At 59.2% G+C, this 55,768-nt stretch carries 37 protein-coding genes; 22 read left to right on the forward strand and 15 right to left on the reverse strand.

Going from position 1 to position 55,768, the window contains the following annotated elements:
• Window positions 1–159: 159 nt before the first annotated feature.
• Window positions 160–2,379 (reverse strand): primosomal protein N', encoded by a 2,220-nt coding sequence (locus tag B3I26_RS10005; RefSeq protein ID WP_296257522.1) that lies wholly within the window; start codon window positions 2,377–2,379, stop codon window positions 160–162.
• 168 nt (window positions 2,380–2,547) lie between these two features.
• Here B3I26_RS10005 and rpmE point away from each other — a divergent pair, with 168 nt between their 5' ends.
• The 3 genes from rpmE (at window position 2,548) to B3I26_RS10020 (ending at window position 5,059) form a co-directional block, all read left to right on the forward strand.
• Window positions 2,548–2,784 carry a 50S ribosomal protein L31 gene (rpmE, locus tag B3I26_RS10010; RefSeq protein WP_110950924.1) on the forward strand — a complete coding sequence of 79 codons (237 nt, stop codon included), beginning with the start codon at window positions 2,548–2,550 and terminating at the stop codon, window positions 2,782–2,784.
• A gap of 23 nt (window positions 2,785–2,807) precedes the next feature.
• Window positions 2,808–3,611 carry a thermonuclease family protein gene (locus B3I26_RS10015; protein WP_296257523.1) on the forward strand — a complete coding sequence of 268 codons (804 nt, stop codon included), beginning with the start codon at window positions 2,808–2,810 and terminating at the stop codon, window positions 3,609–3,611.
• Window positions 3,612–3,790: 179 nt separating this feature from the next.
• Window positions 3,791–5,059 carry a malic enzyme-like NAD(P)-binding protein gene (locus B3I26_RS10020; RefSeq protein WP_296257524.1) on the forward strand — a complete coding sequence of 423 codons (1,269 nt, stop codon included), beginning with the start codon at window positions 3,791–3,793 and terminating at the stop codon, window positions 5,057–5,059.
• Window positions 5,060–5,178: 119 nt separating this feature from the next.
• Here the strand turns inward: B3I26_RS10020 and B3I26_RS10025 are convergent, their stop codons facing one another.
• Window positions 5,179–7,653, reverse strand: coding sequence for a penicillin-binding protein 1A (locus B3I26_RS10025; RefSeq protein WP_409522085.1), 2,475 nt, complete (start codon window positions 7,651–7,653; stop codon window positions 5,179–5,181).
• A gap of 209 nt (window positions 7,654–7,862) precedes the next feature.
• Between B3I26_RS10025 and B3I26_RS10030 the strand changes: the two genes are divergently transcribed.
• The 11 genes from B3I26_RS10030 to hemE all read left to right on the forward strand — a co-directional run bounded on the left by B3I26_RS10030 (window position 7,863) and on the right by hemE (window position 23,875).
• The gene (locus B3I26_RS10030) at window positions 7,863–8,927 is read left to right on the forward strand and encodes a pilus assembly protein PilM (RefSeq protein ID WP_296257526.1); all 1,065 of its coding nucleotides are present in this window, start codon (window positions 7,863–7,865) and stop codon (window positions 8,925–8,927) included.
• Entirely contained in the window at window positions 8,927–9,508 is a 582-nt protein-coding gene (locus B3I26_RS10035) for a PilN domain-containing protein (RefSeq protein WP_296257527.1), read from the forward strand. The genes B3I26_RS10030 and B3I26_RS10035 overlap by 1 nt, the downstream gene beginning before the upstream one ends.
• Entirely contained in the window at window positions 9,505–10,152 is a 648-nt protein-coding gene (gene pilO, locus B3I26_RS10040) for a type 4a pilus biogenesis protein PilO (RefSeq protein ID WP_296257528.1), read from the forward strand. Before B3I26_RS10035 ends, pilO begins: the two co-directional genes overlap by 4 nt.
• Window positions 10,149–10,676, forward strand: coding sequence for a type 4a pilus biogenesis lipoprotein PilP (gene pilP, locus B3I26_RS10045; RefSeq protein WP_296257529.1), 528 nt, complete (start codon window positions 10,149–10,151; stop codon window positions 10,674–10,676). Before pilO ends, pilP begins: the two co-directional genes overlap by 4 nt.
• 53 nt (window positions 10,677–10,729) lie before the next feature.
• Window positions 10,730–12,820, forward strand: a complete 2,091-nt coding sequence (gene pilQ / locus B3I26_RS10050) for a type IV pilus secretin PilQ (protein WP_296257530.1) — start codon at window positions 10,730–10,732, stop codon at window positions 12,818–12,820.
• Between the two features lie 4 nt (window positions 12,821–12,824).
• The gene (aroK, locus tag B3I26_RS10055; protein WP_296257531.1) at window positions 12,825–13,343 is read left to right on the forward strand and encodes a shikimate kinase AroK; all 519 of its coding nucleotides are present in this window, start codon (window positions 12,825–12,827) and stop codon (window positions 13,341–13,343) included.
• Window positions 13,344–13,471: 128 nt separating this feature from the next.
• Complete coding sequence (aroB, locus tag B3I26_RS10060; RefSeq protein ID WP_296257532.1) at window positions 13,472–14,575, forward strand: 3-dehydroquinate synthase; 1,104 nt, start codon at window positions 13,472–13,474, stop codon at window positions 14,573–14,575.
• Between the two features lie 10 nt (window positions 14,576–14,585).
• Window positions 14,586–16,211, forward strand: coding sequence for an SPOR domain-containing protein (locus tag B3I26_RS10065; protein WP_296257533.1), 1,626 nt, complete (start codon window positions 14,586–14,588; stop codon window positions 16,209–16,211).
• Between the two features lie 358 nt (window positions 16,212–16,569).
• The gene (gene gltB / locus B3I26_RS10070) at window positions 16,570–21,015 is read left to right on the forward strand and encodes a glutamate synthase large subunit (protein ID WP_296257534.1); all 4,446 of its coding nucleotides are present in this window, start codon (window positions 16,570–16,572) and stop codon (window positions 21,013–21,015) included.
• A 119-nt stretch (window positions 21,016–21,134) separates the two neighbouring features.
• Complete coding sequence (locus B3I26_RS10075; RefSeq protein ID WP_296257535.1) at window positions 21,135–22,553, forward strand: FAD-dependent oxidoreductase; 1,419 nt, start codon at window positions 21,135–21,137, stop codon at window positions 22,551–22,553.
• Window positions 22,554–22,810: 257 nt separating this feature from the next.
• The gene (gene hemE, locus B3I26_RS10080; RefSeq protein ID WP_296257536.1) at window positions 22,811–23,875 is read left to right on the forward strand and encodes a uroporphyrinogen decarboxylase; all 1,065 of its coding nucleotides are present in this window, start codon (window positions 22,811–22,813) and stop codon (window positions 23,873–23,875) included.
• Between the two features lie 200 nt (window positions 23,876–24,075).
• On the opposite strand, the gene B3I26_RS10085 is transcribed toward hemE, so the two are convergent.
• The gene (locus B3I26_RS10085; RefSeq protein ID WP_296257537.1) at window positions 24,076–25,341 is read right to left on the reverse strand and encodes an MFS transporter; all 1,266 of its coding nucleotides are present in this window, start codon (window positions 25,339–25,341) and stop codon (window positions 24,076–24,078) included.
• 114 nt (window positions 25,342–25,455) lie between these two features.
• Here B3I26_RS10085 and B3I26_RS10090 point away from each other — a divergent pair, with 114 nt between their 5' ends.
• Window positions 25,456–26,346 carry a LysR family transcriptional regulator gene (locus B3I26_RS10090; RefSeq protein WP_296257538.1) on the forward strand — a complete coding sequence of 297 codons (891 nt, stop codon included), beginning with the start codon at window positions 25,456–25,458 and terminating at the stop codon, window positions 26,344–26,346.
• Window positions 26,347–26,379: 33 nt separating this feature from the next.
• Here B3I26_RS10090 and B3I26_RS10095 read toward each other — a convergent pair whose 3' ends face one another.
• Window positions 26,380–26,865 carry a hypothetical protein gene (locus B3I26_RS10095; protein WP_296257539.1) on the reverse strand — a complete coding sequence of 162 codons (486 nt, stop codon included), beginning with the start codon at window positions 26,863–26,865 and terminating at the stop codon, window positions 26,380–26,382.
• Window positions 26,866–27,124: 259 nt separating this feature from the next.
• Here B3I26_RS10095 and B3I26_RS10100 point away from each other — a divergent pair, with 259 nt between their 5' ends.
• Window positions 27,125–27,901: a ParA family protein gene (locus tag B3I26_RS10100; RefSeq protein WP_296257540.1), complete on the forward strand. Its 777-nt coding sequence runs from the start codon at window positions 27,125–27,127 to the stop codon at window positions 27,899–27,901.
• Window positions 27,902–27,974: 73 nt separating this feature from the next.
• Here the strand turns inward: B3I26_RS10100 and B3I26_RS10105 are convergent, their stop codons facing one another.
• The 5 genes from B3I26_RS10105 to B3I26_RS10125 form a co-directional block, all read right to left on the reverse strand.
• A complete protein-coding gene (locus tag B3I26_RS10105) occupies window positions 27,975–28,346 on the reverse strand; it encodes a PAAR domain-containing protein (protein WP_296257541.1) in 372 nt (123 codons plus the stop codon).
• A 137-nt stretch (window positions 28,347–28,483) separates the two neighbouring features.
• Window positions 28,484–28,918, reverse strand: a complete 435-nt coding sequence (gene trxC / locus B3I26_RS10110) for a thioredoxin TrxC (protein WP_296257542.1) — start codon at window positions 28,916–28,918, stop codon at window positions 28,484–28,486.
• An 820-nt stretch (window positions 28,919–29,738) separates the two neighbouring features.
• A complete protein-coding gene (gene selO / locus B3I26_RS10115) occupies window positions 29,739–31,202 on the reverse strand; it encodes a protein adenylyltransferase SelO (protein WP_296257543.1) in 1,464 nt (487 codons plus the stop codon).
• Between the two features lie 48 nt (window positions 31,203–31,250).
• Window positions 31,251–34,619 carry a mechanosensitive channel MscK gene (gene mscK / locus B3I26_RS10120; RefSeq protein ID WP_296257554.1) on the reverse strand — a complete coding sequence of 1,123 codons (3,369 nt, stop codon included), beginning with the start codon at window positions 34,617–34,619 and terminating at the stop codon, window positions 31,251–31,253.
• A 36-nt stretch (window positions 34,620–34,655) separates the two neighbouring features.
• A complete protein-coding gene (locus tag B3I26_RS10125; protein WP_296257544.1) occupies window positions 34,656–36,398 on the reverse strand; it encodes a potassium/proton antiporter in 1,743 nt (580 codons plus the stop codon).
• 241 nt (window positions 36,399–36,639) lie between these two features.
• Here B3I26_RS10125 and B3I26_RS10130 point away from each other — a divergent pair, with 241 nt between their 5' ends.
• Window positions 36,640–40,005, forward strand: coding sequence for a dermonecrotic toxin domain-containing protein (locus B3I26_RS10130; RefSeq protein ID WP_296257545.1), 3,366 nt, complete (start codon window positions 36,640–36,642; stop codon window positions 40,003–40,005).
• Between the two features lie 106 nt (window positions 40,006–40,111).
• On the opposite strand, the gene B3I26_RS10135 is transcribed toward B3I26_RS10130, so the two are convergent.
• The 3 genes from B3I26_RS10135 to putA all read right to left on the reverse strand — a co-directional run bounded on the left by B3I26_RS10135 (window position 40,112) and on the right by putA (window position 46,808).
• Complete coding sequence (locus B3I26_RS10135; RefSeq protein WP_296257546.1) at window positions 40,112–41,914, reverse strand: acyl-CoA dehydrogenase; 1,803 nt, start codon at window positions 41,912–41,914, stop codon at window positions 40,112–40,114.
• 222 nt (window positions 41,915–42,136) lie between these two features.
• A complete protein-coding gene (locus tag B3I26_RS10140; protein WP_296257547.1) occupies window positions 42,137–42,349 on the reverse strand; it encodes a DUF6124 family protein in 213 nt (70 codons plus the stop codon).
• Between the two features lie 505 nt (window positions 42,350–42,854).
• The gene (putA, locus tag B3I26_RS10145) at window positions 42,855–46,808 is read right to left on the reverse strand and encodes a trifunctional transcriptional regulator/proline dehydrogenase/L-glutamate gamma-semialdehyde dehydrogenase (protein ID WP_296257548.1); all 3,954 of its coding nucleotides are present in this window, start codon (window positions 46,806–46,808) and stop codon (window positions 42,855–42,857) included.
• Window positions 46,809–47,145: 337 nt separating this feature from the next.
• Here putA and putP point away from each other — a divergent pair, with 337 nt between their 5' ends.
• A complete protein-coding gene (gene putP, locus B3I26_RS10150; RefSeq protein WP_296257549.1) occupies window positions 47,146–48,630 on the forward strand; it encodes a sodium/proline symporter PutP in 1,485 nt (494 codons plus the stop codon).
• A gap of 105 nt (window positions 48,631–48,735) precedes the next feature.
• Here putP and B3I26_RS10155 read toward each other — a convergent pair whose 3' ends face one another.
• Window positions 48,736–49,407 (reverse strand): polysaccharide lyase family 7 protein, encoded by a 672-nt coding sequence (locus tag B3I26_RS10155; RefSeq protein WP_296257550.1) that lies wholly within the window; start codon window positions 49,405–49,407, stop codon window positions 48,736–48,738.
• Window positions 49,408–49,724: 317 nt separating this feature from the next.
• Here B3I26_RS10155 and B3I26_RS10160 point away from each other — a divergent pair, with 317 nt between their 5' ends.
• Window positions 49,725–51,866 carry a putative bifunctional diguanylate cyclase/phosphodiesterase gene (locus tag B3I26_RS10160; RefSeq protein WP_296257555.1) on the forward strand — a complete coding sequence of 714 codons (2,142 nt, stop codon included), beginning with the start codon at window positions 49,725–49,727 and terminating at the stop codon, window positions 51,864–51,866.
• A 54-nt stretch (window positions 51,867–51,920) separates the two neighbouring features.
• Window positions 51,921–52,424 (forward strand): YgjP-like metallopeptidase domain-containing protein, encoded by a 504-nt coding sequence (locus tag B3I26_RS10165; protein ID WP_296257556.1) that lies wholly within the window; start codon window positions 51,921–51,923, stop codon window positions 52,422–52,424.
• A 20-nt stretch (window positions 52,425–52,444) separates the two neighbouring features.
• Here the strand turns inward: B3I26_RS10165 and B3I26_RS10170 are convergent, their stop codons facing one another.
• On the reverse strand, window positions 52,445–53,341 hold the full coding sequence (locus B3I26_RS10170; protein ID WP_296257551.1) for an EamA family transporter: 897 nt from the start codon (window positions 53,339–53,341) through the stop codon (window positions 52,445–52,447).
• Window positions 53,342–53,435: 94 nt separating this feature from the next.
• Window positions 53,436–54,689, reverse strand: a complete 1,254-nt coding sequence (locus tag B3I26_RS10175; protein ID WP_296257552.1) for an MFS transporter — start codon at window positions 54,687–54,689, stop codon at window positions 53,436–53,438.
• A gap of 136 nt (window positions 54,690–54,825) precedes the next feature.
• Between B3I26_RS10175 and B3I26_RS10180 the strand changes: the two genes are divergently transcribed.
• Window positions 54,826–55,281 carry a winged helix-turn-helix transcriptional regulator gene (locus B3I26_RS10180; RefSeq protein WP_296257557.1) on the forward strand — a complete coding sequence of 152 codons (456 nt, stop codon included), beginning with the start codon at window positions 54,826–54,828 and terminating at the stop codon, window positions 55,279–55,281.
• A 49-nt stretch (window positions 55,282–55,330) separates the two neighbouring features.
• On the forward strand, window positions 55,331–55,627 hold the full coding sequence (locus tag B3I26_RS10185) for a winged helix-turn-helix domain-containing protein (RefSeq protein ID WP_296257553.1): 297 nt from the start codon (window positions 55,331–55,333) through the stop codon (window positions 55,625–55,627).
• The last annotated feature ends 141 nt before the right edge of the window (window positions 55,628–55,768 follow it).

Consider the following 55,768-nt stretch of genomic DNA (forward strand, 5'->3'; position numbering starts at 1 on the left):
CTTGCATGAACGGCCTGCTACTCAGGAATTCAAGGACCGACGACGGCAAGAACAGCAAGAGCTGAAGGTTGCCCAAGGCAGCCTTCAGCTATGACAAATTTTTCCCGGACACTAGTGACGCTGAGCGTGGGAACGATCAATAGCGTGATGATATTTGCGCTAGTACAAGTCCACCGGATCCACGTCCAGCGACCACCTCACCTGCCGGCCGCTTGGCATATTCTCAAGGGCCAGCATCCAGGTTGCCAGCAGCTTGTGCAGGGGCGCGCGCGCATTGGCCTGAACCAATAGCTGAGCGCGATATCGGCCTGCCCGGCGTTCCATTGGGGCTGGCACAGGGCCCAGCAGCTCTATTCCACCTAGCGTCATTTCCTTCAGCAGATGTTCTGCTTCCCTACAGGCCTCGTCGAGAAACCCCTCGGCTTGTCCAGGCTTGTGGGCCTCGGCACGCAATAACGCCAGATGCGAAAAAGGTGGCAGCCCCGCAGCGCGGCGCTCGCTCAGGGCCTGTTCAGCAAAGGCAAAGTAACCCTGTTCGGTGAGCTGAATCAGCAACGGATGATCGGCCAGGTGCGTCTGGATGATCACCTTGCCCGGTTCCTCTGCGCGCCCGGCCCGGCCAGCGACCTGCACGATCAGCTGCGCCATGCGTTCGCTGGCGCGAAAGTCCCCGGAAAACAAACCGCCGTCGGCATCCAGAATCGACACCAGCGTCACCCTTGGGAAGTGATGCCCTTTGGCAAGCATTTGGGTGCCGACCAGAATGCACGGATGGCCCTTCTGAATGGTGGCAAACAGCTGGTTCATCGCGTCCTTGCGCGAAGTGCTGTCCCGGTCTACCCGCAGCACGGGGTAATCGGGGAACAGAATCGCCAGGCGTTCTTCGGCTCGCTCGGTTCCCGCACCGACAGGACGCAGGTCAACCTTGCCACAGGCCGGGCAGTGGCGCGGTACGCGCTCGACATGCCCGCAATGATGACAGCGCAGCTCGCCAGAGCGTTGATGAACCGTCATGCGTGCATCGCAGCGATTGCATTCCGAGAGCCAGCCGCAGTCGTGGCAAAGCAGGGTCGGCGCGAATCCGCGGCGGTTGAGGAACACCAGCACTTGCTGCCCGGCGGCCAGGGTCTGTCCGATGGCCTGCTGCATTGGCCCGGAAATGCCGCTGTCCAGCGGACGGCTTTTTACATCCAGGCGCAGGAATCGGGGCTGGTGGGCGCCACCGGCTCGCTGATTTAGACGCAGTAGGGCATACCGCCCTGTGTAGGCATTGTGCAAACTCTCCAGCGAGGGCGTGGCTGAGCCCAGCACGATCGGGATGTCTTCCTGCCGAGCGCGGACCACTGCCAGATCCCGCGCGTGATAGCGCAGGCCTTCCTGCTGTTTATAAGAACCGTCGTGCTCTTCGTCGATGATGATCAGGCCAGGGTTCTTCATTGGGGTGAACAGCGCCGAACGTGTACCAATGATGATGTCCGCTTCACCATCGCGTGCTGCCAGCCAGGCATCCAGGCGGTCCCGATCGTTGACCGCCGAGTGCAACAATGCGATGCGCGCATTGAAGCGTTGTTCGAACCTGGCCAGTGTCTGCGGGCCGAGATTGATTTCCGGGATCAGTACCAGTGCCTGTTTGCCAGCTTCCAGGGTCTCGCGGATCAACTGCAGGTAGACCTCTGTCTTGCCGCTACCGGTGACGCCTGCAAGCAATGACGCATGAAAACTTCCGAAGCCGGAGCGCACTGCTTCGAACGCGGCGCGCTGCTCGGTATTGAGAGGCAATTCCGGCTGAGCCAGCCAGTGCTCATGTCGCGCTACCGGCGCGTGGCCGCGCACTTCTACCGTCACCAGCTCCTTGGCCAGCAGCAGGTTCAGGCTGTCGCGGTTGAGCATCAGTTTGCTCAGCAATTGATGAGCGACACCATGAGCATGCTGCGCCAGGGTTCTCAGTGCTTCTTTCTGCTTCGGGGCGCGGGCGATGCGCGGGTCATCGACGCTGGCACCGCTCGCAATCTGCCAGAAGCGCTCCTGTCGCGCTTCGGCCGGCTCGCCTTGGCGCAGCAGCACCGGCAAAGCCCAGCTCAAGGTGTCGCCGAGGCCGTGCTGGTAATACTGCGCGGTCCACAGGCACAGCTTGAACAGGGCTGGCGGCAGCGGAGCTTCGCTGTCCAATAACGCGATGGCCGGTTTGAGTTTGTCAGCGGGGACGTCGCTGTGATCGGTGATTTCCACCAGGATGCCGATCATCTCCCTCCGGCCGAACGGCACGCGCAGGCGCATCCCGGTTTGCAATGCGTCGGGCGCAACACCGGCGGGGGCGCGATAATCGAACAGGCGACGCAAAGGCGAAGGCAGGGCGAGGCGCAAAATGGCGTCGGGCACGCGGGGGATTTCCTGTTACGGAGTATGACCAAGGGCGCGATCTTAGCAGACGACCGGCGTTAACGTTCTCTTGCGTGATTGGCCATGTCTGTTAATATGCGCGGCCTAATTCCGTGCGGTATTCAACAATAGTGTTGGGTGGCGGCACGCTAGCCTGAGGAAATACCGATGAAAGCTGATATCCATCCAGTTTACGAAGACGTCGTTGCAACCTGCAGCTGCGGCAACGTCATCCACACCCGTTCCAATCTGGCCAAGCCTCTGAGCCTGGACGTTTGCAACGAGTGCCACCCGTTCTACACCGGTAAGCAAAAGACTCTGGACGTTGGCGGTCGTGTCGACAAGTTCAAGTCGCGTTTCGGTGCGTTCGGCGCAACCAAAACTCCAGCTCCGGCTGCAGAGTAAGGTTGGTCGTTCTGGAGGCTCCGGTGGGTTTCTCCAGACTGCTAAAAAGGGCGTCCCTCGTGGGCGCCTTTTTTATGTCTGCGGTTTGGCTCTCTGCCGCCAATGCCTTGTGTCCGGCCCCTTCGAACTTGCCAACAGCGCAGGTTCAGCGTGTTGTCGATGGCGACACGCTCAGGCTCAGCGACGGGCGCAGTGTGCGGATGATTGGCCTCAACGCGCCAGAAACCGGCAAAAAAGGTCAGTCGGCCGAGCCGTTTGCCGAGGCCGCCAAGCGTCGATTGCAAGCGCTGGTGGATGAAAGTGCAGGTCAGGTCAGCGTCCGTGTAGGTGAGCAGGCTGCTGATCGTTACGGTCGCACGCTGGCCAACGTTTATGGCCGCAACGGCGATAACCTAGAAGCTCAGTTGCTGGCTGAAGGCTTGGCGTATCTGGTGGCCGTATCGCCGAACGTGGCGCTGGTCGATTGCCAGCAGGCCGCTGAAAAGACCGCGCGTGATGCGGGGCTCGGAGTGTGGCGCAATTCACCGGTGCAATCGCCTGATCAGATAAGCAGCGGCGGGTTTGCCGTAGTGTCTGGCCGGGTCAGCAGCGTTGAGCGCAACGGGGGTGGTATCTGGATTCAGCTCGATGACGCCCTCGTATTGCGTGTTGCACCCAATCTTGCCGGGCAATTCGACATCGCGGAACTCCAGCATCTGGAGGGTCGTCAGGTCGAAGCCCGGGGGTGGATCATCGATCGCTCTCGCCGGGGCGGTCTCAAATCTGGACAGTCGCGATGGATGATGCCCATTACTCATCCTGTCATGTTGAATACAAATTCCCGATAAAATTGTGAACATTATTTTGTTCGATTGTTTTCACTCGAAGCCTTGTATCTCGCGGTTCTACGCTGAAAGTCGTAGATGCGGCCCCTTGACACACCTGACCCGGCAGTCTTGTTAGGACTTTCTGACTTGCGTATGCTCGTTCGTCCGTCTGTCCAACAGCAAAAAAGCGGAATGCCCCCATGTCAGATTTAAAAACTGCCGCGCTCGAATATCACGCCAACCCTCGCCCTGGGAAACTGAGCGTCGAACTCACCAAAGCCACCGCCACCGCCCGCGATCTGTCGTTGGCTTACAGCCCCGGCGTCGCTGAGCCTGTGCGTGAAATTGGCCGCGATCCTGAGTTGGCATACAAGTACACCGGCAAAGGCAACCTGGTCGCGGTTATTTCCGATGGCACCGCTATTCTTGGCCTGGGTAACCTTGGCCCGCTGGCATCCAAGCCGGTGATGGAAGGCAAGGGTGTACTGTTCAAGCGCTTCGCAGGCATCGATGTGTTCGACATCGAGGTCGATTCCGAAAGCCCGCAAGCCTTTATCGACACCGTTAAACGCATTTCCATCACCTTCGGCGGCATCAACCTGGAAGACATCAAGGCGCCTGAGTGCTTCGAAATCGAGAAGGCGCTGATCGAGCAGTGCGACATCCCGGTTTTCCACGATGACCAGCACGGTACCGCGATCGTGACCGCAGCCGGCATGATCAACGCGCTGGAAATCGCTGGCAAAACCCTGGAATCGGCGAAGATCGTCTGCCTGGGCGCTGGCGCTGCGGCTATCTCCTGCATGAAGTTGCTGGTGAGCATGGGTGCGAAGATCGAAAACATCTTCATGATCGACCGTAACGGGGTGGTCCACTCCGAGCGTTCCGACCTGAACCAGTACAAAGCGCAGTTTGCTCACGCGACCGACAAGCGTACGCTGGCTGACGCTTTGGACGGTGCCGACGTGTTCGTCGGTCTGTCCGGCCCGAACCTGCTGAGCGCCGAAGGTTTGAAATCCATGGCCGCCAACCCGATCGTATTCGCCTGCTCGAACCCTGATCCAGAGATCGCCCCTGAACTGGCGCATGCCACTCGTAACGACGTGATCATGGCTACCGGTCGGTCGGATTATCCGAATCAAGTCAACAACGTACTGGGCTTCCCGTTCATTTTCCGTGGCGCCCTCGACGTTCGAGCCAAGCGCATCAACGAAGAGATGAAGATTGCCGCGGCTAACGCTCTGCGTGAACTGGCCAAGCTGCCAGTGCCGAAGGAAGTGTCTGACGCCTACGGCGGTGTGGCACTGGAATTTGGCCGTGAGTACATCATTCCGAAACCTCTGGACGTGCGTCTGCTGACAGTCGTCTCCGACGCCGTTGCCAAGGCAGCCATTGAGAGCGGTGTCGCGACCCTGCCGTATCCGAAGCACTATCCGCTGACCAATGTGGATCAAGTGTTCAACGGCTGATAGCCGAGCGACAAACAAAAAGCCCTGCAGTGATGCAGGGCTTTTTTGTTTTAGCTGTTTAAACGGTATTTGTGTCGCCCCATCATCTGTAGCCGTCCTGGGGCAAACCCCCCGCCTCGTTAGAACAAATCGATCGGCGCCGATTCGTCTGCTGGCAACGGGCTGCCAGGCGCGGGGCTGCCGTTTAACTCGTTGACGCTTGGAGGCGTGTCTTCGCTTTTGAACAGCTCGAAGAAGGCGCCTGCCGTGCTTGGTGTGGCGGAACGGCCGCTGATGGGGTCGATCCTCAGGCTAAGGATGCCGTCCGGCTCGGCCTGGACATGCGGCGGCTTGTCCTTAAGCGCAGCGCTCATGTAGTTCATCCAGATCGGCAGTGCGACGGTGCCGCCAAACTCATGCCGTCCAAGACTCTCTGGCTGGTCGAAGCCGGTCCATACGGTGGTCACATAGTCGCCGTTGTAGCCGGTGAACCAGGCGTCCTTCGAGTCGTTGGTGGTACCGGTCTTGCCCGCGATATCCGGGCGATTCATCGCCAGTGCACGTCGCCCAGTACCGCGCTTGATCACGTCCTGCAGCATGCTGTTGAGAATGTACGTGGTGCGGCCGTCGACGATGCGCTCGGCGACGGCAGGTGCCGGCGGTGCTCCGTTGGTGTCCAGCGCGTTGGGCACGGTGTTGGCGGTCAGGGCCGGGGTTTGCGGGGCGGCGAATGTCGAGGCGTCGCTGATGGCCGCCTGATTGACTGCCTTTGGGTTCGGGTCGTTGGCCGGAACGGTCGGCGGGTTGGCGACGAACAGTGTTTTGCCTTCGCGGTCCTCGATCTTGTCGATCAGGTATGGGCTGATCTTGTAACCGCCATTGGCAAAGGTGCTCCAGCCGCTGACGATTTCCATCGGGGTCAGCGTCGCAGTCCCCAGCGCCAGCGACAGGTTCGGCGGCAGGTCTTGCTTGTTGAAGCCGAAGCGGGTGATGTAGTTGATCGCCGTGTTGACCCCAAGGCTTTGCAACAAGCGGATCGACACCAGGTTGCGCGATTTGTACAACGCTTCGCGCAGGCGGATCGGGCCCAGGAAGGTGCCCGTGTCGTTCTTCGGACGCCAGACCTTGTCGACGGCCTCGTCAACGAACACGATGGGCGCATCGTTGACCAGACTGGCGGCGGTATAGCCGTTATCCAGCGCCGCTGAATAAAGGAACGGTTTGAAACTCGAACCCGGCTGACGCTTGGCCTGCATGGCACGGTTATAGTTGCTCTGCTCGAAGGCAAAGCCACCGACCAGCGCCCTGATTGCACCATTTCCTGGATCCAGCGAAACCAGTGCGCTTTGCACCTGAGGGATCTGGCTGAACTTGAGCGAGTTGTCAGCCTGACGCTGTACACGCACCAGGTCGCCGACGTGCGCGACATCGGCGGGCTGCTTCGGATTGGCGCCAATGCTATTGGTATTCACGAAGGTCCTGGCCCACTTCATCGTGTCCCAGGCAACGGTTTCTTCTTTCTCGCCGTTACGGGTCAGGACGTGGATGCCGCCCTTGTCCACCATGCTCACGATCGCCGGCTCCAGACCGCTGATCGGACGCTGTTTGGTCAGCTCCTGCACCCAGCCGTCGTGTGTCAGGCCCGGGAAGCGGCTCTCAGGTCCGCGATAGCCATGTCGTTGGTCATATTCGATCAAGCCTTCCTGAACTGCATGGTTGGCGTCTTCCTGAAGATTGCTCGGAACAGTAGTGGTGACGCGGAAACCTTCTGTGTAGGCTTCGCTGCCGTAGCGGCCGACCATCTCGGCGCGGGCCATTTCGGCGATGTACGGCGCATTCACTTCAGGGCTCTGGACGTGATAGCTGGCGTTGATCGGCTCGGCCAATGCGGTCTGGTAGGTGTTCTGATCGATCTTGCCCAGTTTGAACATGCGGCCCAGAATCCAGTCGCGTCGCTCCTTGGCGCGCACCGGGTTGGCCAGTGGATTGAATCGTGACGGTGCCTTGGGCAGGCCCGCGATCATCGCCATTTGTGCAACGCTCAGATCGCGAATGGATTTGCCGTAATAAACCTGTGCTGCGGCCTCAATACCATAAGCCCGGTTGCCTAGATAAATCTTGTTGACGTACAGCTCGAGAATCTCGTCCTTGGTAAGTTGGCGCTCGATTTGCAAGGCCAGGAGAATCTCGGTGGTTTTCCGTGAAAAGCTGCGCTCGCTGGTCAGGAAGTAGTTTTTGGCAACCTGCATGGTAATGGTCGAGCCGCCGGACTGAATGTGACCGCTCTTGACCAGCTGGCTGGCAGCGCGCATCAGGCTGCTGGGATCTACCCCATAGTGATTGGCGAAATTGTCGTCTTCGGCGGACAGCAGGGCATGAATGAAATTGGGTGGAATGTCGGCAAAACGGATCGGCGAACGGCGCATTTCGCCGAATTCTGCAATGAGCTTGCCGTCGCTGCTGAATACCCGCAGCGGAATTTGCAGTTGAATATTGCGCAGTGCATCGACCGAAGGCAGATTTGGCGACAGGTAGAGAAAGGCACCGCTCAAGCCGAGCAGCAGCCCGCAGACGATAGCGACGATGGACCACCAGAAAAACTTCAGCAGGCGTATCAAGGCTTTTGGATTTCCAGAAAAAAGAATGGGTTAAGCGCAGGCATTTACAAATGAACACGCCCTGAAGCTTTGCTACACGAAAAAAACGCTGGGCATTATAAGCATTTTTCGTCGCCAAGCGTTATTTGCGCTACTGTCAAGGCTGCCGACAGTGGCGTTGGACAAAAAAATATCCGTAAGTGACGGAAACGCATAGGGAATCGGTTGTGTTCGAACTCTTCAGTAAGAAGGCCAATACCCTTCTAGGGATCGATATTAGTTCCACCTCGGTAAAGCTTCTTGAACTGAGTCGTTCCGGTACCCGCTATAAGGTCGAGTCCTACGCGGTCGAGCCCTTGCCTGCTAACGCAGTCGTGGAAAAGAACATTGCCGAACTGGAAGGCGTGGGCAATGCCTTGACGCGTGTGCTGGCGAAAGCCAAGACAAACGTCAAAATCGCGGCGGTCGCCGTCGCAGGCTCTGCGGTCATTACCAAGACCATTGAGATGGACGCCGGGCTTTCCGACGACGAGATGGAAAACCAACTTAAGATCGAAGCCGATCAGTACATTCCTTATCCATTGGAAGAAGTCGCCATCGATTTCGAAGTGCAGGGCTATTCGGCGCGCAATCCCGAACGCGTGGAGGTATTGCTCGCCGCCTGCCGCAAAGAAAACGTAGAAGTGCGTGAAGCCGCGTTGGCACTCGCCAGCCTCACGGCGCGGGTGGTGGACGTAGAGGCCTATGCACTGGAGCGTTCCTTTGGTCTGTTGTCTTCTCAGTTGGGTCAGGATCACGATCAACTGACCGTCGCCGTCATCGACATCGGCGCCACCATGACCACCCTTAGCGTGCTGCACAACGGTCGCATCATCTATACGCGCGAACAACTGTTCGGCGGACGCCAGCTCACCGAGGAAATCCAGCGCCGGTACGGGCTGTCGGTAGGTGAGGCGGGCCTTGCGAAGAAGCAGGGTGGCTTGCCGGACGATTACACCCTTGAGGTACTGCAACCGTTCAAGGACGCAGTCGTACAGCAGGTGTCCCGCTCCTTGCAGTTCTTCTTTGCCGCCGGCCAGTACAACCGCGTCGACTACATCATGCTGGCCGGCGGAACGGCATCCATTGCCGGACTGGACCGCCTGATCCAGGAACGCCTCGGCACCCCTACCATGGTTGCCAACCCGTTTGCCGATATGGCGTTGAGCGCCAAGGTCAACGCCGGCGCACTGGCCAGTGATGCTCCTGCACTGATGATCGCGTGCGGTCTGGCGTTGAGGAGCTTCGACTGATGGCAAGGATCAACTTACTGCCCTGGCGCGAGCAGCTACGCGAGGAACGCAAGAAACGCTTTTTGCTTTCTCTGGTCGGCGTACTGATCGCGGGTATCGGCACCCTCCTACTGGCTGATCAATATTTGAGCAGTGCGATCACTCACCAGAACGCTCGCAATCAGTACATCAAGACTGAAATCGTCCAGCTTGATGCGCGGATCAAGGAGATCAGCGAGCTCAAGGCCCGGCGCAAACAGCTGCTTGAGCGGATGAAGATCATTCAGGATCTGCAAGGAAATCGGCCGATTATCGGCCGTATTTTCGATCAACTGGCCCGCACGCTGCCGGACGGGGTGTATTTCAAAGAAGTGAAGATGAGCAACAAGCTGATCAGCATTTCCGGCGCCGCCGAGTCGAACAATCGGGTTTCGGACCTGCTGCGTAATCTTGAAGCGTCGGATTGGCTGGAGGCGCCCAGCCTTACCGAGGTGAAGGCCAACAGCGGCGCCGGTTCAGCGGATCAGTCCAATTCTTTCCAACTGACGGTGCGTCAAACCCAGCCTGCGGTCGACACTGGCGTGAAAGGTGCCAAGCCATGAATGTGAACGAATGGCTCGACAGCCTGCGCAAGATCGACATCAACGATCTGGACATCAATAACCTGGGTTCATGGCCTGCCGCAGTCAAAACCATCGCTGGCGCCTTGCTGCTGGTGCTGGTGCTGGCCGGTGGATACTTTTTCTACATCCAGGACATGCAAACTCAGCTCGATCAGGCACGCAATGACGAAACCGCGCTACGCGGGCAGTTCTCCAACAAGGCTTTCCAGGCCGCCAACCTGCCGGCCTACAAAACCCAGATGGTGGAAATGGAGAACACCTTCGGCGCATTGCTCAGGCAACTGCCTAGCGACACCGAGGTGCCTGGGTTGCTGGAAGACATCACGCGCACCGGCCTGGGCAGCGGGCTTGAGTTCGAAGAGATCAAGCTTTTACCTGAGGCTGCTCAGCAGTTCTACATCGAATTGCCGATCCAGATCACCGTGACCGGCGCTTACCACGACCTGGCGACCTTCGTCAGTGGCGTGGCCAGCCTGCCGCGCATCGTTACGCTGCACGATTTCGAAATCAAACCGGTGGACCCTAAGTCCCCTGGAAAACTGCGCATGAGCATCCTTGCCAAAACCTACCGCTACAACGACAAAGGGCTTCAGAACGTTGACAACAAGGGGCCTGCGAAATGAGGGCCGTGCATTGGTTGTGCCTGGGCGCTGCGCTGATGGGGTTGGCAGGTTGTGACAGTTCCAACGAGTTCGACGATTTAAAGCAGTTCATGGCCGAGATGCGTGCGCGTCCAGTGGGTACTATCGAGCCGATGCCCAAGTTCCGGCCATACGAGGCCTTTACCTACGCGGCGGCGAACCTGCGCAGCCCGTTCCAGCCGCCGATTAAGGTCGATCTGGTTGCGCGTCAGAAAGGCTCGCACCTGGTCCAGCCCGATCCGACGCGGGTCAAGCAGTTTCTGGAAGGCTTCAACATCGATGGCTTTGAAATGGTCGGCACGCTGAGCAATGAAACGGGTACTTTTGCCTTGCTGCGCGGTGCCGGCGGCGTACATCGGGTGAAGGTCGGAGATTATCTGGGCCGCAACGACGGCCGGATCGTCTCCATTACCGACGCCGAGGTGCAGGTAATTGAAATCGTTCCCGATGGAGAGGGGGCCTGGCTGGAGCGGCCACGCAGCATATCCCTTAAAGAACGCTCATGAAGACGACACGCAAGCGATACACCTTCGGATCGGCACAGTGGTGGAATGTGAACATGACTAGGATTCTTTCGATTATCGGCGTTTCGCTATGGATGGCGATGCTTTCACCGATTCTCCAGGCGGCCAATCTCAAGACGCTGGATGTCGCTGCATTGCCGGGGGATCGGGTCGAGTTGAAACTGTCCTTTGACGGCCCGGTGGCGGCTCCGCGCGGCTATACCACCGAGCAGCCAGCGCGGATTGCGCTGGATCTGCCCGGTGTCACCAGCCAGTTGGCGATTAAGAGCCGTGACCTGGGGTCGGGTAATGCCCATAGCGTGGTGGTGGTCGAAGCCAAGGATCGCACCCGTGTGATCATCAACCTGACGACGCTTGCGCCCTACAGCTCCCGTGTCGACGGCAATAACCTGTTCGTCGTGGTGGGCCAGGGCGCGACCGCTGCGCAGGGTTCACAGCCGAGCACAGCCCAAGGCGCTGCTCGGGTGAGCGTGCCGCCGGCAACGGTCAGCGCTGCACCCGTCAAGCCTGCGGCGCGTGCTTACGCGCCAGGTCCGAGAGCGGTCAAGAGCGTTGATTTTCAACGCGGTGAGCTGGGCGAAGGCAACGTCGTCATCGAGTTGAGCGATGCCGGTATCGCCCCGGACATTCAGGAGCAGGGTGGCAAGATCCGTGTCGACTTCGCCAAGACTCAATTGCCTGAGCCGTTGCGCGTGCGTCTGGACGTGAAGGATTTCGCGACGCCGGTGCAGTTCGTCAACTCCAGCGTCAGCGGCGACAAAACCAGTATCTCCATCGAACCGTCCGGTGCCTTCGACTATTCCGCGTATCAGACCGAAAACAAGCTGACCATCAGCGTGCGTCCGTTGACCAACGAAGACGTCGCTCGACGCAATGCGGACAAGTTGGTGTACACCGGCGAAAAGTTGTCGCTGAACTTTCAGGACATTGACGTGCGCTCAGTGCTGCAGCTGATCGCCGATTTCACCAACCTCAACCTTGTGGCCAGCGACACCGTTCAGGGCGGCATCACGCTGCGACTGCAGAACGTACCGTGGGACCAGGCGCTGGATCTGGTGCTCAAGACCAAGGGCCTGGACAAGCGCAAGATTGGCAACGTACTGCTGGTCGCGCCGGCTGACGAGATTGCCGCTCGCGAGCGTCAGGAGCTGGAATCGCTCAAGCAGATCTCGGATCTGGCGCCGCTGCGCCGCGAACTGCTGCAGGTTAACTACGCCAAGGCCGCGGACATCGCCAAGCTGTTCCAGTCGGTCACCAATGCCGACTCGAAAGCCGATGAGCGTGGTTCGATTACCGTCGATGAGCGCACCAACAACATCATTGCCTATCAGACCCAGGACCGTTTGGACGAGTTGCGGCGCATTGTTTCCCAGCTGGATATTCCGGTCCGGCAGGTGATGATCGAGGCCCGTATCGTCGAGGCCAACGTCGACTACGACAAGGCGTTGGGGGTGCGTTGGGGTGGGTCGACCACAGGTGGCAAGTACACGACCGGTGGTAGCGGTACCGTCACCGGCGCGGCCGCTACCAACGGCCCGTACGTGGACATGGGGGTGAGCAACCCGACCTCGTCGATCGGTCTGGGCTTCTTGACCAACAACACGATTCTGGATCTTGAGCTGACGGCGATGGAAAAAACCGGCAACGGTGAAGTGGTATCGCAACCCAAGGTCGTTACCTCGGACAAGGAAACCGCGAAAATCCTGAAAGGCACAGAGGTGCCCTATCAAGAGGCCAGCTCAAGCGGCGCGACCTCGGTCTCGTTCAAGGAGGCATCGCTCTCCCTGGAAGTGACACCGCAGATCACTCCGGACAATCGCATCATCATGGAAGTGAAGGTCACCAAGGACGAACCTGACTATGTGAACACCGTGCTGGGCGTACCGCCCATCAAGAAAAACGAGGTCAACGCCAAGGTCCTGGTTTCCGATGGAGAGACGATCGTGATCGGTGGGGTGTTCTCCAATACGCAGAATAAAGTCGTCGACAAGGTGCCATTTTTGGGCGATGTGCCGTATGTTGGCCGCCTTTTCCGGCGGGATGTAATCACCGAGTCAAAATCCGAGCTGTTGGTGTTTCTCACTCCGCGTATCATGAACAACCAGGCGATTGCTGTGAGTCGTTGATTCTGTGCGAAATTTAATACTTGTGGGGCCGATGGGGGCTGGCAAAAGCACCATCGGTCGTCTGCTGGCCAAAGAGCTGCGACTGCCGTTCAAGGATTCCGACAAGGAAATCGAACTGCGCACGGGCGCCAATATTCCCTGGATTTTCGACAGGGAAGGCGAGGCGGGCTTTCGTGATCGTGAACAAGCCATGATCGCAGAGCTGTGCGCATGTGATGGCGTCGTACTCGCGACCGGCGGCGGTGCAGTCATGCGTGAAGAAAACCGTCGCGCGCTGCATGCCGGCGGGCGTGTGGTGTATTTACATGCCTCGGTGGAGCAGCAGGTCGGGCGCACTTCGCGTGATCGCAACCGACCTCTGTTGCGTACCGCCGATCCGGCCCGGGTGTTGCGTGAGCTGTTGGCCATCCGTGATCCGCTCTATCGGGAAATCGCCGATGTCATCATTCAAACCGATGAGCGGCCCCCACGCATGGTGGTCCTTGACATCCTCGCCCTGTTGGCCGAGCTTCCTCCCCGTTAAAGCGCAGACGTAAATGCGTTATCCTCGGCGACCATAAAAGCAGGGTCGCCAAATGGCCTTGCGCCGTGGTCCGTATTGACGCGCTGGCGTCGAACAGGCATCCAATCGTTATAAGAGTGTGGGGATACATGCAGACACTTAAGGTCGAGCTCGGCGAGCGGAGCTACCCGATTCATATTGGCGAAGGCCTGTTGGATCGCCCCGAGTTGCTCACGCCGTACATCGCTGGCAAACAGGTCGCGATCGTTTCCAACAGCACCGTCGCGCCGCTCTACATGGACCGCCTGACCAAGACACTGACCGGCTACAACGTTCTGCCAATCGTGCTTCCCGACGGCGAGGCCTTCAAGAATTGGGAAACCCTGCAGCTGGTTTTCGACGCACTGCTGACTGCACGCCACGACCGTCGCACGACCGTGATTGCACTCGGTGGCGGTGTGATCGGTGACATGGCCGGTTTCGCGGCTGCCTGCTATCAGCGCGGCGTGGACTTCATTCAGGTGCCGACCACGCTGCTGTCCCAGGTCGACTCGTCCGTCGGCGGCAAGACCGGGATCAACCACCCGCTGGGCAAGAATATGGTCGGCGCGTTCTATCAGCCCAATGCCGTGTTGATCGACACCACTTCGCTGAACAGCCTGCCTGAACGCGAGTTGTCTGCCGGGCTTGCCGAGGTTATCAAATACGGTCTGATATGTGACGAGCCGTTCCTGACGTGGCTCGAAGAGCATATGGACAAGCTTCGCGGCCTGGATCAAGCCACGTTGACCACTGCCATCGAGCGCTCCTGCGCGGCCAAGGCTGCCGTGGTCGGTGCCGATGAGCGCGAGTCGGGCGTGCGGGCTACGCTGAACTTGGGCCACACGTTTGGACATGCCATCGAAACCCACATGGGTTACGGGGTCTGGCTGCATGGTGAAGCCGTCGCGGCCGGAACGGTGATGGCGCTGGAAATGTCGAAGCGCTTGGGTTGGATCAGTGAGCAGGAGCGTGATCGTGGAATTCGTTTGTTCCAGCGCGCCGGTCTTCCAGTGGTCCCGCCTGAAGACATGACGCCTGAGCATTTTCTCGAGCACATGGCGGTGGACAAGAAGGTGATTGATGGTCGTCTGCGCTTGGTGCTGCTGAGCCGTATGGGCGAAGCGGTGGTGACTGACGAATATCCAAGAGAAGTACTACAGGCCACACTGGCCGCGGATTACCGCGTCTTGGTGGATCAGCTTAGAGGTTAATGAGAAATCCATGACTAGTTTGCACGCCGATGAGGCCTTTCTCGGTCACTATCAATTGAGTCATGACCCCTTTGCCACGCGGGTCCCCGGCTTTAAGTTTTTCCCTGCCCAGCGCAAGCCGGTGTTGGGACAGTTGCACCATCTGGCCCGCTACAGCCAGTTGCTCCTTCTGGTCACCGGCCCCCATGGGAGTGGCAAGACCCTCCTGCGCCAGGCGTTGGTCGCCAGCACCAACAAGCAGTCGGTGCAGAGCGTGGTGGTTTCTGCCCGCGGCGCCAGCGATGCGGCCGGCGTACTGCGGCAGGTGGCGCAGGCGCTGAACGTCGCTCAGCCGGAAATGCGCGCCATCCTGTCACAGGTCGTACAACTGGCGCTCACAGGCCAGGAAGTCTATGTCCTGGTAGACGACGCCGAACAACTGGGCGAATCCGCACTCGAAGCGTTGTTGGGATTGGCGGCGGGTACTCCGGAAGGACGTCCGCATGTCTTCCTGTTCGGCGAGGCTTCGATCATCGACCGTCTGGATCAGCTGTGTGCCGAGAGCGGCTCAGAAGAAGAACGCTTCCACGTTATCGAGCTTGCACCGTATTCCGAAGAAGAAACCCGTGAGTATCTGGCTCAGCGCCTGGAGGGCGCCGGTCAAGGCATTGAAGCCTTCAGCGCCGAGCAGATCACCGATATTCACGAACAGTCCAATGGATGGCCGGGCGCGATTAACCAGGTCGCGCGCGACTCGATGATCGAAGCCATGATCGCCAGCCGCTCTGCGGTAAAGCGTCCAAGTATGGGGTTCAAAATGCCTAAGAAACACGTATTGGCTTTGGGTGGTGTTGTCGTGGCGGCGGTGCTCGCTGCATGGTTGATCCCGGGGCGCAATACTGCGCCTACGGCTCCGGCCAACTCCCAGGCACAATTGCCGCTGGGCCAGGGCCAAGCGCCTGCCCAGCAATCGAATAACGGAGGCCCGGCCATTGAATTCGCCGGTAATTCGCAGCCAGTGCCACTCCCGTTGGGCGGTAACTCGCAGCCTGTGATGCGCGGTCCTTTGGCCGAGGCCGCAGGTTCGGGTGAAGGGGATGGCGAAGACGGTGGTCCGGTCTCCAACCAGTCCTTGCAGCCGCCAACCGTGACTACCACCGCACCGCCTTCGGGTGCGGCTGCCGGTCCTGCTCCAGCAATGGCGCAAACGCCGGTACCGACGCCGCGTCCTGCGCCAGCTCCGGCTGCCAAACCGGCACCTGCTCCGGCACCTGCAGCCAAGCCTGCGCCCACTCAGGTCGCGACCGCCAAGCCTGCGCCTAAACCTGTTGAAAAACCGGCCCCTGCTGCCGCAGTTCCAGCATCTGCCGGTGGCACCTGGTACGCCGGTCAGGCGCCGACGCATTATGTGGTGCAGATCCTTGGCACCAGCTCCGAAGCCACGGCTCAGAGCTATGTGAAAGAGCAGGGCGCCGAGTACCGTTACTTCAAGAAAACCCTGCAGGGCAAGCCTCTGTATGTAGTGACTTACGGCAGTTTTGCCGACCGCAATGCGGCACTCGCCGCGATCAAGGTCTTGCCAGAGAAGGTTCAGGCTGGTAAACCTTGGCCTCGTACTGTCGGCAGTATCCAACAGGAACTCGCCGCCGCTCGCTAATGACGCAGCGACCTTATCCAGGTCGCTCGCTTGGCCCCCCAATATCAACGCATGAGCGTGCTGCCAATGAGCAGCGCGCCTTGCGGTGTCTGCGTCTCAGACACGCATTGAACTTTGGGCTCTCTTTGGTCAGACTCGCAACAAAGCTCTGGCTAGCACGAGAACAGCTATCAAGCCTTTCATGAATGCGACATAAATTTGCGACGCTTCGTCGCCAAATTTGTGGGGTTTTGTGTCGGTGTGTACAATGACCTCCCTTTTGCTACCGCAAAGCTGACGGACGTTCAGCGTGGAAGGTAAATGGTTGAACTGAAAAGAAATTTGCCTCTATAAGAGGCAGCCTGGTGAGAATGTGTCTATGAAAGCAGGTCTGTATCATCCAGAAGAGTTCAAGGATAACTGTGGTTTCGGCCTGATCGCCCACATGCAAGGCGAGCCCAGTCATCACTTGTTGCAGACGGCTATCGAAGCCCTGACCTGCATGACCCACCGTGGTGGGATCAACGCCGACGGCAAAACCGGTGACGGTTGCGGGCTATTGATTCAAAAACCCGACACGTTCCTGCGTGCTGTCGCCCAGGAGCAGTTCGGTGTCGAGCTGCCGCGCCAGTATTGCGTGGGCATGGTGTTCCTCAATCAGGATGACACCAAGGCCCAAGTCGCTCGCGAAAACATGAACCGCGAAATTCTGGCTGCGGGTCTAACCTTGATTGGCTGGCGGCAGGTGCCGATCGATACCAGCGTACTTGGCCGTCTGGCGCTGGAGCGTCTGCCCAAGATCGAGCAGGTGTTCATTGGTGGCGAAGGCCTGAGCGATCAGGAATTCGCGATCAAGCTATTCTGTGCCCGTCGCCGTTCGTCGGTGGCCAACGCGGCGGACAACGACCATTACATCTGCAGCTTCTCGCACAAAACCATCATCTATAAAGGCCTGATGATGCCGCGTGACCTCACGGCATTTTACCCAGACCTCAACGACGAACGCCTGCAGACTGCAATCTGCGTATTCCACCAGCGTTTCTCGACCAATACCCTGCCGAAATGGCCGCTGGCCCAGCCATTTCGCTTTCTCGCCCACAACGGCGAAATCAACACCATCACCGGTAACCGCAACTGGGCACAGGCGCGTCGTACCAAATTCACCAACGACCTGATGGACCTGGACGAACTCGGCCCGCTGGTCAACCGCGTGGGGTCCGATTCATCGAGCATGGACAACATGCTGGAGTTGATGGTGACCGGCGGCATCGATCTGTTCCGCGGCGTGCGCATGCTGGTGCCGCCTGCGTGGCAGAACGTCGAGACCATGGACCCGGATCTGCGTGCGTTCTACGAATTCAACTCCATGCACATGGAGCCTTGGGATGGCCCGGCCGGTGTCGTGATGACCGAGGGTCGGCACGCGGTCTGCCTGCTCGACCGCAACGGTCTGCGTCCTGCACGCTGGGTTACCACCAAGAACGGCTACATCACCCTGGCGTCGGAAATCGGCGTGTGGAATTACACCCCCGAGGACGTCATCGCCAAAGGCCGTGTCGGGCCGGGCCAGATCTTCGCCGTGGACACCGAAACCGGCCAGATCCTCGACACTGATGCCATCGACAGCCGTCTGAAGTCGCGCCATCCGTATAAGCAATGGCTGCGCAAGAATGCGTTGCGCATTCAGGCGACGCTGGAAGACCACGACCACGGTTCGGCGTTCTACAACCCGGATCAGCTCAAGCAATACATGAAGATGTTCCAGGTCACGTTCGAAGAACGCGACCAGGTCCTGCGTCCGTTGGGCGAGCAGGGTCAGGAAGCGGTTGGCTCGATGGGCGATGACACACCCATGGCCGTGCTGTCACGCCGGGTGCGCACGCCTTACGACTATTTCCGCCAGCAATTCGCACAGGTCACCAACCCGCCGATCGATCCGCTGCGCGAAGCCATCGTCATGTCGCTGGAAGTTTGCCTCGGTGCCGAGCGCAACATCTTCCAGGAATCGCCAGAACACGCCTCTCGTGTGATCCTCAGCTCGCCGGTCATTTCCCCGGCCAAATGGCGCTCGCTGATGAACCTGGAACGTCCGGGCTTTGATCGCGCCGTCATTGACCTGAACTACGACGAAAGCACCGGCCTTGAAGCTGCGGTGCGCAACGTTGCCGACCAAGCCGAAGAAGCCGTGCGTGCAGGTCGTACCCAGATCGTGCTCAGCGACCGGCACATCGCGCCGGGCAAGCTGCCGATCCACGCTTCGCTTGCCACCGGTGCGGTTCACCACCGCCTGACCGAAAAAGGCCTGCGTTGCGACAGCAACATTCTGGTCGAAACCGCCACTGCTCGCGATCCGCACCACTTTGCGGTGTTGATCGGTTTCGGTGCTTCGGCGGTCTATCCGTTCCTGGCGTATGAAGTGCTGGGCGACCTGATCCGTACCGGCGAAGTGCTGGGCGATCTGTATGAAGTGTTCAAGAACTACCGCAAAGGCATTACCAAGGGCCTGCTCAAGATCCTGTCGAAGATGGGCATCTCGACAATCGCCTCGTATCGCGGCGCACAACTGTTCGAAGCCATTGGCCTGTCCGAAGAAGTTTGCGAGCTGAGCTTCCGTGGCGTGCCGAGCCGCATCAAGGGTGCGCGTTTCGTCGACATCGAGGCCGAACAGCAAGCACTGGCCGGTGAAGCCTGGAGCCCGCGCAAGCCGATCCAGCAAGGTGGCCTGCTCAAGTTTGTGTACGGCGGTGAATACCACGCCTATAACCCTGACGTCGTGGCAACGCTGCAAGCCGCTGTGCAGCAGGGTGACTACAGCAAGTTCAAGGAATACACCGCGCTGGTGGATAACCGCCCGGTGTCGATGATCCGTGACTTGTTCAAGGTCAAGGAGCTCGATACGCCGTTGTCGATTGACGACATCGAACCACTGGAAGCGATTCTCAAGCGATTCGACTCGGCAGGTATCTCCCTGGGCGCATTGTCACCGGAGGCCCATGAAGCGCTGGCCGAAGCTATGAACCGCTTGGGCGCGCGCTCCAACTCGGGTGAAGGTGGTGAAGATCCGGCACGCTACGGCACCATCCGCAGCTCTAAGATCAAACAGATCGCCACTGGCCGTTTTGGCGTGACCCCTGAGTATCTGGTCAACGCCGATGTACTGCAGATCAAGGTCGCCCAAGGCGCCAAGCCAGGCGAGGGCGGTCAACTGCCGGGCGGCAAGGTCAACGGTCTGATCGCCAAACTGCGCTATGCAGTGCCGGGCGTGACCCTGATTTCTCCACCGCCACATCACGATATCTACTCGATCGAAGACCTGTCGCAGCTGATTTTCGACCTCAAGCAGGTCAACCCGTCGGCGCTGGTCTCGGTCAAGCTTGTGGCAGAAGCGGGTGTTGGCACCATTGCAGCTGGCGTGGCCAAGGCCTACGCCGACCTGATCACCATTTCAGGCTACGACGGTGGTACCGGTGCATCGCCGCTGTCCTCGATCAAATACGCGGGCGCGCCGTGGGAAATCGGGCTGGCCGAAACCCACCAGACCCTGCGCGGCAATGATCTGCGCGGCAAGGTACGTGTGCAGACCGACGGTGGCCTGAAAACCGGCCTGGACGTGATCAAGGCCGCCATTCTCGGCGCCGAGAGCTTCGGCTTCGGTACTGCGCCGATGATCGCGCTAGGCTGCAAATACTTGCGCATTTGCCACCTGAACAACTGCGCCACTGGCGTAGCGACCCAGAACGACAAGCTGCGCAAGGATCACTACATCGGCACTGTCGACATGGTCATCAACTTCTTCACCTATGTGGCTGAAGAAACCCGCGAGTGGCTGGCCAAGCTGGGTGTGCGTTCGCTGGAACAGCTGATCGGCCGTACCGACCTGCTGGACATCCTGCCGGGCGAAACCGCCAAGCAGCAGAACCTGGACCTGACGCCGCTGCTGGGCAGCGATCACATCCCGGCAGACAAGCCTCAGTTCAGCTTGGTCGACCGCAACCCGCCCTTCGACAAAGGCCTGCTGGCCGAGAAAATGGTCGAGATGGCCAAGTCGGCTATCGAGTCCAGGTCTGGCGGCGAATACGAACTGGAAATCTGCAACTGCGACCGTTCTATCGGCGCGCGTATCTCCGGTGAAATCGCCAAGCTGCACGGTAACCAGGGTATGAACAATGCGCCGGTGACCTTCCGCTTCAAGGGCACCGCTGGCCAGAGCTTCGGCGTTTGGAACGCCGGCGGTCTGAACATGTACCTGGAAGGCGATGCCAACGACTACGTCGGTAAGGGCATGACTGCAGGCAAGCTGGTGATCGTGCCGCCCAAGGGCAGCCCGTTCAAGACTCAGGACAGCGCCATTATCGGTAACACCTGCTTGTACGGCGCCACCGGCGGCAAGTTGTTTGCCGCAGGAACCGCAGGCGAGCGTTTCGCCGTGCGTAATTCGGGTGCTTATACCGTCGTGGAAGGCACCGGCGATCACTGCTGCGAATACATGACCGGTGGTTTCGTCTGCGTGCTCGGCAAGACCGGCTACAACTTCGGTTCCGGCATGACTGGCGGTTTCGCTTACGTGCTCGATCAGGACAACACCTTCGTTGACCGGGTCAACCATGAGCTGGTTGAGATCCAGCGCATCAGCGGTGAGGCCATGGAAGCCTATCGCAGCCATCTGGAACGCGTGCTCGCCGAATACGTTGCCGAAACCGATAGCGAGTGGGGCCGCAATCTCTGGGAAAACCTGGACGACTACCTGCGCCGCTTCTGGCTGGTCAAGCCCAAGGCCGCCAACTTGAAGTCGTTGCTATCGAGTACTCGCGCGAATCCGCAATGACAGCAGCTGCGAGCGGCACGCTTCACGCCGCAAGTGAACAGCAGTGCGCGTAACGCCTGCGTAATGATTCTTGCAGCTTCAAGCGTAAAGTTTGAGGCTGTGGTTAGAGGTTCTAGAGAATGGCCGAGCGTCTCAGTAACGACTTCCAGTTCATCGATGTCGGGCGCAAAGATCCGAAGAAGAAACTGTTGCGTCAACGAAAGAAAGAGTTCGTGGAAATCTACGAGCCTTTCAAACCCCAGCAGTCGGCCGATCAGGCCCATCGTTGCCTGGGTTGTGGTAACCCGTACTGTGAATGGAAATGCCCTGTGCATAACTTCATTCCCAATTGGCTCAAGCTGGTGTCCGAGGGCAACATCCTCGCCGCCGCCGAGCTGTCGCACCAGACCAATACCCTGCCGGAAGTCTGCGGTCGGGTGTGCCCTCAGGACCGCCTGTGCGAAGGTGCCTGCACCCTCAACGACGGTTTCGGCGCGGTCACGATCGGTTCGGTGGAGAAGTACATCACCGATACCGCGTTCGCCATGGGCTGGCGCCCGGACATGTCTCGCGTCGTGCCGACCGGCAAGCGCGTGGCGATCATCGGTGCAGGACCTGCGGGTCTGGGCTGCGCCGACGTGCTGGTGCGCGGTGGCGTAACTCCCGTGGTGTTCGATAAAAACCCGGAAATCGGCGGCCTGCTGACCTTCGGTATCCCTGAGTTCAAGCTCGAGAAAAGCGTGCTCAGCCACCGTCGCGAAGTCTTCACCGGTATGGGAATCGAGTTCCGTCTCAACACTGAAGTCGGCAAAGACATCACCGTCGAGCAGTTGCTGCAGGAATACGATGCGGTGTTCATGGGCATGGGCACTTATACCTACATGAAGGGTGGGTTCCCCGGTGAAGACCTGCCAGGCGTGCACGACGCGCTGGATTTCCTGATCGCTAACGTCAACCGCAACCTGGGCTTCGAAAAGTCGCCGGAAGATTTCGTCGACATGAAGGGCAAGAAGGTCGTGGTGCTCGGCGGTGGCGACACGGCAATGGACTGCAACCGCACGTCGATTCGTCAGGGTGCCAAAGCGGTGACCTGCGCCTATCGTCGTGACGAAGAAAACATGCCGGGTTCGCGCAAGGAAGTGAAGAACGCCAAGGAAGAAGGCGTGAAGTTTCTCTACAACCGTCAGCCCATCGCCATCGTAGGCGAAGACAAGGTTGAAGGCGTGAAGGTGGTGGAGACTCGTCTGGGCGAGCCCGACGCCCGTGGCCGTCGCAGCCCTGAGCCGATCCCGGGCTCCGAAGAGATCATCCCGGCGGATGCCGTGGTCATCGCCTTCGGTTTCCGTCCAAGCCCGGCATCGTGGTTCGAGCAGCACAGCATCGAGATCGACAGCCAGGGTCGCGTCGTTGCACCGGAACAAGGCAAGTTCAAGCACCAGACCAGCAACCCGAAAATCTTCGCCGGTGGCGACATGGTCCGCGGGTCTGACCTGGTGGTAACGGCGATCTTCGAAGGCCGCAATGCGGCTGAGGGCATTCTGGATTACCTGGGCGTCTGACGCGTGGTGCGGATTGATGCAGCAGAGCGGCATATGATCGTTCCCTCGCTCTGCGTGGGAATGCTCCGCGTCCAACAACAGGTTTCACGCGGCGCGTCGTAGGCGCAATGCCACGCAAGGCCTGGGACGATCTCTAGAGGTCATTCGTTGCAGTCTGCATGCGACAAATCGCACCCATAGACAAAAGGCACGGTACTTACCGTGCCTTTTGCGTTGGTGTCTGAGAAAATGCCCGCACTTTTTTTCCGGATGCCGACATGACTGCCCTGAAGAACGACCGCTTCCTTCGCGCCCTGCTCAAGCAACCCGTAGACGTCACTCCCGTGTGGATGATGCGTCAGGCCGGTCGCTACCTCCCGGAATACCGCGCCAGCCGCGCCAAGGCCGGGGACTTCATGAGCCTGTGCATGAACCCGGCGTTTGCCTGTGAAGTCACCTTGCAGCCCCTTGAACGCTACCCGCTGGACGCCGCGATCCTGTTCTCCGACATTCTGACCGTTCCCGATGCGATGGGCCTTGGCCTGTACTTCGAAACCGGAGAAGGCCCGCGCTTCAGGAAAACCGTTAGCAATCTGGCCGACATCGAAGCCTTGCCGATTCCCGATCCGCAGAAGGACCTGGGCTACGTCATGGATGCGGTCAGCACCATTCGCCGCGAGCTGAATGGCCGCGTGCCGTTGATCGGTTTCTCAGGCAGCCCATGGACCCTGGCGACCTACATGGTTGAAGGCGGCTCGTCCAAAGACTTCCGCAAGTCCAAGGCCATGCTCTACGACAACCCGCAAGCCATGCACCTGTTATTGGATAAATTGGCGCAGTCGGTTACCGCCTACCTCAACGGCCAGATCCTCGCTGGCGCACAAGCGGTGCAGATCTTCGACAGCTGGGGTGGCAGCCTCTCGGCGGCGGCATATCAGGAGTTTTCCCTGGCCTACATGCGCAAGATCGTCAACGGTCTGATTCGCGAGCACGATGGCCGCAAAGTGCCAGTGATCCTGTTCACTAAAGGTGGCGGCCTGTGGCTGGAAAGCATCGCCGAGGCCGGAGCCGACGCCTTGGGCCTGGACTGGACCTGCGACATCGGCGAAGCGCGCCGCCGTGTCGGTAGCAAGGTCGCCCTGCAAGGCAACATGGACCCCACCGTGCTCTATGCCAACCCGCAAGCTATCCGCCAGGAAGTCGCCAATATCCTCAAAAGCTATGGCAGCGGCACCGGCCACATCTTCAATCTGGGTCACGGCATCACCCCCGAAGTCGACCCGGCCAACGCCGGTGCATTCATCAATGCCGTGCATGAAATGTCAGCGCAGTACCACCAGTAAACGCTGATAGGCAGAAATGAAACGCCCGGCCAGTGCCGGGCGTTTTTATGTGCGGCTTCATGCTGCGGTGGTGTTTGGGGGTATGCATTGGCGTGACAGGAGGCTGCTCTCGGTGCTCTGCCTGCAGAGGTCGTGGTGCGGACGATGCAGATATAAAAGGTGTGAAACGAAGTGCGGCCTGCATGAAGAGGCCGAAGGCATCAAACCTGCACATTTATCGCCAACGGCTTCACTTTCGCCAACTTCAACGCTACGCCCAATGCCATGAGCAGCAAGATGCCAACGAACACGCCAATGCCGTTCCAGCCCGCGTAATGCCAGAACAGCCCGCCGCCGGTCCCGGCGATGCTGGAGCCAACGTAGTAGCAAAAAAGATACAGCGAGGACGCCTGGCCTTTGGCTTTGATAGCGCGACGGCCTATCCAGCTGCTGGACACCGAATGCGCACCGAAGAAGCCAAAGGTGAACAAGATCACGCCGATGAGCACCACAGCCAAAGGCTCGAACATGGTCAGCGCCAAGCCTGCGAGCATCAGCACGATCACCGCCCATAGCACGTTGCGCCGACCTAGTTTATCCGCCAGTGCGCCGACCTTCGCCGAGCTGTAGATGCCAGACAGGTACACCACCGAAAACAGCCCGACCACCGCCTGGCTCAGGTTGTACGGGGCTGCGAGCAGGCGATAGCCGATGTAGTTGAACAGGGTCACAAAAGCCCCCATCAGCAGGAAGCCTTCCAGAAACAGCCACGGCAAACCGGCATCGCGGAACTGCAGAACGAACCCTTCCAACAGACTGCGGGCGTTGAGCGGGCGAGCGCTGAAGTTGCGTGATGGCGGAAGTATTTTCCAGAACACACAGGCTCCGGCCAACGATATGAGGCCCATGATCGACAGCGCCGTATGCCAACTGACGTAGTCACTGAGCACGCCGGTGATCAGGCGACCGCTCATTCCGCCGATGGCATTGCCACCGATATAAAGGCCCATCGCCAAACCAATGTGTTGTGGATGAATTTCTTCGCTTAGATAAGTCATGGCAACCGCCGCCAGCCCGCTCAGCGAAAGCCCGACGAACGCCCGCGTCACCAGCACACCTTCCCAACTCGGCATGAACGCACTGGCGATGGTGAACAGCGCTGCCGAAAACAACGAAAAAACCATCACCGACTTGCGTCCCAATCGATCTGAAATCGGCCCGGTAATCAGCAGCCCGATGGCCAGCATCGCGGTGGCAACGGAGAGGATCAGGCTGCTCTGCGCCGCATTGATGGAAAACTCGCGGGACAGCACCGGCATCATGGGTTGCACGCAGTAGAGCAGGGAAAAGGTGGCGAAGCCGCCGGAAAACAGCGCAAGAACTGTACGAATAAACGCGGGTGTGTCTTTTTCGATGTAGTTATCACCCAGCGGTATGGCAACGTTGATCTCGGACGCGGACGTGGCGGGAGATGCAGCAGTATTCACGGGTAACCTCAATGCAGGCGAAGCGACGAGGGAAAAAGAATATAGCCAGCTAACGATTTCCTCCAATATATTGTTCGACCTGTTTGATAGGTTTTACGACCTAATGGTGGGTTCATGGAATTACGTCACCTGCGCTACTTCGTTGCAGTGGCAGAAGAGCTACATTTTGGCCGCGCGGCCGCCTCGCTAGGCATCTCGCAGCCCCCGCTTAGCCAACAGATACAGGCTCTGGAAAGCGAATTGGGCGCGCGCTTGTTCGAGCGCACCAACCGACGAGTGGCGCTGAGCGAGGCGGGTCGGCTGTTTCTCGAAGAGGCTCGCTTGGTATTGGCTCAGGTCGAAAAAGCGTCCGACGTTGCCCGTCGGGCCCAACTGGGCGAGCTGGGCGAATTGAAGATCGGCTTTACCGCGTCCGCGCCGTTCACCTCAAGCATCCCGCAGGCCATCTTTGCTTTTCGTCAGCGCTACCCGGATGTGCGTCTTGCGCTGCAGGAAATGAGCAGCAGGGAAGTCGCCGAGCGGCTGGAGGAAGAGTCGATGCAGGTCGGCATCATGCGGCCGCTGCCGTTACCGGACGCCCTGGTGGCCGTTGAACTGCTGCGCGAGCCGCTGGTGGCGATATTGCGTTCCGATCACCCCTTGGCTGAAGGCAACGAGCGGGGGATTTATCTTAAGGAACTGGCCGGCGAACCCTTCGTATTCTTCCCTCGCAACTACGGCAGTGGTCTGTATGCGCAACTGTTGAGCCTGGCGCGGGAGGCGGGATTCAGCCCCTTGTTCGCGCAGGAAGCGGGCGAGGCCATGACCATCATTGGTCTGGTGGCGGCGGGTTTAGGGGTGACAGTGCTGCCCGCGTCTTACCAACGCATGCGCATCGATGGGGTGGCCTATCGCACGCTGCTGGATGACGCGGCTACATCAGCGGTGTGGCTGGTACAACGCAAGGATCAGAAATCGCCCATGGCCAAAGCGTTCATTGAACTGGTGACGCGAAAGACCGGGTAAAAGCGGTGCATGCCTGCACGCCATTCGCGAGGATCAGCGACTCGCTTTGCCTTTGATCGGGCTGACCATGTAGCTCTGGCCATCGGGTAGCGTGATGCGGATTAAGCCTTCCGAGAGGTAGCTGACCTGCCAACGGTTTTCGATGCTTCTTGCGTGGGGCTGGAGTTGCACGCCAGGGTAGTCGAAGCGGACTTCCTCTGCGGAGGTGAGCGCGAACAAAACGGCGCCGAACAGCTCCCGGGCTTCAAAGTCTGCATCGGAGACGGCGCGGTCTTTCCAACCGTCGTTGGTCAGATCCTGCACCGCTAGCACGCTCCCGGTAGTGTCTGTCAGGGTCCAGCGCACCCCGCGGTCCCGCTTCCGGGCTTCGACCCGCCAATCCTGATGCTGGCCCGCCTGCTCACGCTGTGCATTCACCGTAATCGGTAGCTTCAGATGAGGAATTTGTGCCGGCAGCTGATCTTGGCTGGCACACGCACTGAGCAGCAACACGCAGGCCAATAACAAAGCTCGAATCATCAGGGTACCTATCAATGGTTAAGCGCTACGAAGAGGGCAGCGCCCTGCGGGTGCCACACGCTGCGGCGCAATGGCAGGCATTATCGAGGTGTGACCGGATGCTGGCAAATCTGCGCGTCGCATCAATGCAGACAACTGCATTCCCGTGCGTCAGATTTCCCGGGATGCTCGCCCTTGTCACGTGGATTGCCTAGACTCGGTCCATTCATCGGGTCGGATCGACGATCCTTAAACACAATACAGCAACAGGAGTTTTCCAATGCGGCGTGTAGTGTTCAATCAGAAGGGTGGGGTCGGAAAATCCAGCATCGCCTGCAATCTCGCAGCCGTTAGTGCCCATGAGGGTTACCGGACGCTCTTGATCGATCTCGACACGCAGGCCAATTCGACGCAGTACCTCACGGGCCTGACCGGCGACGACATTCCCATGGGCATTGCCGATTTTTTCAAGCAGACGCTGTCTTCCGGGCCGTTCTCCAAAAAGAATCAAGTCGACATCTACGAAACCCCGTTCGATAACCTGCACGTTGTTACCGCGACCGCCGAGCTGGCGGATTTGCAGCCCAAACTTGAGGCCAAGCACAAGATCAACAAGCTGCGTAAGTTGCTCGACGAGCTTGATCAGGATTACGAGCGTATCTATCTGGATACGCCCCCTGCGTTGAATTTTTATGCCGTCTCTGCGTTGATCGCGGCAGACAGGGTGCTGATCCCCTTCGACTGCGATAGCTTCTCCCGGCAGGCGCTGTACGGTCTGCTCAAGGAAATCGAAGAACTGAAAGAAGACCATAACGAGGATCTGGAGGTGGAAGGCATCATCGTCAATCAGTTCCAGTCGCGCGCCAGTTTGCCGCAGCAGATGCTCGATCAACTGATCGCCGAGGGCCTGCCCGTGCTGCCGGTTTACCTCAGTAGCTCGGTGAAGATGCGCGAGTCGCACCAGGCCAACAGGCCGCTGATTCACCTTGATCCGCGTCACAAGCTCAGCCAGCAATTCGTTGAGCTGCATCATTTGCTGGAAAGAAACGCCGCTTGATGAATGGGCCGCCCCGTCGTCAATGCGCTTCTCGCTGACGGCGATCTTAAGCGCGTTTCGGCAAGCCGCGCGGCTACAGATGCTCGCCTTCGCGCATGGCTCGGCTAAGTCGCTTCGCCCGTTTGCGTGCGATTTGCGCCAGGTCCTTGGGAATGTCGATGGTGGCCTGCATGTCAGCCTTCAATGCATCCTGACTGGCGATCAGCCGATGGTCCCCAGGCGGGCAGTGGCAATGCACGAGCTGTCCATCTGTTGCGACCGCCACGACCTGATCGATATACGTGGGATTGCCTTGAGCGATATAGCCGACCTGCTCACAGGCTGCACACCACACCGGATCGCCCATGCGCGCGAGCCTGCGCTCCTCCCAGACTTGCGTTCCTGACGTCTGCAGAACCACGCCTGCGGTGGTGGTCGAGTCGCCTTCCCTGATTACCGATGTCATCGTCGTCGCCTCCGAGTTATCCGTGTGAACGGCTAAACCCTAGGCAACGAATTCGATCCGCGTGAGTCGCGATTACGCATTCAGACATGTCCTACCGGCAAAGCAGGCAAGCGCTTCAATGGCTGAAGAATGCGCCGTCAGATCCCTTGGCTTGCCAGCCACGCGGTCAACTGCTGGCGCTGCATTGCGCCGCTCTGACGGGCTACCTCGCGACCGTTCTTGAACAGGATCAGGCTCGGAATCGAGCGAATGCCCAGTTGCGCTGACAGTTGCTGATTCGCTTCGCTGTCCAGCTTCGCCAACCGCACCCGCCCACTTAGTTGAGCCGCTGCCTGTTCGAAGGTGGGAGCGAAGGATTTACAAGGTCCGCACCACTCGGCCCAGACGTCGATCAACAGCGGCAAGTCGCCCTTTATCTGACTGGCGTAGTCGCTTTGTGTCAGGTTGAACGGCTTGGTCAGCAACACTGGCTGTTTACAGCGTCCGCACTTGGGCTGATCTGCCAGCCGCTCAGCGGGGATGCGATTCAGGCCATTACAGTGGGGGCAGGGGATATGAAGAGGCTCGGACATGTTGGCTACCTGGAAGAAGACTGATGACGGTTAAGTAGAGCCTGATAACGTGTTTATCAAGTTGAGGGCAGACTTAAGATCCATCAGGCATCGGGCTCATGGGTACTGGATTGGCCCCAATCCTTTTGAGGGTCGCCAGGTTAGAGATCGACAGCGTTTCTGATGGCCGACTTGCAGGCCTAAATGCCCAGGCACTCAGTGTGCCGTCTTCACGATTTTCCCAACCCCATCGCTATTTAACAGCCGATTGCTTCGAATCTGGAGACAGCGAGCATTCCGCGAATCGCGCTGTAATCACCCTGCATGCATTGCTGCTAGCTCCCCCCAATCCAGCTTTTTATCCGAAAGAACGCCCCGGTTGCCTGACCAGGTGCAAAGCAGCACTGCACATTAGCTTGCCTGCCAGAGGGGCTTTGCTGTCAGATTTAGAAAAATAACTATCCATTCGAGTAGTTGTGCTGATGGCTAACAGCTGATTAGGTTTTCTCAGATCTAGCAAAAGGATGATCGGGATGAAAACTATCAAGCTGTTTAAAGCAGGAACTGTTGCATTGGTCTGACGGCAATGAGTTTTGCCCATGCAGGTCCGCAGGTCAGTATTACCTTTAAAAACAATGGGACCGCCACCGCGAGTTGCGATGTTTTGGGTAGTAGCGCCTATAGCTACGCCGAAGCCAATCCCAAGCCATTGGCGACAGTGGCCCCCAAGGGGAGCTTTTCAGTTCTTTACTCGCACGTTACTGGCGCTTACAGAAACACGAGTACGGTGCTGGGGTGGCAGATGCTTTGTCCGCAAGCAATATCGACTGGCCGTTTTGCGTCACGACGAACAGCTAATCTCCAAATGCTTGCCCCAATCCGGCGGCCGCTGCGCGTAACTTTCCATCCCGACCTGCTCCTCGAACGGTTTGCACAGCACCTGATGCAGGCACCTGACTTCGCTGTAGTCACCCCGTTCGGCCGCTTCGATGGCGCGTTGAGCCAGATAGTTGCGCAGGATGTACAGCGGGTTGACCGCATGCATGCGGGTGCGGCGCTCGTCCTGGGTCGTTTCGGGCTCGCGCGCGATGCGGGCTTTGTAAGTCTCGCCCCAGGCATCGAAGCCAAGCATGTCGACGAAGTCGTCGCGCAGGCGGTTGACCGCTACGTCGGCAGCATTCTCGCCCAGGTGGCGGAAGAACAGGCTGTAATCGACGCCGCTGTTCTGCATCAGTTGCAACAGGCGGGCGATGAGGTCGGCGTCGTCGTCCTCGGCAGTGGTCAGGCCCAGTCGGCGGCGCATCAAATCCAGGTAGTGGGCCTGATACAGCGGCAGAAACATCCCGAGCGCCTCACGCAGGGACTCGACACTGATGAACGGCGTGAGGGCCTGGGCTAGCGCGCTGAGGTTCCATTGGCCAATCGGCACCTGATTGCTGAAGGAATAGCGGCCTTCGTGGTCAGAGTGGTTGCAGATGAAATGCTGGTCGAAATCGTCAAGGAACGCGAACGGGCCAAAGTCGAAGGTGATGCCCAGAATCGACATATTGTCGGTGTTCATCACGCCATGACAGAAGCCGTACGCCTGCCATTTGGCGATCAGTTCGGCCTGACGCTCGACGATGACCCGGAACATCGCCAGATACGGCTCGGGCTGCTCCTGACATTCGGCGTAGTGCAAGGACAGTACATGGTCAGCCAATTCTTTAAGCTGATCGTTCTGCTGCGTATAAAAGAAATATTCGAGGCTGCCGAAGCGTACATGGCTTTGCGCAAGTCGCAGTACCATCGCCGCACGCTCCTGCGTCTCGCGCCAGACCGGTGTTGTCGAGCCGATCACACAGCCCGCGCGGCTGGTCGGGATGCCCAAGGCATGCAGCGCTTCGGAGGCAAGAAACTCGCGGATCGAGGAGCGCAGCACCGCGCGACCATCGCCCATGCGTGAATACGGGGTCTGCCCGGCACCCTTGAGGTGAAGGTCCCAATGCTCACCGGCGTCGTTGTAGACCTCGCCCAGCAGCAGGCCGCGACCATCGCCCAGGCGTGGGTTGTAGGCCCCAAACTGGTGACCGGAATAAACCATCGCCCTCGGATCTGCCTCAGCCCACAGCTTATGACCGCTGAACAGCTCTGCGAACACCGGCTCTTCGGCCTGCGAGGGGTCCAGATCCAGCAACGCCAGCGCTGCCTCGCTTGCGACCACAAGACGGGGTTCGACGATGGGCTCGGGCAATACGGACGTGGAAAACGCGTCCCCCAGGCGGGCGAAACGGTTATCGAAGGTCAACTCGTCGAGGGCTTTCAAGGGACGCCTCCAGCAAAATGTCCGACCATTCTGCTGGGATTTGTCCGGTCAGTCGAGCCTGATGTCGGGAGGCTCGGGCACATCCTTCGGCGCAGCAGACACGCCTGTCGGCGAGGAGAGCGTTTTCTGCTCCGGCTCGATCGGCACCATCTTGTACTCCTGCCCCTGCATGTTCTTGAGATAGACCTCCATCTGCCGGAACGAAATGTTGATGTGCTGGTTTTTGAATTCCTTGTTGATGAACCGGTTGATTTCATCAAGCACAGGGTTGCGGTCGCCCAGGTCACGCACGTGCATGCGCAGTTCGTGGTCGAGCGTGCTTTCGCCGAAATTCAGGAAATACACGTGCGGCGCTGGCTCCTTGAGCACGCGCGGATTGTCCTGTGCGGCCTTGATCAACAGGCTGCGCACCAGGTCCAGATCGGAGCCGTAGTCCACACCCAGCTTGAGGGTCACGCGAGTGATGGTGTCGGTCAGCGACCAGTTGATCAGTTGCCCGGTGATGAACGTCTTGTTGGGGACGATGATGTCTTTGCGGTCGAAGTCGGTAATGGTGGTCGCACGAATGCGGATCTTGCTGACCGTACCCGACAGGTTACCGATGGTAATGGTGTCGCCGATCCGCACCGGACGTTCGAACAGGATCATGATGCCGGAGATGAAGTTGGCGAAGATTTCCTGCATGCCAAAGCCCAGCCCCAGTGACAACGCCGCCACCAACCATTGCAGTTTGTCCCAGCTCACGCCCAGCGCCGACAAGGTGGAGACGAAGCCCACGCCCACAATAATGTAGGACAGCAATGTGGTGGTGGCGTAGGAACTGCCCTGCTTGAGGTTTAGCTTGGAGAGCACAAGCACTTCCAGCAGCCCGGGCAGGTTACCTGCCAGCACGAAGGTAATGCCGATGATCACCAGAGCGCCGATGAGGTCGCCCAGGCTGATCGGCACCATGCTCATGGTCGCGCCTGTACCGCTGGTGTATTCGTACAGAGTGATGTTGTCCAGGTACGAAAACACCGTAATCAGATCGGCCCAGACCAGATACAGCGCGCCGATGAACCCGCCGATCAGGGCCAGGCGGATCAGGCGCAGCGACTGTTGGTTGACCTGCTCGATGTCCAGGGTTGGCTCCTCGATCAGCGTCTCGCCTTCACCTGCATCCTTGGCCGCCTGGCGTTTGCTCAGGGCACGTTGATAGGCCAGGCGTCGTGCCGCGACACTCAGGCCGCGGACGAAGGCGGCCTCGATCACCAGCCACACCATCAGCAGGTAAAGAGTGTCGATCAGCCGGTCGCTGAGTTTTAGCGCGGTGTAGTAGTAGCCGAAACACACGGCGAGGAAGAGCGCGACCGGCAAGACGGTAAACGCCAGTCCCACCGCGCGGCGGAACAACGAAGCGTTCTGGTGCGTCGGGCTGGTCAGCAGCAGGCGGCCGAGCAGCCAGGTCATCATCGCGTAACAGGTCAGCACCACCGCAATACCGATCACGTCCTCGGCCAGCGCGGAGGGTTCATGCTCGGCGACGGCCACCACGGTGACCAACGCCAGCACCACCAGTCCGAGGCGGCGAATCCAGCCGCGCAGAAATTCCACCTGGGACTTCTCCCAGCGAAAATGCAGCTGAGCCACGCCGCCCGGCGCGAGAATGCGATAGGCGGTGTAGAACATCAGCCACGCTAACGAGAGCTGCAGCAACGCAGCACCCAGATTGACGTTCTGCTCGCGGGCGTCGATCTGCAATGCCAGTGCGCAGGATGCCAGCGCCAGGGAAAGCGGCATCGCCAGCAGGATATTGATGAAGATGGCCAATGGCGTCTGCCACTGCCGGTCGCGCTTGAAGTGGCCAATATCGCCATGCAGGCGGTTGAGCTTGTCGTACAGCGCCTTGCGCTTCCACATCAGCACACCGATCACCAACAGCAGTGGTAGGAAGATTAGCGGGCGCTGGGTCAGCCCATCACTCAGCTCGCTGAGGGTGGAGGTCCAGGGCAGGGTGGTGAGCTGCTTGGTCAGGCGTGGTTTGACGCGCTCGAACCATTCCAGATCCAGCGGCTTGTTGCTGGGAATCCAGAACATCTGCTCGTCCAGGGTCTGGCGCAGGCTGATGGCCGTGCTCACCAGCTGTTTCTGGTTGAGTTGCAGGGTGATGGATTCATTGAGCAGGGCGCTCAGCTCTCGGTTCAGCCGCTCCAGCAGATCGCTGCGAGTGGTGGCCAGATCCAGCAGCGTCTTGCGCAGCGCGGGCGTGACGTCCTCGGGCTTTTGGGTGGCGAGCAGGGTATCGACATAATTGGCCGGATTGCTCATCTGTTCGCGCTGCTGGTTCACCTCGAATTGGTACAGGCGGATGTCAGCGATTTCGTCAGCCAGACCGCTGTCGAGCTTGAGTTTGGGCAGCGACTGTTTCTGTTTGTAGAGGATTTTGGACAGCAGCAGGCTGCCGCTGAGCACGTTGATCTGCTCGTCCAGCGCCTGATCCGTCTGGGTGATGGCATCGAGCTGGGTCTTGGTCTTGAGGTTCTGCTGGGTCAGTTCGTTGAGGCGGTCGGTGCCGCGCAACAGGTAATCGGAGAGCTTGAGGTTGGCAGCACTCTCGGTTGCCAGCAGGCTGCTGCCGCCGGCTTTTTGCGCTTCGATGGACAACTGCGTGACGGTTTCCTGAGATTGCGCGCGGCGCTTGTCATTGATCAGCGTCTGCAGGTCCTGGATTTCCTGATCCTGGCGGTTGACCTTTTCGGTCAACAAGTCACGCTGACTGCCGCCCAGGTCCTGCAGTTGGCTGTTGCCGGCCAGCTCCTGGCGGCGCAGGGCAATCAACGCGTTGATCGACGCCAGCTCGGCATTCAATTGGCCGCGCTGGTCGCTGTTGATGGCTTTGCCACCGTCCTTGCCGGATTTGAGGATACCGTTGATAGCCTGGATGCGCGTTTGGCTGTTGCTGATCTCGGCCTGCGCACGCTCCGGGCGCGTCTGCGCGGTGATCGTCAGGCTGTTGGCATCGTTGAGCGCCTTTTGCAGATCAGCCTGCTGCGTACTGCGCTGGCTAAGGATCTGTTCGAGCTGCGGCACGTCCATATTGGCGTAGCGTTGGGCGATGGGAATCACCCTGCTCGCTTTGAGCTTTGCCAGATCGCGCTGGTTTTCGCTGGTCTGCTTCGGGGCATCCGCCAGTTGCTTTTTCAGGTCCTCCAGCTTTTGCTGGTTGTCCTTCTGGCTGGCGAGAAACCCCAGCGTCTGCTCCAGCACTTGCTGCAGAGCTTTTTGGTCATCGGCCGAGAGTTTGCGGTCGGCGATTTTGTCCAGGCTCTGCTGAACGGCTTCGCTGGAAGGCGGCAGCGTGTCAGCGGCGAAAACCGGGACGTTTGAAAGGCAAAGCCCCAGCAAGGCTGAGGCAAGAAAGGTACGCAGCGTGAGCATAGACACCGGGTCGAACGATCAGGAAAGGTAAGCAGTTTAGAGGAACAACCCGGGACCTGGGCGGCTTCCTTCGGGGAATCTGACGCCCACTTTGAGGATCTTGTTCCCCTCCATAACTGCAACGGTCCAAATGGTTCCGTTCCATTCGATCTGGTCGCCGACGATGGGAGCGCCACGATTTTTCTGAATGATGAATTGGCTCAGCGGCATATTCGCGTCCAGGCCGTCGAGCTTCAAGCCGTACAACGCTGCGACAGCGCCCAGTTGTGCATCCCCCTCGAGGACGAAGTCGCCGAAGAAACGCAAATCCAGACCACGTTGCGGTGCCTGACTGAACAGCTTGCCAAGGGCCGGAAGGTCGTGTTCATGGCCAATGACGCACAGCAGGTCACCGGTTTCCAACACCGTACTACCCGACGGATGGAGCAGTTGCTCACCGCGAAACAGGGCTGCGATGCGCGTGCCTTCAGGCATTTTCAGCTCGCGCAGGGCAGCACCGATGCACCATTTCTCCGCACCGAGGCGATAAACGAACAGCTCCCATTCGCTGGTGACGTGAACCTCCAGCGCTGCCCGAGAGATCGGCGCAGGATCAGGCGGAACGGTCACCTTCAGCCACTTGGCCATCCACGGCAGGCTCGTGCCCTGAACCAGCAGCGAGACCAGCACGATGAAGAACGCCAGATTGAAGAACAGTTGCGCGTGGGGCAGGCCAGCCATCAACGGGAACACTGCCAGAATGATCGGCACCGCCCCGCGCAGGCCCACCCAGGCGATAAACGCCTTTTCACGTCCGTGGAACACCCTGAACGGCAGCAGGCCCGCCAGAACCGACAGTGGGCGCGCCACCAGAATCATCCACAACGCCAGACCCAGCGCAGGCAGCGCAATGGGCAGCAGGTCGTGAGGCGTAACCAGCAGGCCAAGCACCAAAAACATGCCGATCTGGGCCAGCCAGGCCATGCCGTCGAGCATGTGCAGGATGCCGTGGCGGCTACGAATAGGCTTGTTACCCAGCACCAGACCGCAGAGGTAAACGGCCAGGAAGCCGCTGCCGTGGATAGCGTTGGTCAAGGCAAACACTGCCAGTCCGCCCGCGATGACAAGGATCGGATAAAGGCCGTTGGCCAGATTGATGCGGTTGACCAGTTGCAGCATCAGCCAGCCGCCACCCAGGCCAATGATGGCGCCGATGCCGAATTCCTGAATCAGATGCCCCAACAGGCTCCAGTGCAGCCCGGTCTGGCCGCTGGAAAGCATGTCGATGAGGGTTACGGTGAGGAACACCGCCATTGGATCGTTACTGCCGGACTCGATTTCCAGGCTGGCGGTTACCCGCTCGTTAAGGCCCTTGCCGCCCAGCAACGAGAACACTGCCGCGGCGTCCGTGGAGCCGACAATGGCGCCGATCAGCAAGCCCTGGATGATGTTCAGGTCGAACAGCCAGGCCGCGACCATGCCGGTCAAACCGGTGGTAATCAGAACGCCGACGGTTGCCAGCGAAAGTGCGGGCCAGAGCGCCACCCGGAAACTCGCCACCCGTGTTCGCAACCCGCCATCGAGCAGGATGACCGCCAGTGCGAGGTTGCCGACCAGATAGGCCGTCGGGTAGTTATCGAAAATGATGCCGCCGCCATCGACCCCCGCTGCCATGCCGACCGCGAGGATGATGACCAGAATCGGGATACCCAGACGTGAAGACAGCGAGCTGACCAGAATACTTGCGCCCACCAGCAACGCGCCGATCAGGAACAGGCTGTTGATGGTCGTGGCATCCAAGGGCGGTACTCCAGACAAAAGAAATATCAAACGCATCCGCGAGCTGACCATGCAGCCCGCGTGCCAACGGATTTAACCCGTTGAATTGGCTCACTGTCAAAGCTTAATCCCGCTTATCGCCGATAGAAGCTCGCCTTTGTCTAGTGCAGATCCTGTGCGCAGACGAGGTAAATAACTAATGCACAATGTGTCACCGCAGGGCTCAAGCTAAGGTCTTCTACAACTGACATGGATGTCGAGAATGATGAATGGACTCAATCACCTATTGCTTAACAGTGGTGCGCGCAGTCGCGCGCGTAATGCGTTGCCGCGCGGAACGAATGGGATGCAGGGCGAGCATGCGCCACGTGTCGACCACTACGACGGCGGCACCGTCAACCAGGTCCTCGCGGATCGTTCTTTTCATGCGGCTGATCTCAACCAGCACGCCGGGGCCGGGGCGCCTGCTCCGCTTCTTCTGCAAGACTTCATCGCCCGCCAGAACGTGCGGTACTACGCCCCTCACGGGTTCGCCTTCCTCAAAGCCAAAGAGTTCGTTGCACAGCATCTTGGCGATGGCACCAGCCCCGATCAGTTGCTGCTAACGACGCTTTATATCCGGGAGCCTGACCAGGCGCCGAAGCGGGCCGGGATCGCATACTCCATGACCCTGACCGACGCCTTGCTGCGCAACTGGCAGCAGGAAGGTAACGGTCAGTTCTTCGAGCATCTGGGGCATTTGCGTCCGTACCGAGAAGGCGGCTATACGGTGCGAGTGTCCCCGGTGCCGCCCGATCTGGTGGATTGCTTCGCCTATGAGGCCATTTACCGCAAGACCGAGCCTCAGCGATTTGACGCATCGACCCATGTCCCTGTCGATCCGAAGGTGTTCAAGCGATTCGTCTGGGAAGCTGACCTGCAATCGCGTTACCAGGCATCGCTGAAGACGTTCTGGCGCACGCATGGCGCTGATTACAACCTGTTGCTCAAGTCGTCGCTTCTGAAGTCAGCCTTTGTGCAGCACGAGGAAGGGTCGTTAAGTGCCGCTTACAAGGACCTGGTACTGGAGGCGTTGGGGCTCGACCAGCGACAGCGTTGGGAAACACTGGCTTTCGATGCATTCAGAGATGCGCCCCTTGCCTCGACGATCACGTTCCGCGAGCTTGTTCTGTACCGATATGCATCAACTGACATCATCGTCATCGAGCATGAAGAAACTGGCCGTTTGGTCATGTACATCCCCGGTAATTCCTCCCCGCTGCATGGCTTCAAGGACATGTCAGAGTTGCGCGGCTGGATTGTCTGTCAATGCAAGGACGTGCGTCGGCGCAAATCCCTGGAGGCTCATTTCAAGGTAGCGGATGAGCCTGACGGTTACTTCCTCAGCGGTTTGCAGACGACGCTTGCGGGTTTGGCTGCGCAGCCGCATCGACTCAACGACGCGACCGGCCATTGGTGGCCGTCCAAAGAGATAACCCTGGGCGCGGCACTGTCGCCATGGCCGTTCTCGCACTTTAAAAAAAGCTTGCAGGACCGTCTGGCCTCGGACGGCCTGCAGCTCATCCGCAGCCGTAAAGACCACAACAAGGAAGTTGCCGCGCTGGTCCTGAGCAATGCAATCGCGGTGACCGGTGCAATCGCCATGGTGGTGCCTTACCTCTGGGCACCTCTGGCGGCCATGTCTGTGGCATTGGCTGGCCTGGGTGCTGACGAGTTGGTCAATGGCAGGACCCTTGAAGAAAAACAACAGGGTGCCGGACGTATCGTCTTCGGTTTGTTGAATGCTGTGCCTGTAAGCCTGGAGGGAGGCGTGGCGGCCAGACGCCTCTTGGGCGCGGCAGTGCGTGTGGGGGATGAAATCGCGCCGGGAGCGGCGGATGAGGTCGGGCAGATGATCCAGGGGCGCAGTGCCGGCGAGCAAACGATGGCCCTCGGCAAGCTGCAACGGGCTGAAGAGCAGTTGGTCAGGGAAGCACAGGAGCAGGCCGGCGAGTCAGTGAGTGAAAAAGCCTTGAGACGGCTTGGAGAAGAGCAGCAGCGACGGGATCTCAAGGTTCATCATGAGGCCATTTATGACAGCGTTGTCGCGTTTGGTGCGGAGCCTGAAGGCCTTCGCTCGCTACGGCCATACCTGCGAGCTGAACTGGCGCCGTTCGAATACAACACGCCCTTCGAACCGGGTGGCGTCTGGCAGATCGATGATTTCGGCGCTGTTTACACCGTCACGGATAGGGCGTCTGGCACGACGCGTTATTTCGCCCGAGTGCATTCGAAAGTGTATCCAGTCGAGCGGGTCAACGCTTACAAGCAATACCGAATCTTTTCAATGGACGACTCAACCCTCAAAGGCCCCTATATCAAGCAAGCGAAGGGCTATTACTCGGACATTGACGTCAAGCCTGGGCTGCGTGGTGGTGACAGTTACATCCAAATGGCACCTGACATAGGCATGATGCCCGAGGTCGGGAAGCCGGGTATCGTGCTGGCGACTGCGCAGGCTCGACTGCTCACCGATATCGCCATGGACGGTATCGAGATACGCAGCGCCGGGGATGGGTGGGGCAATCTGGTCGATCGGCATTTCGCCAACGGTATTCCGGTTTCGTATGACGCGGATGTCGGCTGCTGGCGAGTCAATGTCAAAGAGGTGATGTGGCTCAATAACAAAGGTGTCTGGAAGCGAGGCAGTCTCAAGGCGTTCGTTAAAGCCAGACCCTCTCTCGATCGTCCGGTCAAGTGGTTCCGCTACCAGTTCCCGCGCTTGCCTGGCTATCCAAAAAACCCGCAAGCCGTGGAAAGGACAGTCCATCAGATCTGGCTGGGGGCCAGGCCGCCTCGCGCAGGGTTGATCGACACGATCAAGAAAAATATCGAAAACAACCCTGATCTCAAATTCGTTTTCCACATCGACATTGATAATGCGGCAGCCAATGGCCATTTGCAGGGGTTGCGAACAGCGTTCGCTGACCATCCCAATATGGTGATTTCGCCCCTTGAGGAAGAGTCGTTCTTTGCGCGCTTTCTCGATGAGGAGCACACCGGTGTGCCTTTTCGGTACTTCCGTGAAGGCGACGGACAAAATCTGGCTGCGGCGTCGGACGTTTTGAGATACCGCCTGATGCGTGAATACGGAGGCATTTACATGGATTGCGATGATGTAATCGTGGGGCCCTTTGCGGGTGCGGCGCTTGATGCGGGGCCAAGCGATGTCTTGATGGGGGCCCCCGTTTCGTCGCCGCATATGTCTTATTTCGGCCCGGGAAACAGCCATTTTGCCAGCCAGCCAGGTAATCCTGTCTTGAGGGCGGTGGAAGAGGAACTCTATTCGCGATTCATCGCTGAGCGTGAGGCCATCGACGAGTTGTCGAAGATGGGCTCAGTAAAAGTCGACGGGATCGACCCCTATATGTCCAGGATTTTCGACGTGACGGGACCGCAGCTTCTTCTCGACACGCTCAAGCGGGTACGCCCGGACTATGCAGACCTACTGGATGGTCAGCTCAGACCGACTCCCGGCATCAGGGCATCGGCCTACGAGGACCTCTATCATGATGTGACAGCATTCTATGCCCCCTTCGGATCAAGATTGAAGATAACCGCGGGCGTAGAAAACTCCTGGAGACGGTGACGTGCGAATATTCTGAACAGTGTTGCCTGACATGCGCTCTGGCCAAGCTGACGGGAGGTCTGTTTGGCCTCCGATCAGGCCTTTCTTTTGCTGAAGGAAACCGGATTCAGAACCATCCATCCTGCATCGTCACACATACGTCATCACGTGCTTGCAGCAACGCCAGTTCGTGATGGCAGGCCGGTATTTCCCAGGTGAGAAAATACCGCGCCGCCTGCAGCTTGCCCTTGTAGAACCCGGCGTCCGCGGCTTTGCCCTTGCTCAAGCCTTCCTTTGCGCGAATCGCCTGCTCCAGCCAGCGCCAGCCGATCACCGTGTGTCCAAAGGCTTTGAGGTACAGCGCCGAGTTGGCCAGGGTCGCGGTGACCTTGCCTTGGGCCATATCCATCAGCAGTTCGAGCGTCACTGCCTGCAAACTGGCCACCAGTTGTTCCAGTGGCTGTCGCAACGGGCTCAATGAAGCGTGCTCTTGAGCACGCTGACAGGTGTCGGCAATCAGCCGGACCAATTGTTTGAGCCCCGCGCCGCCATTCTGTGCCAGCTTGCGTCCCAGCAAGTCCAGCGACTGAATGCCATGCGTGCCTTCGTGAATCGGGTTCAGGCGGTTGTCGCGGTAATACTGCTCGACCGGGTATTCGCGGGTGTAGCCGTGACCGCCGAGCACCTGGATCGCCAGTTCATTGGCCTTCAGGCAAAACTCGGAGGGCCAGGATTTGACCACCGGGGTCAGCAGGTCCAGCAGTTCATGGGCCAGCGTGCGCTGCTCTTCGGTCTCGCCAGTCTGGGTGTCGTCAAACAGGCGGGCTGCATACAACCCCAGATCGAACGCGCCTTCCACGTAAGCCTTCTGCGTCAGAAGCATGCGTTTCACATCGGCGTGCTGGATGATCGAAACCGGGGCGCTGTCCGGGTGCTTGCTGTCGGGCAGGCGACCCTGGGGCCGCTCGCGAGCGTACGCCAGCGAATACAGGTAACCGGCGTAACCCAGCATTACCGCGCCCATGCCGACCCCGATACGCGCCTCGTTCATCATCTGGAACATATAACTCAGGCCTTGGTGGGGCTTGCCGACCAGATACCCCACGCAATGGCCGTTATCGCCAAAATTCAGCGCAGTCGAAGTGGTGCCGCGCCAACCCATCTTGTGAAACAACCCCGCGAGCAACACGTCGTTACGTGGACCCAGACTTGCGTCATCGTGGACCAGAAACTTCGGCACGATGAACAGCGAAATGCCTTTCACGCCGGGCGGCGCGTCAGGGAGCTTTGCCAGCACCAGATGGACAATGTTTTCCGACAGCGGGTGGTCGCCGCCGGAGATGAAGATCTTGTTGCCGCGCAGGCGGTAGCTGCCGTCGTCTGCAGGTTCTGCACGGGTTCGGATATCAGACAGCGACGAGCCCGCATGGGGCTCGGTCAGCGCCATGGTGCCGAAGAATCGCCCCTCGATCATGGGCTGCAGAAAGCGCCGCTTCTGTTCTTCGCTGCCAAATTTCTCGATCAGATTCGCCGCGCCCATGGTCAGGAACGGGTACGAAGTCGATGCCGCGTTCGCCGCCTGAAAATGCGCGAAACAAGCTTGTGACAACAGCGTCGGCAGCTGCATGCCGCCTGCCTCGAAGTCGCGCGCGGCATTGAGAAAACCGGCCTCCAGAAAGGCGTCCACCGCCGGTTTCACTTCGGGAATCAACACCGCTTCGCCATTTTCATAGCGCGGCTCGTTTTCGTCGTTCTTGCGGTTGTGCGGGGCAAAGTATTTCTCGGCAATGGTTCGCGCCGTGGTAATCGCCGCATCGAACGTCTCACGACTGTGCTCGGTGAAGCGCTCACGCCGGGTCAACGCCTCGGCGTCCAGCACTTCATACAACTCGAAAGCCAGATTGCGCGAACTGAGCAGCGTCTCGGACATGGCGGCATTACCTTCTGTTGGATTGCCGTCGAGTCTAGGTGGGCGGGGAAGGGGAGAACAGCAAGATTGATTTGGGTGATGGAGGGGTAGAACAGGGGGAATACAGCGCTACGACTGTAGGAGCGCTTGCCCGCGATAGCGTTAGGTCAGACGAATCTTCGTTGCAGATATGACGTATCGCAGGCAAGCGCGTTACTACGGTGTTTAGACTTTCGCGGTAGCTCAGCGGATGTCGATTTGATCCAGTGATCGATCGATAACGGCTTTGGCCATATCAATCAGATAGACGACTGAGAAGGCCAAATCTCGCTTTACGCCTATGAGGTTTTCTGCGCTTTCGCAGGCCGATGCGTGGGCGGATCGCAGCAGGCCCGATGCATGGGCCAAGGATTCTTCGAGGGATTTATCGGGTGGGTCAGGGGTGATTTTTAGCATTCGCAATCCTCTGGTTAATGAGGCCACCGAAGCTTCGCTGCTAAACGGGTTAGGGTGGCGACTTTGACACGGGTTAGCAGACTGATCCCAGAGGCACGACCAGCGCACGCAAGCGTGCCCCGCGCAAAGCCGCCATAAAGCGGTCTTGCGCCTCTAGAAAACAATTCAGGCTGCTAAACCCGGACGCTGATTTTCAGCGACCGACGCAGCCTAAAGATCGAAATTCCAAGGCACAAGCGGGTAAGAGTTTCTAGGAAATGTCCTTCGCAAGAAAGAGATATGGCTGTAAGAAAGGGCCTACACGCGAGGAGATTTGTTGCAGAAAGTGGCGGTTCTCAAAACAGATAAACGCCACGCTTCGTAGGCCGTGCATCGATTGGCTGCCTATGAAAAGACTGTGGGAGCGATTCATTCGCGAGCGGCCGGTACATCCGATATCGATTTATCGTCCGTACACCCATCACAAATGAAGTCGCTCCCACAGGGAGGGCCGCTTTAGTGCGAATTACCCAATCGTCATCAGGCTCGCATTACCTCCCGCTGCAGCAGTATTCACACTCAATGCGCGCTCGATCACCAGACGCTCCAGCGCGATGCCGGTCTCGCCTTTGGACAGGCCGTGGACGCCGATGATGGCGCCACTGCGTTGTGCGACCTGCTCGCAGATTGCGCGCAGTTGGTCGGAGTCACCATGGTGCAGGACAGCCTCGATAACGACGTCGTCTTTGCTCCAGTCAGCCACCAGCCTGATCCGCGCCTGAACCTCCTTGGGCAGACGTTTGTAGAGCGGCTTGCTTACTTCGTTGTCCGGTACGATCGCTGTGCTGCCCACTGCCAGAACAGCAGCCAGTTGAGTCAGCAGGTCCGCTTCATCTTCGGCCAGGCACAGCACATGTTCACGCGGCAGGATGCTGTAGCTGTTGCGCTCGCCGGTCGGGCCGGCCAGCAGGCGAGTGATGCCGCTTTGGGATTGCTCGGCAAATTGCGTGCACACCGCTTCCAGTTCCACTTGCTGCTGGCTCGTGGCCCAGGCTTTCAACGCCGTCAGCGGTTTGATCAGGTTGTCGCGCAGACGGGTGTCTGGCGTGGCAGCGCCATCGCGCTGGGCGAACGACTTCTGCACTGCATCGGCCGGTCGGGTTGACAGCAGGCGGTACAGGTACAGCGGCCCGCCGGCTTTCGGACCGGTCCCCGACAGGCCCTCGCCACCGAACGGCTGAACCCCGACCACCGCGCCCACGATGTTGCGGTTGACGTACATGTTGCCTGCGTTGACCGAGTCGATCACTTTGGCAATCGTCTCGTCGATGCGCGTGTGCACGCCCAAGGTCAGGCCATAGCCCGATGCATTGATTTGATCGATCAGTTGGTCCAGCTCTCTGCGCTTGTAGCGCACCACGTGCAGGACCGGACCGAAGATTTCGCGTTGCAGTTCATCGAAGCTTTCCAGCTCGATCAGGGTTGGCATCACGTAGGTGCCGCGCTTGATTTCCTCGCTGTCGGCGATGGCCACCTGATAAACGTTGCGGCCTTTGTCGCGCATGGCCTGAATGTGTTGCTCGATGCCGGCCTTGGCTTCGGCGTCGATCACCGGGCCGATGTCCACCGACAGACGTTCCGGGTTGCCCAGGCGGTTTTCAGCCATGGCACCTTTGAGCATTTCGACGACGCGGTCGGCGGAGTCTTCCTGCAGGCACAGCACACGCAGTGCCGAGCAACGCTGACCGGCGCTGTCGAACGCCGAGGACACCACGTCGATGACCACCTGCTCGGTCAACGCGGAGGAGTCGACGATCATTGCGTTCTGACCACCGGTTTCGGCGATCAGCGGGATCGGACGACCCTGGGAGTCCAGGCGTCCGGCGATATTGCGTTGCAGCAGCCGAGCGACGTCGGTGGAGCCGGTGAACATCACGCCTTTGACGCGATCATCACCGACCAGTCGCGCACCTACGGTTTCGCCACGGCCCGGCAGCAGTTGCACCACGCCTTCAGGGATGCCGGCCTCGAGCAGAATGCGTACGGCCTGAGCGGCGACCAGTGGCGTCTGCTCGGCAGGCTTGGCCAGCACCGGATTCCCGGCAGCCAATGCAGCGGCAACCTGGCCACTAAAGATCGCCAATGGGAAGTTCCAAGGACTGATGCACACCACAGGCCCCAACGGACGGTGAGCGTCGTTACTGAAATCGTTGCGCGCCTGCACTGCGTAATAGCGCAGGAAGTCCACGGCCTCACGCACCTCGGCGATGGCGTTTGCGTAGGTCTTGCCCGCTTCACGTGCAAGCAACCCCATCAGCGGCTGGATCTCAGCTTCCATCAGGTCAGCGGCGCGCTCGAGAATGGTCGCCCGTTCCGCAGGAGGCGTGGCCTGCCAGATCGGGCCTGCGCTCAATGCGCTGAGCAAAGCGTTGTCGACATCTTCCAGGCTGGCTTCCTGAACGTGGCCTACCACATCGCGCAGGTCCGATGGGTTCAGCACCGGCGTCGCAGCCCCTGCGCTGACCTGGCTGCCCAGCATCGGAATGGCTTTCCAGTCGTTATGCGCAGTGGCCAGTAGCGCCGAGGACAGCGAGCCCAAGCGGTGTTCGTTGGCCATGTCGATGCCGGCCGAGTTGGCGCGCTCGCTGCCATAGAGGTCACGCGGCAGCGGAATGCGAGGGTGCGGCAGACCGAAGCCGCCTTCCTGCGTGGCCATGCGCTCGATGCTGGACACCGGATCGGCGACCAGTTCCTGAATCGAAATCGCCTGGTCGGCTATCCGGTTGACGAACGAGGTGTTGGCGCCGTTTTCCAGCAGGCGACGCACCAGGTAGGCCAGCAGCGTTTCGTGAGTGCCGACCGGAGCGTACACGCGGCACGGCCGATTCAGCTTGCCGTCGGCAACCTTGCCTACGACCTGTTCGTACAACGGCTCACCCATGCCGTGCAGGCATTGGAACTCGTACTGGCCGGGGTAATAGTTCTGACCAGCGATGTGGTAGATAGCCGACAGGGTGTGAGCGTTGTGAGTGGCGAACTGCGGGTAAATGACTTCTGGCACCGACAACAGCTTGCGGGCGCAGGCGATGTAGGAAACGTCGGTGTACACCTTGCGTGTGTAGACCGGATAGCCTTCCAGGCCCTCGACCTGAGCGCGCTTGATCTCGCTGTCCCAGTAGGCGCCTTTCACCAAACGGATCATCAGGCGATGGCGGCTGCGTCGAGCCAGATCGATTACGTAGTCGATCACATATGGGCAGCGCTTCTGATAGGCCTGAATCACAAACCCGATGCCGTTCCATCCGGTAAGCTGCGGTTCGAAGCACAAGCGTTCGAGCAGATCCAGTGACAGCTCCAGACGATCCGCTTCTTCGGCGTCGATGTTCAAGCCGATATCGTACTGCTTGGCCAGCAGGGTCAGTGACAACAGGCGCGGATACAGCTCTTCCATCACACGCTCGTATTGCGCGCGGCTGTAACGCGGGTGCAGGGCGGAAAGCTTGATGGAAATGCCCGGGCCTTCGTAAATGCCGCGGCCATGAGACGCCTTGCCGATGGAGTGGATGGCCTGCTCGTAAGAGGCCAGGTATCTCTGCGCATCGTGCTCGGTCAGCGCGGCTTCACCCAGCATGTCGTAGGAGTAGCGGAAGCCCTTGGCTTCGAAACGGCTGGCGTTGGCCAGGGCCTCGGCGATGGTTTCGCCGGTGACGAACTGTTCGCCCATCAGGCGCATGGCCATGTCGACGCCCTTGCGGATCATCGGCTCGCCGGACTTGCCGATAATGCGGCTCAGCGAGGATGTCAGGCCGGCCTCATTGTGCGTGCTCACCAGTTTGCCGGTCAGCAACAGGCCCCAAGTGGCGGCGTTGACGAACAGCGAAGGGCTGTTGCCCAGGTGCGGGTGCCAGTTGCCAGTGCTGATCTTGTCGCGGATCAGTGCATCACGGGTACCTTTGTCCGGAATACGCAGCAGCGCTTCGGCCAGGCACATCAGCGCGACGCCTTCCTGCGACGACAGAGAGAACTCCTGAAGCAGGCCCTGCACGATGCCTGCACGGCCACCCGCGCTCTTCTGATTACGCAGCTTTTCGGCAATCGAGGCGGCTAGCTTGTGAGTGGCATCGGCCATAGGTGCAGGCAGGCGGGCCTGTTCCAGGAGCATCGGCACGACTTCGGGTTCAGGGCGGCGATACGCTGACGTGATCGCTGCGCGTAGTACCGACTGCGGCAGAATGCTTTCCGCGAATTCCAGGAATGCCTGATGAGCTGTCTCGACCGGTAGATCGCCGTGATCATCGGCGTCCTTGCTACTTAAGCCGTTCAGGTCGTTGAGGGTTGCACCACCTTCGAGTTTTTCCAGGTAATTGAAAATTGCCTGTTTGATCAGCCAGTGCGGAGTCCGGTCGATTGACTGCGCAGCCGCTTTCAAGCGCTCGCGTGTGGGGTCGTCGAGTTTGACACCCAGGGTGGTGGTCGCCATGTCTTGTCCTCAAAAGAGCCACGATGGGTGTGGCTTTAGCTGGCGCCAAGATTAGCTGTGCGTAACGTTGGGTGCAACCGGGTGCAACCCGATTTTTCATGATATTTCGATGGGCGTGTTTGGGCACCTCAACGCCGAGGGCGGTGCAGCTTTGTAATAAATTGCGGGATCTGGGGTAACGTGAGCATGCGCGACTGTCTGGCGAACAGTTGGTTACATTTTGACCAATAAAAAGCGCAACTTAACAAGATTTCAGGGTTGCACCGCTGGCGAGGCGTTACTTAGGATGCGCCCCTTTGGTGCAGTCCGCTGCGCCGCCATAAAGCGTGGATACAAAATGAGCGTCAGCAACCCCACTCTTATCACCTTCGTGATTTATATCGCTGCCATGGTCCTGATCGGGCTCATGGCCTATCGCTCCACCCATAACCTTTCCGATTACATTCTCGGCGGCCGTAGCCTGGGCAGCGTGGTAACTGCGTTGTCCGCAGGCGCGTCAGACATGAGCGGCTGGCTGTTGATGGGCCTTCCTGGTGCCATTTACATGTCCGGTCTGTCGGAAGGCTGGATCGCCATCGGTTTGATCGTAGGCGCCTATCTGAACTGGCTGTTCGTGGCCGGTCGCCTGCGCGTGCAAACCGAGCACAACGGCGATGCCCTGACACTGCCCGACTATTTTTCCAGCCGATTCGAAGACACCAGTGGCCTGCTGCGGGTGATTTCCGCAATCGTGATTCTGCTGTTTTTCACCATCTATTGCGCCTCAGGCATCGTCGCGGGCGCTCGGCTGTTCGAAAGCACCTTCGGCATGTCTTACGAAACCGCGCTATGGGCCGGTGCCGCGGCAACCATCGCCTACACCTTCATCGGCGGCTTTCTGGCCGTAAGCTGGACTGACACCGTGCAGGCCACATTGATGATCTTCGCGCTGATCCTCACGCCGATCATCGTGCTGCTGGCCACCGGCGGCATCGATACGACGTTCCTGGCCATCGAGGCAAAGGACCCTGCCCATTTCGACATGCTCAAGAACACCACCTTCATCGGCATCATTTCCTTGATGGGGTGGGGCTTGGGTTACTTCGGTCAGCCGCACATCCTGGCACGATTCATGGCTGCTGATTCGGTCAAGTCGATCACCAAGGCACGCCGCATCTCCATGGCCTGGATGATTTTGTGCCTGGGCGGCACGGTCGCGGTGGGCTTCTTCGGCATCGCCTACTTCTCGGCGCACCCCGATGTGGCCGGCCCTGTCAGCGAGAACCCTGAGCGAGTATTCATCGAACTGGCGAAGATCCTGTTTAACCCCTGGGTTGCCGGCGTGCTGTTGTCGGCGATTCTTGCTGCGGTCATGAGCACCCTGAGCTGCCAGTTGCTGGTGTGCTCCAGTGCGCTGACAGAAGACTTCTACAAGGCCTTTGTGCGCAAGGGGGCTTCGCAACGCGAACTGGTGTGGGTCGGTCGCGCCATGGTGCTGTTGGTGGCCTTGATTGCGATCGCCATGGCTGCCAATCCGGAAAACCGCGTGTTGGGTCTGGTGAGTTATGCGTGGGCCGGTTTCGGCGCTGCATTCGGGCCTGTGGTGCTGATTTCGGTAATCTGGAAAGGCATGACCCGAAATGGCGCGCTGGCCGGGATTCTGGTCGGCGCCATCACGGTGGTGGTCTGGAAGCATTTCGAGCTGCTGGGCTTGTACGAAATCATCCCTGGGTTCATTTTCGCCAGTATTGCGATCGTGCTATTCAGCTTGCAAGGCAAAGGCCCAACGCCTGGAATGCTGGCCCGGTTCGAGTCGGCCGAGAGGGCGTACAAGGCGGGGTAAACCCCTTCCGGTATTACTGCCCGCGCTGTTAACCACAGCGCGGGCTTTTTGCATCATAAAGGCCGTTACCTGCATTTATTCGGCCGCGACCGTGCGATGGCTCGATCAACCGTCGTTGTGATCGGTATCCAGATTGAAGAACATCACCTTGCCGCCCTCGCTGGTGTAGCCCGTGTTGTCCTGGGTATAAACCCCGGCCTTGAAGTACAACAGCTGCTTGCTCCAGGTCGCGCTGATGCGGTCGTTCCAGAACATGTCGTTGGCCTGGACGCTGAGCAACCCCGCCTTGTTCAGATGAATGACGTACTTGAATGTCTGATTCAGCGGTATGCCTTCGGCAACGGTGAAAACGCGAGCCTTCCTGTCGTCAGGGTGAAAACGGACCTTGGCGACGATGACGCCGTCCCCTGTTGCTTCCTTGTATTGATACTCGACCTTGAGCAATGGCTGGGTGCTTTCGTACACATGGATCTGCCCGATGACCACCCGCCCCGAAGAGGGCACCTGAACGACCTTGAGCTTGGCGTTCAGGAAATTGTCAGCATCGGGGTAGTACCAATTATGCAGCGCGCCGTTGGACCAGGTTTCGCGCAGTTCGCTACGCGGGTATTTGGCGTTCGCGGTTTTGGTGCCGGTCACCGGCGCCCAGAAGGTGACGTTGGACGTGCTGGAGGTGAAGTATTTGCCGTCGTAGCCTTGAAGCAGTTGTTGGGTTTCGATGGTGGCGGGGGGCGAGCCCACAGGAATACTCAGATTCCATGTTCCTAAATCAATCATCGTATCTGCCGTCCGTTATGCCTGATTGCCAGCACCACGTCTGGCTCAAGGGGGTGAAGGATTGGGTTTTATACGTCGCAACTCCCTGTTTGTTAACGAGAATAGTTCCCATGGGTGAGATCAATGTGCCTGCACTGCCGCTGCAGAGCATTCTGCGGCGGGCTTTCAACGCATTGACCGTTAGTCGGGAGGGTTGAGCTTTTGAGATGGCATAAGGGTGGCCCTCTTCACTTTTCTCTATTCGAGGCTAGAGTAAGTGCCATTCGGACCATGGGCGGAGCCCCCTCATCTCAGGCAGTGAAGTAATGAGTAGCAGCATGGAATGCGTGCAGTCCCTGCCACCTGGTGGCAAATCGATTTTGCTGGTGGTTGATGATTATCCCGAGAATCTGGTCACGATGCGGGCAGTCCTGCAGCGGCAGGACTGGGAAATCGTGACGGCCAGTTCAGGTATGGAAGCGCTGAGCCTGCTTCTTGATGTTGACGTCGACATCGTCTTGCTCGACGTGCAGATGCCGGATATGGATGGCTTCGAAGTCGCGCGCCTGATGCGCGGCAGCCAACGGACACGGCTGACTCCCATTATCTTTCTGACAGCCAACGAGCAGTCTCGTGACGCCGTCCATAAAGGCTATGCCAGTGGTGCGGTCGACTACCTGTTCAAGCCCTTCGACCCTAACGTTCTCAAACCCAAGGTGCAGGCGCTGCTGGAGCAACAGCACAATCGTCGTGCCTTGCAGAAGCTCAGCCGCGAACTGGAGTCGGCGAGGGCGTTCAATGCATCGGTGCTGTCCAACGTGGCCGAGGGCATTCTTGTCGTCAACGAAGACGGCATCATCAGTTTCGCCAACCCGGCTATCTGCCGGCTGTTGGGCATGACCGACGGCGAATTGCGTGGCACCGGTCTGGGGTGCTATCTGCAGGAACCGGCGGTCGGCGAGTGGACCGATTCGGGGTTCTATCATCACTATCGTCGTGCCGACACTTATCGGGTGCATGACGCCATTCTGCGTACGCCTGAAGGGCGGCAGGTGCCAGTCGCGCTGTCCTGCGCGCCGCTGCCCGAAGAGCAGAATGCCATGGTGCTGAGCGTGCTCGACATGTCGGTTGTGCGTGATCTGTACAGCCAGCTCGAACATCAGGCCGTCACCGACTCGCTGACCGGCCTGCTTAATCGGCGTGGCTTTTATCAGACGGTCGAAGGCATGTTGCTGCGCAACGAGCAGGCTGGCAAATACCTGGTGGTCTTGTACCTGGACCTGGACGGGTTCAAGCACGTAAACGATTCGCTGGGGCATGACGCCGGCGATCAGGTATTGATCTGGGTCGCCGAGCAATTGAAGGATTGTTTGCGGCCTTATGACGTACTGGCACGGATGGGTGGCGATGAATTCGTGGTGGTAATCGATGGGCTGGACTTTCCCGAGCATGCCGCCAAGGTCGCGGAAAAGCTTATCGATCGGGTTTCGGTACGGCGCCACGTCGACGGCATCGAGGCGACGCTTGGCGTCAGCATCGGCATCGCGATTTACCCCGATTGCGGAACCAACCTGGACGGTCTGCTGCGCGCGGCCGATATCGCCATGTATGAGGCCAAGCGCGCGGGCCGTCATCAGTACCGTTTTTATGATCAATACATGAATGGTCGCGCGCGTTCACGGCTGATGCTCGAAGAAAGTGTACGCACGGCCATCGACGGCAAGGACTTCTCCATCGTCTATCAGCCGCAAATCAATGTGCTGAGCGGACGCACGCGAGGTTTCGAGGCGCTGTTACGCTGGAACCACCCCGATGCCGGTGACGTGCCGTCAAGCCTGTTCATCCCGCTGCTGGAAGAGACGCGCCTGATCAACAAACTGGGAGGCTGGATCTACGAGCAGGGCGCGGCGCAGCGTCAGCGTTGGAACGGTGTGTTCCCCGACGAGCTGGTGGTCAGCGTCAGCGTCAGTCCTTCACAATTCAGCATGCCCAATCTCGCTGCCGAACTGCAGCGGGCCATCCATATTCATGGGCTTAAACCTCGGCAGCTGGAAGTCGAAATCACCGAGCCGTCGCTGGTGCACAACCTGGTTCACAGCCGCAAACAATTGCAGAGCCTGCATGACATTGGTGTGCGCGTGTCACTGGATGATTTCGGCGCAGGCGACAGCTCGCTGGCACATCTGCGGAATCTTGACCTGGACACGCTCAAGATCGACCGGCACTTCATCGGTGGCATGATGAGTTCGCCCCGGGACCTGGCCGTGGCGCGCAGCATTATCGATCTGTGCCGCATGCTGCATATCGAGGTGATCGCCGAAGGGGTCGAAACCGTGGAGCAGTTTCAGTGGCTGGTCGCCAATGGCTGCGAAGTCATTCAAGGGTTCCTGCTGGCTCATCCGTTGACGCCGGACGAGGCATTGCGTTTTGCCGAGCCTGTCACTTTGCCGACCATGCACACGCTGCTCAATCAGGGTTGAGGAGGTAGACTGGCGCCTTTCGAGCCACCTGACCCGATCATGACTTCCTCCACCCTGACGCCGCTCATTTACCTGCAGGCCTATCCGTCTTCGTTGCAGGATCAGGTTCGACAACTGATTACCCAGGACAAACTCGGTGCCTATCTGGAGCAGCGTTACCCGGGCCGGCATGATGTGCAGAGCGACAAAGCGCTTTACGCTTATGCGCTGGCGCTCAAACAGGAGCACCTGCGCAACGCGCCGACCATCGACAAGGTGTTGTTCGACAATCGCCTGGACCTCACTCATCGCGCGCTCGGGTTGCACACCACCGTTTCGCGGGTACAGGGCGGCAAGCTCAAGGCCAAGAAGGAGATCCGCGTAGCCTCGCTGTTCAAGGAGGCTGCGCCTCAATTCCTTAAAATGATCGTCGTGCACGAACTGGCGCACTTTAAGGAAAGCGAGCACAACAAGGCGTTTTACAAACTGTGCGAACACATGCAACCGGGGTATCACCAGTTGGAGTTCGACCTGCGCGTGTACTTGACCTGGCGTGACCTGCAAGCAGGCGCACGCTGACAGTCGAACCCGCGGTTGCTTCAGGTTGGCGAGGCCGCGCGGTGCCCGCAAAGAGCTTTGACGATCCGTTGCCCATACAAGCCCACCGCCAGGCCGGAAACGATGAGAGCCATGGCCACGGTTTTGATCAACGACAGGCGCTCATCGAAAATCAACATCGAGCCGAGCATGCCGAAGATCGGAACCAGCAGCGACAAGGGCGCGACTGTCGACACCGGATAGTGCTTGAGCAAGGAATTCCAGATCCAATAGCCGAACAGGGTATTGGGGTAAACCTGGAACAGGATCGACCCTGCGGCGCGGTAGTCCAACTGATTCACCAGCGCCGCATAGCCGCTGCTGCCGTTGACCACGTAGTCGAGCACGAACAGCGGGATGGGCGAAAACGCGCTCGACCAGACCAGAAACGCAAACACCTGTCGGGTTTGGGCTTTCTTGTTGATGACGTTGGCGATGCTCCAGGCCACGGCGCCAAGCAGCACCAGCGCAAGGCCAGCAAGGGTGACCGACCCGTCCGAAATGAAGATGATGCTCAGCAAACCCAGCAGCGCGACGCCGATGCCCGCGAGTTGGTAACGCGTGATCCGTTCCTTGAACGCCCAAGCGCCCAGCATGATGGTGAAGAAGGCACTGGACTGCAGCACCAGCGATGCGATCCCGGCGGACAACCCGGTCTTGATGCCCACATTGACCATGCCCCACAAGCCAATGCCGAATATCAGACCGTAGCCCACGATATAGCGCCATTGAACGTCGGGCCTTGCGATGAAAAAGATCGCCGGCACCGCGCACAGTGCGAAGCGTATGCCCGCCAGGCTGAAGGGGTCGACCGAGGTCAGGCCCAGCTTTATCACCGAGAAGTTAAGGCCCCAGATGGCCGTGACGAGGATGGCGAGGAGCAGATGACGGGCTTTCATCGGGGCGTGCTTCCAGTGGGTCGATTCGGGGTTTTTTCGGATGCCGCGGCCAGTTTTCGCTGGCACTGAGCAGTGTCTTCAGGGGCTGCAACAATCAAGGTTGGCTGATTCGCGATGCCAGCCAGAGCAGCCAGGCTGCTAGGCTGATCGCTGCCCCCAGCAGGCAGACGGCTGACCAGCCCCAATGGGCGTAGACCTGGGTCGCGGCTGCAGCGCCTAGCGCGCTGCCGACCGAATAGAAGCACATGTATGCCCCCAGCAGCCGGCTTTGCGCATCGGGATGGGCGGCGAATATCAGGCTCTGGTTGGTGACGTGCACAGCCTGTACGGCGAAGTCGAGAATAACCACGCCGAGGATCAGCGCCCATAACGACGTCTCGACCTGCGCAGTGCCAAGCCAGGACACTGTCAGCAGCGCCAGCGAGACCCCTGTGGTGCGCTGCCCCCAACCCTGATCGGCCCAGCGGCCAGCGCGGGACGCGGCAAGGGCGCCGGCAATGCCCGCCAGGCCGAACAGCCCGATCTGCGTATGCGAAAGCGCCAGCGGCTGCGCGCTCAGGGGTAGCACCATCGAGGTCCACAGCACGCTGAATGCGGCGAAGATGAGCAACGCGAACATTCCTCTGAGGCGCAAGGTAGGCTCGGTTTTCAGCAGGCCGACCATTGAAAGCAGCAATGCCCGATAGGAGCCGTTAACGCGAGGCGCACGGCTGGGCGGTGTGGCTTTGCAAAGAATGGCGGCCATGACCAGCATCAGAATGGCAGACCCGAGGTAGACCGTGCGCCAGCCTGCCAGGTCGGCAATCAGGCCTGAAGCGAGCCGCGCCAGGAGAATGCCAAGCACGACGCCGCTGGTGACAGTGCCGACCACCTGACCGCGTTGAGACGGGGCCGCGAGGGCCGCGGCATAGGCGACCACGATCTGAACCACTACGGCGAACAGCCCGACGAAGATCATGGCGCTCAATAAAATCGCCCAATGCTGCGCGGTCCCGGCCAGCCCCAGCGCCACGGCAGACATCAGGAGGTGCGCCAGTATCAGCGCCTTGCGGTTGAGCAGGTCTCCCAGAGGCACGATAAACACCAGCCCAAGGGCATAGCCGACCTGGGTCGCGGTGACCACGGTTCCGATCATGCCCGGCTCGACGCCCAACTCTGACGCTATGGACCCTAACAGCGGCTGAGCAAAGTAAACGTTGGCGACGGCCGCGGCGCAGACTGCCGAAAACAGAAGTGTGAGGGCACGCGACAAAGAGACTGATGTGTGAGTGTTGGAGTGGTCTTGGGTGTGGGGCTTCGCCTGGCTGCGAGTGGCAGTGGAGAGGGACGCGTCGGGCTGTGGGGTCATGGCGCTTCCTTGGCGATATCTGGTTTTGTTTGAGACCGGCATTTGCGTTCTATCAAATGAGGTTTTAATCTGCAACCAGTTTTTTGGCATGTCCTTATGCATGTAGCATCGAGTGGAATTGACAATGGTGGACCCAATGGCCAGGCAGGAATCTCTTCAAAGCAGTGAATGCCCCGTCGCCAGGGCGTTGGAGGCTATTGGCGATCGCTGGTCGTTAATGATCGTACGAGATGCATTCGACGATGTTCGGCGCTTCAGCGAATTTCAAAAGAACCTGGGATTGGCGAAAAACATCCTCGCTTCCCGCTTGAAGGCGCTGGTCGAATTGGGAATATTCGATTTGCGGCCTGCTTCGGATGGCAGCGCTTACAAGGAATACGTCCTCACCGAGAGGGGGCGGTCCATTTTTCCGGTGGTCGTGGCGATGCGCCAGTGGGGCGAGCAGCACCTGTTCGAGGAGGGCGAAACTCACTCGGTCTTGTTGGACAATGAGCACGATCAGCCGGTAACGATGCTGGAAGTTCGCGCTGCCAGCGGCAAGCGGTTAGGCCCGCAAGACTGCCACCGCCAGCGCGTGACCCGGTTCGGCTGATTATCGCGCGGTCATCATGCCGCTCAAATTTATTCACAGGGATTTGACGATGGACGTCAGCAAGACCAAGAGCAGTTTTTACCGCCGATTGTATGTGGCGTATCTGATCGACAGTGACATCGCCAGCAGTGTTCCGGCCCTGACCGACGTCACCGGCATGCCGCGGCGTACAGCGCAGGACACCATTTTGGCGCTGGCCGATCTGGATATTATTTGTGAATTCGAACAGCTTGATGGTGCGCGCAATCATGCGGGTGGATATCAGATTCGCGACTGGGGAGCGATCGACAGGCAGTGGATTGTGGAGCATCTGGGGCAGATCAAGGCGGTGTTGGGGTATCCGTGAGCGCTATCGTTGGTTGGCTATTGTCCGGACGGTGGAGCCTGGCATGCCAGTGATCTGCTGGGGACAAGCAGCAAGACCAGACGGCCCCGGTTATTCTGCCAGACCGCGTTTACAGGGTTTACTGCCGGTCCCCGGCAGATC

The organism is Pseudomonas sp. UBA5706, assembly GCF_002419965.1.
Classification (GTDB): Bacteria; Pseudomonadota; Gammaproteobacteria; order Pseudomonadales; family Pseudomonadaceae; genus Aquipseudomonas.

What these genes read in the sequence shown, in the direction of transcription:
- pilP (WP_296257529.1), top strand. Translation starts at nt 10,149, where the DNA reads ATGAGGGCCGTGCATTGGTTGTGCCTGGGCGCTGCGCTGATGGGGTTG.
- B3I26_RS10105 (WP_296257541.1), bottom strand. Translation starts at nt 28,346, where the DNA reads ATGACATCGGTAATCAGGGAAGGCGACTCGACCACCACCGCAGGCGTG.
- pilO (WP_296257528.1), top strand. Translation starts at nt 9,505, where the DNA reads ATGAATGTGAACGAATGGCTCGACAGCCTGCGCAAGATCGACATCAAC.
- trxC (WP_296257542.1), bottom strand. Translation starts at nt 28,918, where the DNA reads ATGTCCGAGCCTCTTCATATCCCCTGCCCCCACTGTAATGGCCTGAAT.
- B3I26_RS10100 (WP_296257540.1), top strand. Translation starts at nt 27,125, where the DNA reads ATGCGGCGTGTAGTGTTCAATCAGAAGGGTGGGGTCGGAAAATCCAGC.
- B3I26_RS10075 (WP_296257535.1), top strand. Translation starts at nt 21,135, where the DNA reads ATGGCCGAGCGTCTCAGTAACGACTTCCAGTTCATCGATGTCGGGCGC.
- B3I26_RS10135 (WP_296257546.1), bottom strand. Translation starts at nt 41,914, where the DNA reads ATGTCCGAGACGCTGCTCAGTTCGCGCAATCTGGCTTTCGAGTTGTAT.
- B3I26_RS10140 (WP_296257547.1), bottom strand. Translation starts at nt 42,349, where the DNA reads ATGCTAAAAATCACCCCTGACCCACCCGATAAATCCCTCGAAGAATCC.
- aroB (WP_296257532.1), top strand. Translation starts at nt 13,472, where the DNA reads ATGCAGACACTTAAGGTCGAGCTCGGCGAGCGGAGCTACCCGATTCAT.
- mscK (WP_296257554.1), bottom strand. Translation starts at nt 34,619, where the DNA reads ATGCTCACGCTGCGTACCTTTCTTGCCTCAGCCTTGCTGGGGCTTTGC.
- B3I26_RS10170 (WP_296257551.1), bottom strand. Translation starts at nt 53,341, where the DNA reads ATGAAAGCCCGTCATCTGCTCCTCGCCATCCTCGTCACGGCCATCTGG.
- B3I26_RS10020 (WP_296257524.1), top strand. Translation starts at nt 3,791, where the DNA reads ATGTCAGATTTAAAAACTGCCGCGCTCGAATATCACGCCAACCCTCGC.
- rpmE (WP_110950924.1), top strand. Translation starts at nt 2,548, where the DNA reads ATGAAAGCTGATATCCATCCAGTTTACGAAGACGTCGTTGCAACCTGC.
- B3I26_RS10095 (WP_296257539.1), bottom strand. Translation starts at nt 26,865, where the DNA reads ATGATTCGAGCTTTGTTATTGGCCTGCGTGTTGCTGCTCAGTGCGTGT.
- B3I26_RS10155 (WP_296257550.1), bottom strand. Translation starts at nt 49,407, where the DNA reads ATGATTGATTTAGGAACATGGAATCTGAGTATTCCTGTGGGCTCGCCC.
- B3I26_RS10185 (WP_296257553.1), top strand. Translation starts at nt 55,331, where the DNA reads ATGGACGTCAGCAAGACCAAGAGCAGTTTTTACCGCCGATTGTATGTG.
- putP (WP_296257549.1), top strand. Translation starts at nt 47,146, where the DNA reads ATGAGCGTCAGCAACCCCACTCTTATCACCTTCGTGATTTATATCGCT.
- B3I26_RS10180 (WP_296257557.1), top strand. Translation starts at nt 54,826, where the DNA reads ATGGCCAGGCAGGAATCTCTTCAAAGCAGTGAATGCCCCGTCGCCAGG.
- B3I26_RS10175 (WP_296257552.1), bottom strand. Translation starts at nt 54,689, where the DNA reads ATGACCCCACAGCCCGACGCGTCCCTCTCCACTGCCACTCGCAGCCAG.
- putA (WP_296257548.1), bottom strand. Translation starts at nt 46,808, where the DNA reads ATGGCGACCACCACCCTGGGTGTCAAACTCGACGACCCCACACGCGAG.
- gltB (WP_296257534.1), top strand. Translation starts at nt 16,570, where the DNA reads ATGAAAGCAGGTCTGTATCATCCAGAAGAGTTCAAGGATAACTGTGGT.
- B3I26_RS10035 (WP_296257527.1), top strand. Translation starts at nt 8,927, where the DNA reads ATGGCAAGGATCAACTTACTGCCCTGGCGCGAGCAGCTACGCGAGGAA.
- B3I26_RS10090 (WP_296257538.1), top strand. Translation starts at nt 25,456, where the DNA reads ATGGAATTACGTCACCTGCGCTACTTCGTTGCAGTGGCAGAAGAGCTA.
- hemE (WP_296257536.1), top strand. Translation starts at nt 22,811, where the DNA reads ATGACTGCCCTGAAGAACGACCGCTTCCTTCGCGCCCTGCTCAAGCAA.
- B3I26_RS10130 (WP_296257545.1), top strand. Translation starts at nt 36,640, where the DNA reads ATGATGAATGGACTCAATCACCTATTGCTTAACAGTGGTGCGCGCAGT.
- pilQ (WP_296257530.1), top strand. Translation starts at nt 10,730, where the DNA reads ATGACTAGGATTCTTTCGATTATCGGCGTTTCGCTATGGATGGCGATG.
- B3I26_RS10065 (WP_296257533.1), top strand. Translation starts at nt 14,586, where the DNA reads ATGACTAGTTTGCACGCCGATGAGGCCTTTCTCGGTCACTATCAATTG.
- B3I26_RS10160 (WP_296257555.1), top strand. Translation starts at nt 49,725, where the DNA reads ATGGAATGCGTGCAGTCCCTGCCACCTGGTGGCAAATCGATTTTGCTG.